At 66.0% G+C, this 55408-nt stretch carries 52 protein-coding genes (2 of these 52 only partly in view); 19 read left to right on the forward strand and 33 right to left on the reverse strand.

Annotation, left to right across the window (positions count from 1 at the left end; genetic code table 11):
- The 4 genes from IE097_RS00300 to IE097_RS00315 form a co-directional block, all read left to right on the forward strand.
- Positions 1-882, forward strand: partial view of an ABC transporter permease gene (locus IE097_RS00300; RefSeq protein ID WP_203538249.1) — the 3' portion only. The gene continues 99 nt to the left of window position 1, outside the view; only the last 882 of its 981 coding nucleotides appear in the window; its start codon lies beyond the left edge, outside the window; it ends in the stop codon at positions 880-882.
- A 217-nt stretch (positions 883-1099) separates the two neighbouring features.
- The gene (locus tag IE097_RS00305; RefSeq protein ID WP_229797335.1) at positions 1100-2200 is read left to right on the forward strand and encodes an alcohol dehydrogenase catalytic domain-containing protein; all 1101 of its coding nucleotides are present in this window, start codon (positions 1100-1102) and stop codon (positions 2198-2200) included.
- A 52-nt stretch (positions 2201-2252) separates the two neighbouring features.
- Complete coding sequence (locus IE097_RS00310; RefSeq protein WP_189458159.1) at positions 2253-3785, forward strand: FGGY-family carbohydrate kinase; 1533 nt, start codon at positions 2253-2255, stop codon at positions 3783-3785.
- A 64-nt stretch (positions 3786-3849) separates the two neighbouring features.
- Complete coding sequence (locus IE097_RS00315; protein WP_189458160.1) at positions 3850-4587, forward strand: SDR family oxidoreductase; 738 nt, start codon at positions 3850-3852, stop codon at positions 4585-4587.
- A gap of 90 nt (positions 4588-4677) precedes the next feature.
- Here IE097_RS00315 and IE097_RS00320 read toward each other — a convergent pair whose 3' ends face one another.
- On the reverse strand, positions 4678-5613 hold the full coding sequence (locus IE097_RS00320) for a LysR family transcriptional regulator (protein ID WP_189458161.1): 936 nt from the start codon (positions 5611-5613) through the stop codon (positions 4678-4680).
- A 104-nt stretch (positions 5614-5717) separates the two neighbouring features.
- Here IE097_RS00320 and IE097_RS00325 point away from each other — a divergent pair, with 104 nt between their 5' ends.
- Entirely contained in the window at positions 5718-6599 is an 882-nt protein-coding gene (locus IE097_RS00325) for an MBL fold metallo-hydrolase (RefSeq protein ID WP_189458162.1), read from the forward strand.
- 164 nt (positions 6600-6763) lie between these two features.
- On the opposite strand, the gene mutY is transcribed toward IE097_RS00325, so the two are convergent.
- Positions 6764-7798 (reverse strand): A/G-specific adenine glycosylase, encoded by a 1035-nt coding sequence (mutY, locus tag IE097_RS00330; protein ID WP_189458163.1) that lies wholly within the window; start codon positions 7796-7798, stop codon positions 6764-6766.
- Positions 7795-10098 (reverse strand): AsmA family protein, encoded by a 2304-nt coding sequence (locus IE097_RS00335; protein WP_189458164.1) that lies wholly within the window; start codon positions 10096-10098, stop codon positions 7795-7797. Before IE097_RS00335 ends, mutY begins: the two co-directional genes overlap by 4 nt.
- A gap of 229 nt (positions 10099-10327) precedes the next feature.
- On the opposite strand from IE097_RS00335, the gene IE097_RS00340 reads away from it, so the two are divergent.
- The 3 genes from IE097_RS00340 to IE097_RS00350 are packed head-to-tail and all read left to right on the forward strand — an operon-like array spanning position 10328 to position 11637.
- On the forward strand, positions 10328-10738 hold the full coding sequence (locus IE097_RS00340; RefSeq protein WP_189458165.1) for an acyl-CoA thioesterase: 411 nt from the start codon (positions 10328-10330) through the stop codon (positions 10736-10738).
- Positions 10735-11223 carry an LEA/WHy family protein gene (locus IE097_RS00345; protein WP_189458166.1) on the forward strand — a complete coding sequence of 163 codons (489 nt, stop codon included), beginning with the start codon at positions 10735-10737 and terminating at the stop codon, positions 11221-11223. The genes IE097_RS00340 and IE097_RS00345 overlap by 4 nt, the downstream gene beginning before the upstream one ends.
- 9 nt (positions 11224-11232) lie before the next feature.
- The gene (locus tag IE097_RS00350) at positions 11233-11637 is read left to right on the forward strand and encodes a Sec-independent protein translocase family protein (protein WP_189458167.1); all 405 of its coding nucleotides are present in this window, start codon (positions 11233-11235) and stop codon (positions 11635-11637) included.
- On the opposite strand, the gene IE097_RS00355 is transcribed toward IE097_RS00350, so the two are convergent.
- Positions 11619-12359, reverse strand: coding sequence for a class I SAM-dependent methyltransferase (locus tag IE097_RS00355; protein ID WP_308429665.1), 741 nt, complete (start codon positions 12357-12359; stop codon positions 11619-11621). The two genes, IE097_RS00350 and IE097_RS00355, sit on opposite strands and share 19 nt — an antisense overlap.
- A gap of 1 nt (position 12360) precedes the next feature.
- Complete coding sequence (locus tag IE097_RS00360; RefSeq protein ID WP_189458168.1) at positions 12361-13200, reverse strand: M90 family metallopeptidase; 840 nt, start codon at positions 13198-13200, stop codon at positions 12361-12363.
- Positions 13201-13405: 205 nt separating this feature from the next.
- Between IE097_RS00360 and IE097_RS00365 the strand changes: the two genes are divergently transcribed.
- Positions 13406-14005: a peptidylprolyl isomerase gene (locus tag IE097_RS00365; protein WP_189458169.1), complete on the forward strand. Its 600-nt coding sequence runs from the start codon at positions 13406-13408 to the stop codon at positions 14003-14005.
- 158 nt (positions 14006-14163) lie between these two features.
- Here IE097_RS00365 and IE097_RS00370 read toward each other — a convergent pair whose 3' ends face one another.
- The 4 genes from IE097_RS00370 to IE097_RS00385 all read right to left on the reverse strand — a co-directional run bounded on the left by IE097_RS00370 (position 14164) and on the right by IE097_RS00385 (position 17310).
- The gene (locus IE097_RS00370; RefSeq protein WP_189458170.1) at positions 14164-14529 is read right to left on the reverse strand and encodes a cupin domain-containing protein; all 366 of its coding nucleotides are present in this window, start codon (positions 14527-14529) and stop codon (positions 14164-14166) included.
- 134 nt (positions 14530-14663) lie between these two features.
- Complete coding sequence (locus IE097_RS00375) at positions 14664-15077, reverse strand: GFA family protein (protein WP_189458171.1); 414 nt, start codon at positions 15075-15077, stop codon at positions 14664-14666.
- Positions 15078-15406: 329 nt separating this feature from the next.
- Positions 15407-16450 carry a glycosyltransferase family 4 protein gene (locus tag IE097_RS00380; RefSeq protein WP_189458172.1) on the reverse strand — a complete coding sequence of 348 codons (1044 nt, stop codon included), beginning with the start codon at positions 16448-16450 and terminating at the stop codon, positions 15407-15409.
- Positions 16447-17310 (reverse strand): UDP-2,3-diacylglucosamine diphosphatase, encoded by an 864-nt coding sequence (locus IE097_RS00385; protein WP_229797337.1) that lies wholly within the window; start codon positions 17308-17310, stop codon positions 16447-16449. Before IE097_RS00385 ends, IE097_RS00380 begins: the two co-directional genes overlap by 4 nt.
- A gap of 167 nt (positions 17311-17477) precedes the next feature.
- Between IE097_RS00385 and IE097_RS00390 the strand changes: the two genes are divergently transcribed.
- Positions 17478-17684, forward strand: a complete 207-nt coding sequence (locus tag IE097_RS00390; protein ID WP_189458173.1) for a DUF1289 domain-containing protein — start codon at positions 17478-17480, stop codon at positions 17682-17684.
- Between the two features lie 91 nt (positions 17685-17775).
- Here the strand turns inward: IE097_RS00390 and IE097_RS19195 are convergent, their stop codons facing one another.
- Together IE097_RS19195 and IE097_RS19455 are read right to left on the reverse strand one after the other, a co-directional pair.
- Positions 17776-19287, reverse strand: coding sequence for a methyl-accepting chemotaxis protein (locus IE097_RS19195; protein ID WP_195826271.1), 1512 nt, complete (start codon positions 19285-19287; stop codon positions 17776-17778).
- A gap of 27 nt (positions 19288-19314) precedes the next feature.
- The gene (locus IE097_RS19455; RefSeq protein WP_268247072.1) at positions 19315-19449 is read right to left on the reverse strand and encodes a hypothetical protein; all 135 of its coding nucleotides are present in this window, start codon (positions 19447-19449) and stop codon (positions 19315-19317) included.
- Between the two features lie 209 nt (positions 19450-19658).
- Here IE097_RS19455 and IE097_RS00400 point away from each other — a divergent pair, with 209 nt between their 5' ends.
- Together IE097_RS00400 and IE097_RS00405 are read left to right on the forward strand one after the other, a co-directional pair.
- A complete protein-coding gene (locus tag IE097_RS00400; protein ID WP_189458174.1) occupies positions 19659-22580 on the forward strand; it encodes an HD domain-containing phosphohydrolase in 2922 nt (973 codons plus the stop codon).
- A 74-nt stretch (positions 22581-22654) separates the two neighbouring features.
- Positions 22655-24280: an NAD+ synthase gene (locus IE097_RS00405; RefSeq protein ID WP_189458175.1), complete on the forward strand. Its 1626-nt coding sequence runs from the start codon at positions 22655-22657 to the stop codon at positions 24278-24280.
- Between the two features lie 82 nt (positions 24281-24362).
- On the opposite strand, the gene IE097_RS00410 is transcribed toward IE097_RS00405, so the two are convergent.
- Entirely contained in the window at positions 24363-24971 is a 609-nt protein-coding gene (locus tag IE097_RS00410; RefSeq protein WP_189458176.1) for a TetR/AcrR family transcriptional regulator, read from the reverse strand.
- A gap of 183 nt (positions 24972-25154) precedes the next feature.
- On the opposite strand from IE097_RS00410, the gene surE reads away from it, so the two are divergent.
- The 3 genes from surE (at position 25155) to IE097_RS00425 (ending at position 28694) form a co-directional block, all read left to right on the forward strand.
- A complete protein-coding gene (gene surE, locus IE097_RS00415) occupies positions 25155-26111 on the forward strand; it encodes a 5'/3'-nucleotidase SurE (protein ID WP_189458177.1) in 957 nt (318 codons plus the stop codon).
- A gap of 11 nt (positions 26112-26122) precedes the next feature.
- Entirely contained in the window at positions 26123-26779 is a 657-nt protein-coding gene (locus tag IE097_RS00420; protein ID WP_189458178.1) for a hypothetical protein, read from the forward strand.
- Positions 26780-26918: 139 nt separating this feature from the next.
- Entirely contained in the window at positions 26919-28694 is a 1776-nt protein-coding gene (locus IE097_RS00425) for a GGDEF domain-containing protein (protein ID WP_189458179.1), read from the forward strand.
- 70 nt (positions 28695-28764) lie between these two features.
- On the opposite strand, the gene IE097_RS00430 is transcribed toward IE097_RS00425, so the two are convergent.
- Positions 28765-29883: a GGDEF domain-containing response regulator gene (locus IE097_RS00430; protein WP_189458180.1), complete on the reverse strand. Its 1119-nt coding sequence runs from the start codon at positions 29881-29883 to the stop codon at positions 28765-28767.
- 265 nt (positions 29884-30148) lie between these two features.
- On the opposite strand from IE097_RS00430, the gene IE097_RS00435 reads away from it, so the two are divergent.
- Positions 30149-30553, forward strand: coding sequence for a Spy/CpxP family protein refolding chaperone (locus IE097_RS00435; RefSeq protein WP_189458181.1), 405 nt, complete (start codon positions 30149-30151; stop codon positions 30551-30553).
- A gap of 58 nt (positions 30554-30611) precedes the next feature.
- On the opposite strand, the gene IE097_RS00440 is transcribed toward IE097_RS00435, so the two are convergent.
- Both IE097_RS00440 and uvrB read right to left on the reverse strand, forming a co-directional pair.
- Complete coding sequence (locus IE097_RS00440) at positions 30612-31790, reverse strand: carbohydrate-binding protein (protein ID WP_189458182.1); 1179 nt, start codon at positions 31788-31790, stop codon at positions 30612-30614.
- Positions 31791-31923: 133 nt separating this feature from the next.
- A complete protein-coding gene (gene uvrB, locus IE097_RS00445; RefSeq protein ID WP_189458183.1) occupies positions 31924-33942 on the reverse strand; it encodes an excinuclease ABC subunit UvrB in 2019 nt (672 codons plus the stop codon).
- A 209-nt stretch (positions 33943-34151) separates the two neighbouring features.
- On the opposite strand from uvrB, the gene IE097_RS00450 reads away from it, so the two are divergent.
- A complete protein-coding gene (locus IE097_RS00450) occupies positions 34152-34667 on the forward strand; it encodes a hypothetical protein (protein ID WP_189458184.1) in 516 nt (171 codons plus the stop codon).
- Positions 34668-34765: 98 nt separating this feature from the next.
- Here the strand turns inward: IE097_RS00450 and IE097_RS00455 are convergent, their stop codons facing one another.
- Both IE097_RS00455 and IE097_RS00460 read right to left on the reverse strand, forming a co-directional pair.
- Positions 34766-36376 carry a methyl-accepting chemotaxis protein gene (locus IE097_RS00455; RefSeq protein ID WP_189458185.1) on the reverse strand — a complete coding sequence of 537 codons (1611 nt, stop codon included), beginning with the start codon at positions 36374-36376 and terminating at the stop codon, positions 34766-34768.
- Positions 36377-36637: 261 nt separating this feature from the next.
- Positions 36638-37819 carry a glycoside hydrolase family 18 protein gene (locus IE097_RS00460; protein ID WP_189458186.1) on the reverse strand — a complete coding sequence of 394 codons (1182 nt, stop codon included), beginning with the start codon at positions 37817-37819 and terminating at the stop codon, positions 36638-36640.
- Positions 37820-37928: 109 nt separating this feature from the next.
- Here IE097_RS00460 and IE097_RS00465 point away from each other — a divergent pair, with 109 nt between their 5' ends.
- Complete coding sequence (locus IE097_RS00465) at positions 37929-38807, forward strand: helix-turn-helix transcriptional regulator (protein ID WP_189458187.1); 879 nt, start codon at positions 37929-37931, stop codon at positions 38805-38807.
- A gap of 83 nt (positions 38808-38890) precedes the next feature.
- On the opposite strand, the gene acs is transcribed toward IE097_RS00465, so the two are convergent.
- From acs to IE097_RS00490, 5 genes are all read right to left on the reverse strand, one after another.
- A complete protein-coding gene (gene acs / locus IE097_RS00470; RefSeq protein ID WP_189458188.1) occupies positions 38891-40861 on the reverse strand; it encodes an acetate--CoA ligase in 1971 nt (656 codons plus the stop codon).
- A 151-nt stretch (positions 40862-41012) separates the two neighbouring features.
- A complete protein-coding gene (locus tag IE097_RS00475; RefSeq protein WP_189458189.1) occupies positions 41013-41618 on the reverse strand; it encodes a 3'-5' exonuclease in 606 nt (201 codons plus the stop codon).
- A 3-nt stretch (positions 41619-41621) separates the two neighbouring features.
- Entirely contained in the window at positions 41622-43418 is a 1797-nt protein-coding gene (locus IE097_RS00480; RefSeq protein ID WP_189458190.1) for a DUF294 nucleotidyltransferase-like domain-containing protein, read from the reverse strand.
- 71 nt (positions 43419-43489) lie between these two features.
- Entirely contained in the window at positions 43490-45181 is a 1692-nt protein-coding gene (locus tag IE097_RS00485; protein ID WP_189458191.1) for a cation acetate symporter, read from the reverse strand.
- Positions 45178-45489, reverse strand: a complete 312-nt coding sequence (locus IE097_RS00490) for a DUF485 domain-containing protein (protein ID WP_189458192.1) — start codon at positions 45487-45489, stop codon at positions 45178-45180. The genes IE097_RS00485 and IE097_RS00490 overlap by 4 nt, the downstream gene beginning before the upstream one ends.
- A gap of 277 nt (positions 45490-45766) precedes the next feature.
- Between IE097_RS00490 and IE097_RS00495 the strand changes: the two genes are divergently transcribed.
- Positions 45767-46657 carry a LysR family transcriptional regulator gene (locus IE097_RS00495; RefSeq protein ID WP_189458193.1) on the forward strand — a complete coding sequence of 297 codons (891 nt, stop codon included), beginning with the start codon at positions 45767-45769 and terminating at the stop codon, positions 46655-46657.
- A 6-nt stretch (positions 46658-46663) separates the two neighbouring features.
- Here IE097_RS00495 and IE097_RS00500 read toward each other — a convergent pair whose 3' ends face one another.
- From IE097_RS00500 to IE097_RS00550, 11 genes are all read right to left on the reverse strand, one after another.
- Entirely contained in the window at positions 46664-46840 is a 177-nt protein-coding gene (locus tag IE097_RS00500; protein WP_189458194.1) for a hypothetical protein, read from the reverse strand.
- Positions 46841-46924: 84 nt separating this feature from the next.
- Positions 46925-47080, reverse strand: coding sequence for a 50S ribosomal protein L33 (gene rpmG, locus IE097_RS00505; protein WP_091195311.1), 156 nt, complete (start codon positions 47078-47080; stop codon positions 46925-46927).
- 15 nt (positions 47081-47095) lie between these two features.
- On the reverse strand, positions 47096-47329 hold the full coding sequence (gene rpmB, locus IE097_RS00510; RefSeq protein WP_184099167.1) for a 50S ribosomal protein L28: 234 nt from the start codon (positions 47327-47329) through the stop codon (positions 47096-47098).
- A 48-nt stretch (positions 47330-47377) separates the two neighbouring features.
- Complete coding sequence (locus IE097_RS00515; protein WP_189458195.1) at positions 47378-48652, reverse strand: ABC transporter substrate-binding protein; 1275 nt, start codon at positions 48650-48652, stop codon at positions 47378-47380.
- Positions 48653-51004, reverse strand: coding sequence for a DNA translocase FtsK (locus IE097_RS00520; protein ID WP_189458196.1), 2352 nt, complete (start codon positions 51002-51004; stop codon positions 48653-48655).
- Positions 51005-51125: 121 nt separating this feature from the next.
- Entirely contained in the window at positions 51126-51869 is a 744-nt protein-coding gene (locus tag IE097_RS00525; protein WP_189458197.1) for a lysophospholipid acyltransferase family protein, read from the reverse strand.
- Between the two features lie 82 nt (positions 51870-51951).
- Positions 51952-52695 (reverse strand): flagellar motor protein, encoded by a 744-nt coding sequence (locus tag IE097_RS00530; protein WP_189458198.1) that lies wholly within the window; start codon positions 52693-52695, stop codon positions 51952-51954.
- Positions 52695-53450: an RNA polymerase sigma factor FliA gene (locus IE097_RS00535; RefSeq protein WP_189458199.1), complete on the reverse strand. Its 756-nt coding sequence runs from the start codon at positions 53448-53450 to the stop codon at positions 52695-52697. The genes IE097_RS00530 and IE097_RS00535 overlap by 1 nt, the downstream gene beginning before the upstream one ends.
- A 30-nt stretch (positions 53451-53480) precedes the next feature.
- The gene (locus IE097_RS00540) at positions 53481-54065 is read right to left on the reverse strand and encodes an ABC-type transport auxiliary lipoprotein family protein (protein WP_189458200.1); all 585 of its coding nucleotides are present in this window, start codon (positions 54063-54065) and stop codon (positions 53481-53483) included.
- A gap of 8 nt (positions 54066-54073) precedes the next feature.
- A complete protein-coding gene (locus IE097_RS00545; RefSeq protein WP_189458201.1) occupies positions 54074-55123 on the reverse strand; it encodes an MlaD family protein in 1050 nt (349 codons plus the stop codon).
- Positions 55120-55408 carry the 3' portion of an ABC transporter ATP-binding protein gene (locus IE097_RS00550; protein WP_229797338.1) on the reverse strand. Its footprint extends 464 nt past the window's final position, so only the last 289 of its 753 coding nucleotides appear in the window; its start codon lies beyond the right edge, outside the window — the gene reads right to left on this strand; its stop codon occupies positions 55120-55122. The genes IE097_RS00545 and IE097_RS00550 overlap by 4 nt, the downstream gene beginning before the upstream one ends.

A 55408-nucleotide genomic window follows, 5' to 3' on the forward strand; every position in this document is an offset into this window, starting at 1 on the left:
CTCGTCTGCATCGCCATGGCGCTGACGACCGAGCACTTCTTCGACCCGGACAACCTCGTCAACATCGCCCGCCAGGTGTCGGTGAACGCGATCATCGCCGTCGGCATGACCTGCGCCATCCTCTCCGGCGGCATCGACCTGTCGGTCGGCGCGGTGATGGCGCTCGCCGGCACGCTGATGGCCGGGCTGATGGTCGGCGGCATGCCGCCCGAAGCGGCCATCGCCATCGGCCTCGGCGTCGGCCTGCTGTTCGGCGTCGCCAACGGCTTCTTCGTCGCCTACGCCGGCATGCCGCCGATCATCGTCACGCTGGCGACGATGGGCATCGCCCGCGGCATCGCGCTGATCTACACCGGCGGCTACCCGATCGACGGCCTGCCGGACTGGTTCGCCTTCTTCGGCAGCGGCAGGGTACTGGGACTGCAGGCGCCGGTGCTGATCATGCTGCTGGTGTTCGTCGCCGCCTACGTGCTGCTCGACCACACCCCGGTCGGCCGCTACATCTACGCGATCGGCGGCAACGAGGAGGCGACGCGGCTCTCCGGCGTGCGCGTGCCGCGCTACAAGCTGCTGGTCTACGGCCTGTCGGGCCTGACCGCGTCGATTGCCGGTCTGGTGCTGACGTCGAGGCTGATGTCCGGCCAGCCCAACGCCGGCGTGTCGTTCGAGCTCGACGCGATTGCCGCGGTGGTGATGGGCGGCACGGCGATCTCGGGCGGCCGCGGTTCCATCGTCGGCACGCTGATCGGCGCGGTGATGCTGGGCGTGCTCAACAACGGGCTGAACATGATGGGCGTGTCGCCCTACGTCCAGAACATCATCAAGGGCGTGATCATCCTGCTGGCGATCTATATCAGCCGCGAGCGCACCAAACGCCGCTGAGGCGCGCCACCGGACGCCGAATGCCGCGTTGCGCTCGCTGGCCGTACCTGAACGTACTGTCTGCGCTCGCGCGCCTTGCCTTCGGCGCCCGCTGACGCTCCTGAGCCAAGTGAATCCTTAACCCAACCGTGCATCCCGATGCCGGCGGCAAAAACCGCCCGGCAGGGGGCGCTGCACGCCGCGAATTCCACCTGCTTCACCTTTACCGGAGCGCACCATGAGCAAGTACCAGTATCACGAAGTCGACATGAACGCCGTCGTCTGCCACGGCCCGAAGGACTACCGCTACCAGAAGGTCCGCCGCCCCAAGGCCGGTGCACGCGAGCTGGTCATCAAGATCGACGCCTGCGGCATCTGCGCCAGCGACTGCAAGTGCCATTCGGGCGCGGCGATGTTCTGGGGCAGCAACAGCACCGAAAGCTGGGTCAAGCCGCCGGTGGTGCCGGGGCACGAGTTCTTCGGCACGGTGGTCGAGGTCGGTGAAGGCGCCGACGAGCACTTCGGCTTCAAGGCCGGCGAGCGCGTGATCGCCGAGCAGATCGTCCCGTGCGAGAAGTGCCGCTTCTGCAAGAGCGGCAAGTACTGGATGTGCGAGGTCCACAACATCTTCGGCTTCCAGCGCGAGGTCGCCGAAGGCGGCATGTCCGACTACATGCGCCTGCCGTCGAACGCCGTCGTCCACCGGATTCCGGATTCGGTCTCGCTCGAGGATGCGGCAATCATCGAGCCGCTGGCGTGCGCGGTGCATACCGTCAACCGTGGCGACGTCCAGCTCGACGACGTGGTGGTCATCGCCGGCGCCGGCCCGATCGGGCTGATGATGGTGCAGGTCGCCAGACTCAAGACGCCGAAGAAGCTGGTCGTCATCGATCTGGTGCGCGAACGCCTCGATCTGGCACTGCAGTTCGGTGCCGACGTGGTGATCGATCCGTCGAAGGAAGACGCCAAGGCGATTGTCGATGCGCTGACCGACGGCTACGGCTGCGACGTCTACATCGAAGCGACCGGCGCGCCGATCGGCGTCAACCAGGGCCTGAACCTGATCCGCAAGCTCGGCCGTTTCGTCGAGTTCTCGGTGTTCGGCAAGGAAACCACTGCCGACTGGTCGATCATCGGCGACCGCAAGGAGCTGGACATCCGCGGCGCGCATCTGGGCCCGTACTGCTACCCGATCGCGATCGACCTGCTCGACCGCGGCCTCGTGACGTCGAAGGGCATCGTTACCCACAAGTACACGCTGGAAGAGTGGGATACCGCGATCAAGGTGGCCGATTCGCTCGATTCGATCAAGGTACTGCTGACCCCCAACGCGGCCTGATGCCGCATTGAACGCCATGCCCGTCTTCGGGCGGGCATGGAGCGAGGATTCCATGGCTTACGTGATCGGTGTCGACATCGGCACCCAGAGTACCAAGGCGCTGCTGGTCGATGCCGGCGGCGCCATCATTGCCCAGCATGCGCAGGGTTATCAGGTCGACACGCCCCGGCCGCTGTGGGCCGAGCAGTGGCCGCAGGTCTGGTTCGATGTGGTGTGCGAATGCGTACGGCAGGTGATGGCCAAAAGCGCCGTGCCGCCGGCGAGCGTGCGCGCGGTCTGCGTCAGCAGCCTGTACGGCGGCTCGGGCATTCCGGTCGACGCGGACATGACTCCGCTGCACCCGTGCCTGATCTGGATGGACCGGCGCGCCGGTGACGAGGTCGAGCGGGTGAAGGCCGGCGTCGACCTCGAGCGCTTGTACGACCTGACCGGCAACGGTGTCGACAGCTATTACGGCTACACCAAGATGCTGTGGCTCAAGCACCAGCGGCCCGAAGTCTGGGCGAGAACGCGCTACCTGCTGCCGCCGAACAGCTACGTGAACTACCTGCTGACCGGCGAGGTCGCCGTCGACCACAGCTCGGCCGGCAATATCGGCGGCGTCTACGACATCCGGGCGCGGACCTGGTCGGCCGAGGCGATGGCGATGCTCGGCATTCCGGCGGCCATGATGCCGGCGCGGCTGGTGCACAGCAGCGATATTGTCGGCGGGCTGCTGCCGCAGTGGGCCGACGCGCTCGGGCTGGCGGCCGGTACGCCGGTGATCGCCGGCGGTGTCGATGCGGCGGTGGCGACGTTCGCCGCCGGCGTCGTCAAGGCCGGCGACCATGTGGCGATGATCGGCACCAGCATGTGCTGGGGCTATCTGAACAAGGACGTCGACGCCCGACACGGCCTGATCAGCATGCCGCACGTCTACAACGGCGAGCGCGACAACTACATCTTCGGCGGCGCGATCACCGCCGGTGCGTCGGTCAGCTGGTTCCGCGACGAGTTCTGCCAGGCCGAGATTGCCGAAGGCAGGGCGCAGGGCGTCGATCCGCACGTGCTGCTCGAGCAGCGTGCGCAGGCGGTGCCGGCCGGGGCCGACGGCGTGCTGTTCCTGCCCTATCTGATGGGCGAGCGCAGCCCCGTCTGGGATGCCAAAGCCAGCGGCGCCTTCGTCGGTCTGTCGCTGTTCCACAGCCGCGCCCACCTGTATCGCGCCGTGCTCGAAGGCGTGACCTTTGCGCTCAAACACAATATGGAAGCCGGCGCCCGCGGCGCAGAACGGCTGGACGAACGTCTGATCGTCGTCGGCGGTGCCGCGCATTCGGACCTGTGGATGCAGATCATCGCCGACATCACGGGCTACCCGGTCTACACCATCGTCGAGGAAGTCGAGGCCGCGCTCGGTGCGGCGCTGCTCGCGGCGGTCGGTACCGGCATGGTCGGCGCGGCGGATGCCGAGCGCGGCTGGGTGACGCTGGCCGAACGCGCGCGGCCCGAACCGCAGGCGTGGGCGCGCTACCAGAAGCTGTACGGCCTGTACTGCGACCTCTACCCCAGCCTCAAACCGGTGATGCACGGGCTGGCTGCAGCCTGAGCGTCCGTCGTCTTCCTCCTTGCGTGCCGGCCCGGTCCGGCCGCCTTTTTCATGGAGTCTCGCAATGAACCTGTTTCCCGACCTGAACGGCAAACACATCCTCGTCACCGGCGCCGCCAGCGGCATCGGTCTGGCCATTGCACAGCGGCTGGTGCAGGCCGGTGCCCACGTGATCGCCGGCGTGCGCAAGCCGCAGGATGCAGAGCGGCTGCGCCGCGACGAAGGCTGCGAGCCGCTGCTGCTCGACGTCGGCGATCTGGCGTCGGTCGGCAGCGCGCTGGGCGATCTGCGTCCGCTCGACGGCCTCGTCAACTGCGCCGGCATCGCCTCGCTCGAAGGCTGCCTTGATCTCGACCCGGCCGAATTCGACCGGGTGATGGCGGTCAACGCACGCGGTGCGGCGCTGGTGGCCAAGCACGTGGCCAAGGCCATGGTCGCCGTCGGACGACGCGGTGCCATCGTCAACGTCTCGAGCCAGGCTTCGCTGATCGCGCTGGATGCGCACCTGAGCTACTGCGCATCGAAGGCGGCACTCGACGCGATCACGCGGGTGATGGCGCTCGAGCTCGGTCCGCACGGCATCCGCGTCAACAGCGTCAACCCGACGGTGACGCTGACACCGATGGCGGTGACCGCGTGGAGCGATCCGGCCAAGCGTGACCCTGCGCTGGCGGCGATTCCGCTCGGCCGCTTCGCCGAGCCGGTCGAGGTTGCCGATCCGGTGCTGTTCCTGCTCAGCGACGCGGCGGCGATGATCACCGGCGTCAGCCTGCCCGTCGACGGCGGTTACACCTGCCGCTGAAAGGCGGCCGGCAAAGCCCTGCTGAACGCCTGGTGCTCACTCGCAGTGCGTTGGCGTATTGTCTTCGTTTCGCGCGTTTTGTCGGCACCGTTACGCCGGGTTTTTCCAGCCGCCTTCGGTGCTGACGCCGGCCTGAGTCTGCCACTGCGGGTTGTGTGCAAACCAGTCGACGAGAAAGTCGAGCAGCGCCCGCAGCGCCGGCGACATCTGCCGGCGCGAGGCGAATACCGCGTGGATGCCGAGCCGCTGCGGTTCGAAGCCCTGCAGGATGGCGATCAGCTCGCCGCTGGCCAGCTGCGGCGCGACCGCGTAGCGCGGCTGCATGCTGATGCCGGTACCGGCGATCGCGGCGGCGCGCAGCACGTTCGATTCGTTGGCGCTGAAACGGCTGCTGACCGGCACGGCGAAGCGCTCGTCGCCGCGGCTGAACTGCCACAGGCTCTTGCCGAAGTAGGCGTAGCCGAGGCAGTGGTGGCGGGCGAGTTCGTCGACATGCGCCGGCATACCGTGCGCGGCCAGATAGGCCGGCGCCGCGCACAGCACCGAATCGCAACCGGCCAGCGGCCGGGTGACGAGGTTGGGGTCGAGCTCGTTGGTGATGCGGATCGCCAGATCGATGCGCTCCTCGACCAGATGCACCGGATGGCTGCTGATCTGCAGGTCGACACGGACCTGCGGATGGCGGGCCAGAAAGGCGCAGACCGCTGCGGCAATCGTCGCCTCGCCGAGCGATTGCGCACACGACACGCGCAGCAGCCCGCGCGGCCCGGCGTCCTGTGCGGTCTCGCGCATCTGGCCGGCGAGTTCGAGCAGTGCGCGGCTGCGCTGCAGCGCGGCTTCGCCGGCATCGGTCAGGCTGAGCTTGCGCGTGGTGCGCTGGATCAGCCGTACGCCGGCCCAATCTTCCATCTGCGCCAGATAACGGCTGACCATGGCGCGCGACATGTCCAGCGCGTCGGCCGCGGCGATCATGCTGCCGCGGTCGGCAATGGTGACGAAGACGTGGGCGGCGGTGATCCGGTCCATGATTGGCTCGATTTGTGCAACAAACATGCGCAGTCTAGCCGGTATTTGAATCGGTTTGATCAACCTATGATGGCCTCACTCCACTCGCACACAGGCAGGTCATCATGTTCAAGTTCGCATCCACTTCCGCCGCCCTCGTTGCTGCCGGCACGGTGTCGTTCGCCGTTGCTGCCACGCCGGCGCTCAAGGTCGACGTCTACAACCCGGGCAGCAAGAGCATCTTCCCGGTGTCGTCCGAACTCGTGACCGGCAAGAAGGAAGCGGTGCTGATCGACGCGCAGTTCCAGCGCAACGACGCCGAGGCACTGGTCGAGAAAATCCGTGCCAGCGGCAAGACCCTGACGACGATCTACATCAGTCACAGCGACCCGGATTTCTACTTCGGTCTCGATACGCTGAAGGCCGCGTTCCCGAAGGCGAAGATCGTCGCCACGCCGCAGACCGTCGAGAAAATCAGGGCGTCGATGGACGGCAAGCTGGCGTACTGGGGGCCGATCCTCAAGGACAACGCGCCGAAGTCGCTGGTGCTGCCGGAGCCGCTGCAGGGTGATTCGATCACGCTCGAGGGCAAGCAGCTGAAGGTCGTCGGCCTCGACGGTGCGACGCCGGATCACACCTTCGTATGGATTCCGTCGGCGAAGACCGTCGCCGGTGGCGTGGTCGTGTTCGGCAACATGCATGTGTGGGTCGCCGACAACCAGACGCCGGCATCGCGGCAGAACTGGTACGCGACGCTGAAGCGGATCGAGGCACTGAAGCCGAAGACCGTGATCCCCGGACACTTCGTCGGCGACGCGCCGATGGACCTGAAGTCGGTGGAGTTCACCCGTGACTACCTGAAGGCGTTCGAGACCGAGGCGGCCAAGGCGAAGGATGCTGCGGCGCTGATCGGGGCGATGGACCGGCGTTACCCGCAGTTCGGCCGCGATGCGACGCTGGACATCAGCGCGAAGGTCATCAAGGGCGAAATGAAGTGGCCGCAGTGATGCCGGTCGTGCGCTGAACACGCGCAGAAAAAAAGGGCAGGCCCGATGGCCTGCCCTTGTCATGACAGTGTGACAGCACTGCGTCTAGGAGATCCTGAACGCACGATACCCGGCGCGGATGACCGGGATATGTCAGCGCACCGCTTGCACGGGCGGCGACGGTTTCAGGCGTTCAGCAGCCGGCGCAGCGGTGTCGGGATGCCGGCGGCCAGCGCCTCGGTGCGTGTGAACCAGCGCAGCGTGTCGTCGTCGGCCAGTGCGGTCGCGCCGGTCACGCTGGCCGGCAGCGGCGTGATGGTCAGCCGGAAGTGGGTGAACACGTGGACGAAGTCCGGCAGCGCCGGATCGGGTTGGACCTTGAGCTTGAGCACGTTGGCACAGTGGCGCTCGGCATCGAGTGTGCTGCCGGTTTCCGGCAGGCTCCACAGTCCGCCCCAGATGCCCGTTGGCGGACGTTTCTGCAGCAGCAGCCGGCCCGCGTCGTCGCGGATCAGCAGCATGACGGTGCTGCGCTCGGGCACGGCCTTCTTCGGTTTCGGCGTCGGCAGCTCGGCCTGCCGGCCGGTCATCCGCGCGATGCAGTCGTCCGAGACCGGACAGGCGGGACAGGCCGGTTTCTTCGGCGTGCAGACGGTGGCGCCGAGGTCCATCTGTGCCTGCGTGTACGCCGGCATGTCGCTGCCGGATGCCGGCAACAGGCTGTCGGCCAGCGTCCACAGCTTGTTCTCGATCACCTTCGTGCCCGGGAAACCGTCGATGCCGGCCCAGCGCGCCAGCACGCGCTTGACGTTGCCGTCGAGGATGGCCGAGCGCGTGTCGAACGAGAATGCCGCGATTGCCGCCGCGGTCGAGCGGCCGATGCCGGGCAGCGTTTCGATCTCGGCAGGCAGGCGCGGAAACGCACCACCGAAATCCGCCATCACCTTCTGCGCCGCCTTGTGCAGGTTGCGCGCCCGCGTGTAGTAGCCCAGCCCGCTCCACAAGGCCAGCACGTCGTCGAGCGGCGCAGCGGCCAGACTGGCGACGTCGGGAAAGCGTTGCAGGAAGCGCTGGTAGTAATCGATGACGGTGGTCACCTGCGTCTGCTGCAGCATGATTTCCGACAGCCAGACCTTGTAGGCATCGGCGACCTGCCACGGCAGGTCGTGCCGGCCGTGATCGCGCTGCCATGCGATCAGCCTTGCGGCGAAAGCGCTCATCGTCCTGCCTTCGGCGCCGGTTTTGCTGCAGGCTTGGTCGCGGGTTTCGCCGCCTTGGCCGCCGCCCGGGCCGCGGCCTTCGCTTCGGCGGCCTTGCGGGCCGCTTCGGCTTCGCGTGCCTTGGCCTGCGCCTCTTCCTCGGCCTTCTGCCGTTCGAGCAGCTGGTTCTTCAGACTGGTGTAGTCGACGTGGTAGGTCGGGCCGTTGAGTGGACCCGAGAACTCGATCGGTAGGGTCAGACCGACGATGCCCTTGAGTTCGGGTACGTCCGGGTTGGCGCTGGCCTTGAGCCGGTAATCGACCTGGCCGGCGCCGAGGTCGATGGTGCCGCCGCCGGCCAGCCGCAGCACGCCGGCGCGGACCAGCAGGTCGTTGTTGGTGGCGACGCCGTGCTTCAGTTGCAGCGTCGCATTCAGCTCGGAGAAGCGCGTACGCGCGTCGAGGTTGGGCAGCTGCGTCACTTCGCCGTTCATGGCCTTGATCTGGCGGCTGGCGGTACGCAGCAGTGCCTCTATGTCGATGCCGCGCACCGAACCCTTGGACAGCTGAACGCGCACGTCGCCGCCGGCGGTGCGGCGCAGGTCGGTCAGCGTGTCGCCGACGGCACTGACGTCGAGGTTGAGGTGGCCGCGACCCTCGAAGCGCGACGTGTCGAGCAGATCGGACAGCAGCATGTTGATGTTCATGTTGTTCAGCCGCTGGCTGGCATGCCAGCGTGGCTTGCCGCCGCGGCTGTTGTCGATTTCGAGCCGGCCGCTGAGCTGGCCGCCGTAGACGTTGGCCGCCAGCGGGTCGAGTGCCAGCTTGTGTGCCCGGGCGACAAAGCCCAGCGCGATGTCGTTGAAGTGCAGCTTGTTCATCGTCAGCTCGCCGATCTTCACCTGACCCTGCGCATCGAGGCGGTCGAGCCACTGGAAGTCCATCGGTGCGGTAGCCGACACGTTCTTGGCGCCGGCGGCCACGGCGGGCAGGTAGGGCGTCAGGTCGAGGTCGGCGAGGTCGACATCGAAGCCGTAGCGCGGCGACACGAAGTCGTCGATGCTGAAGGTCGCTTTCAAAGGCGCGTGATCGAGCGAGCCTTGGCTGTCGAGCCGGATCGTTTCGTTGCGCAGGTTCAGTGCGGCGTTGCCGGCGAGTTCGAACGGAATCGCGCCCCGCGGCAGCGCCTTGTTGCCGTACTGGCCGGACAGCCGGTAGCTGGTCAGTCTGGCCAGCGTGCCGCTGTAGAGTTCGAGCGGACTGACGAAGTTCAGCGCCAGCGTCTGCTGCGGCGTGACCAGCTCGACGTTGATCCGCGCATTGTCGGCCCGCATCAGCCCCTGCAGCGTGCCCGACAGCTGCGGCACCGAGACGCCGGCGGCAAAGCGGCCCCGCGGGCTCTGCATCCGCACCGACAGGCGGGGCTGTTCGAGCGCCATGGTGTTCTCGGTGACCTTGAGCGACGGCAGGTTCAGCTCGCCCTGCCAGTCCTGCCCGGCGCGGCGGCCGTTGCCGGTGATTTTCAGCTCGCCGCCGGCCAGCCGCAGCGGCTGCCAGCCGTAGACGAGGTTGCCGACGGCGGTCAGGCCGCTTGCCTCGATGTCGACGCCGGGCTTGGTCGCTCCCTGCTGCTTGAGCTCGAAACGCAGCTCGGCGACCGACAGCCGCCGGTCCGCCTCGGTATAGCGCATTGCCGCACTGGCCTCGACGCTGCCGCTCCACCACGGGGTTTTGCCGTCGCCGATGCTGAGCTTGCCCGCGGCGGTGAAGCGGCCGTTCTTTGGGTCGGCAAGGTTGTCGAGGCTGAAATCGAGCGCCGACACCGTGCCGCCGACCCCGATCAGCGCGTCGCGGTAGACCAGTTTGGCGCGTTCGAAATGCAGCGCGTCGAGGCGCATGTCGACCTTGCGCGGATGCTCGGGTGTCGCGAGCAGGTCCTCGAAGTTGTAGGTGCCGTCGGCAAAGCGCTCGAACAGCAGTTCGGGATCGTCGAACTCGACCTGGTCGATCACCGGCTTGCCGCGCAGCAGCGGCCACAGCGCCAGCCGGACGCGGACACGCTCGGCATGCATGAAACGCTGGGCAGAGTCGGGCTGGCTCAGGGTCACATTGCCGAGCGTGATCGCCGGGCGGGGCAGCAGGACGACACGGGTGTTGCCGGCCACGGTCAGCGTGCGACGGGTCTCGGAGGCGATCTGGCTGGTGAGGGCGTCACGCAGCAGCGTGGCTTCGACGAAGTACGGCACGATGCCGATCAGTAGCGTCAGTCCGGCGATCAGAAGCAGAAAGATCCGGAATGGCCGCGAGTGGCGCAGGTCCATCGGGCTGAAGTCTCCTGCCGCCCGTGCCGCAAGCCGGTCGCGCCGTGCGCGGTACCGTTGTTGACCGGGCTGCATATTGTAGGGGCCGACCCGGCGGACCGGGTGATGCCGCGCCGAGGCATTAACAATCAGGCGCGTTTTGAAACGGCGAACGCCCGATTATCACTAAGACCCGGCATATTTCAAAGTGCTAAGATTTGGGTCCTGTTCCCTTCCGTTTGGCCCGCCCATGCACCAGACCGAAATCAAAGTCCGCGGTTATCACCTTGACCTGTACGGCCACGTCAACAACGCCCGCTACCTCGAGTTTCTCGAGGAAGCCCGCTGGGGGGCGCTGGAGGACCACGGCGACCTCGACTGGTTCATGCAGCGCCGGCTGGCGCTGGTGGTGAGCCGGATCGACATCCGCTACAAGCGGCCGGCAACCATGGGCGACGTGCTGCTGATCGAAACCCGGCTGGACCGGCTGGAAGAGCGCGCCGGCGTCATCGCCCAGCGCATCGTCCGTCAGGACAACGGCAAGCTGGTGGCCGAGGCCGAAGTCAGTTTTGCCGTCATCCATCCCGACACGCCGGGGGCGCTGCCGCTCGAAGGCGAGCTGGCCGAACGACTGGCGGTACTGAGCGGAGCAACGGCATGAAGAAGCTGCTGGTCATCGCGTTGTTGTCGCTGCTGGCGGCGTGTTCGAGCCTGCCGACCTCGTTCGAGAAGCCCAAGGTCTCGGTCGCCGGCATTGCGGTCAAGGACATCAGCCTGTTTGAGCAGCGCTTTACCCTGACGCTGCGGGTGCAGAATCCGAACGACGTGTCGGTGCCGATCTCGGGCCTGAATGCCAAGCTCGAGGTCAACGGCAAGCCGATTGCCGACGGCGTGTCCAACGTCAGCGTGACCATTCCGGCGCTGGGCGAGGCCACGGTACCGATCGACATCGTCAGCAATCTCAGCGGTCTTGCGCGACTGCTCAAGCGTGGCGACGGCTCGCCGCCGTCGTACCGGCTCTACGGCAGGCTGTTCTCGCCGTGGAAGCCCGGTGGCATCGAGTTCGACCAGAAGGGCGAGCTGCCGGCGCTGGGCGATGTGTTGCCGGCCGGCGATGCACCGGCAAGCAAATCGGGCACGTTCTGAACGATGGGCATGATCAGGGCACTGTTGTGGACGTCGCTGTTGCTGGTGCTTGTGGCGCTGGCATTGCTTGCCGGCGTGTTTTTCGGCAAGCGGCTTGCCGATACCGACGCAGTGACGCAGGAAGCCAGGATTGCCGCGCTGGGACGCGAACTGCGACAAAGTCGCGCCGAGGTGAAAGCACTGCACGGCGAGCTGGCGGCGCTGGCTTCGTCGGCCAGCGAGGTTGACGCATCGGTCACCACTGCGTCGGCAACGGCGCAGCTCCAGCCCCAGCGTGCCAGGCCGGCGGAGCCGGCATACCGCCGCTTCGGCAACACCAGCTGCACGCTGGCAGTGGGGGACGGCAAGATCGATGAAGGCTGCGCCGAACTGCGGCGGATCTCGGCCTCGGTGCCTCAGGCCAGCGGCAGGTAGGCGTCGAAGCGGGTGCTTTCGCCCGGGTAGTCGAAGTTCGGTTTCAGTTGCGCCAGCCACGGCGCCAGTCGCGGCCGCTTGACCACGACGCGCTGGCGGGCGACCCGCCGGGCCGGCGTCAGCAGCGCATCGGCATCCGGATCGCCGCCGATCAGCGCCTGGAACATCGCCATTTCCTTCTTCGACTTCGCACGCTTGTCCGGCTCGGGAAACATCGGGTCGATGAAGACGACGTCGAACGACTTCGCGTCGGCGTCGAGCAGCCATTGCAGCGAATCGGCGTGGACCAGCGTCATCCGCCCGGCGACCTCTGCCGTGTCGGCGTCGAGCGCCGCGCGACGCAGACCGTCTTCCAGCAGCGCCGCCGCTACCGGGCTGCGCTCGACCAATGTCACCGTGCACCCGAGGCTGGCCAGTACGAAGGCATCGCGCCCCTGTCCGGCGGTCGCGTCGAGCACAGCCGGATTCGCCCCGCCCTTGAGGCCGACGGCCTTGGCCACCGGCTGGCCACGGCCGCCGCCGAACTTGCGCCGGTGCGCGCTGGCGCCTTCGACGAAATCGACGCAGACGCGCGCCTTGTCGCCGGTCTGCTGCAGCACCAGCCGGCCGTCCTCGAATGCCAGAAAGTAGCCTTCGGCCGGCGCCTCGTGCAACGGCGCAAAGCCGTAGCGCGCGGCCACATCGCCGGCGATTGCGTCACCGGCGTTCAACAACATCTGCATTTCAATACTCCGGTGCCGGGGTCGGGATGGTCACCGGGCCGAAGTTTACCGGCTCGAAGCACGGCCGGTAACGCACGCGCGGCAACCGCGCCGCCGGGTCCTGCTTGTAGAACTGTTTCAGCTGCTCGTACACGGCCGGGTAATGCTCGGTCAGCGCGTGCGGCGTTTCGAAGAAGTATTCGGAGAACACCGCGAAGCACTCGGCCGGGTTTTCGGCCGCGTACAGGTCGATCGGGCTGTACAGGTCGTGATCGGCGCGGCGGCTCAGGTCGTCGAAGGCCTGGGAGAAACTGCGTTTCCAGCCCGCGTAGTCCATGCCCTTGTGCAAGGGCGGGCAGCCGTTGGCGTCACCCGAGCGCATGTCGAGCTTGTGGGCGAACTCGTGGATGACGACATTCCAGCCGTCGAGCCACGGCGACTCGGACACGTCCAGCCACGACAGCAGCACCGGGCCGTCGCTGCGCGCCTGGCCGGCGAGCACCTGTTCGAACTCGTGCACCAGACCTGCATGGTCGGTGTACCGGTCGCGGCTGAGGAACTGCCCCGGATAGACGATGACCTCGTGCCAGTCGTCGTAGGCGTCGAAGCCGAGGTGCAGGATGGGCAGCACCGCCTGTGCGGCCAGCAGCACCCGTGCCGCGTCGCCGAGCTCGAGTCCGCTCACCGGCGTGATGGTCTTCTCGGCAAGGAACCACGCGGCATGGTCGCGCAGCGCCATCCGCTCGTCGTCGCTCAGGCCGATGAACAGCGGCGCACGCATCACCTGCTGCCACAGCACATCGGGAATCGGGTTGGCGGCCAGCAGCCTGGCGCGTTTGCGGGTCTTGAGAAAACCGAACATGCGGACTCCTTGTTTGCTCAAGCAGATGGGTACAGCCGGCGGGGATTCAATGACCGGACGGCGCGTATCGACGGTCGTCGGCCGCGCTGCAACGCTGGCGAACCTGGTGCTTGTGGTCCGCCCGGCGCGACGGCAAGCTGCTCCCACGCCGGCACAAGTCCGGCGAACGACGACAAGGCCCGATGGCCGCAGGGAGAGAGACAAGATGAAGCTGCAACTCGTGGGCATGGCGCTGGCAACGGCCGCCGCAACCGCCGCCGCAGGGCCGGTCAACGTCGTGTGCCAGACCACCAAGGGCGCGATCGACATCGTCATCCAGCCCGCCTGGAGTCCCAGGGGGGCCGAGCGTTTCCTGCAACTGGTCGACGCCGGCCACTTCGACCGCGTGCCGTTCTTCCGCTGCCTCGACGGTTTCCTGTGCCAGTTCGGCTTTCCGCAATCGAAGGCCGCGGCGAAGAAATGGCCGGCGATCGCCGACGACCTGAGGCAGCCGGCGCTGCGGCAGTTCAAGCGCGGCTACATCAGTTTTGCCGGTGGCGGCGCCAACACCCGCACCGACCACCTGTTCATCACGCTGGGCGACAAGGTCGAATCGCTCGGCACGCAGCCGTGGGAAACGCCGATCGGCTACGTGACCCCGGCATCGATGCAGCAGACCGTCAGCCGCTTCAACATGAGCTACGGCGACATTCCGCCGTGGGGCAAGGGGCCGGATCCGCAAAAGCTGCAGGGGCCGGGCGCGGCCGACTACCTGAAGCAGAACTTTCCGGCGCTGGATTACATCCAGAGCTGCAAACGGCGCTGATGTTCGGTACGCCGGTCTGATCGACGCGTCGCGGGATGGGCCGGCCGGGGTTCCACGGCCGCAAGCCGGTCCGTGTGCGGGGCCGTCGAAGCCGGACTCGGCACGCCGGGCACAATGACAGGCACCGGTGGTGCCGGAGGAGCGTCACAAAACCGGATTCAAATCCAGACGTCGTTCGGCGCAGTCCTTGTGCCGCCGTGTTCACCGGTATTCGGAACGTCCCGCGGCTCGATCAGCATGACCTTGACCTCTTCTGCGGCGAAGGGCTTGTGTTCAGTCCCTTTGGGGACGACGTACATCTCGCCGGCTTGGATCTGGACGCTGCCATCCCTGAAGTCGATACGAAGTGTGCCATCAACGACGAAAAAGGTTTCGTCGGTTTCAGCATGGCTGTGCCAGACGAAATCACCCTTCAGGCGTACGAGCTTGAACTGGTAGTCGTTCATTTCGGCAATGACTTTGGGCTGCCACTGCTCGGCGAACCGGCCGAATTTTTCCGCGAGATTGATGGACTCGTAGCACATTGCGTCTCCCGGTCTTGTCGGTCTGACAGCATGAAATCAACCCCGGCATTGGATCGGGATCATCGGGTCGTTGCAGGTTTCGCATCGGACTTCACCGGCGGAGTCCCACCGGCGGCCCGTCAGACAGGGACGCCCTAACCCTGAGCCGCACCCTGCTTCTTGGGAAGCTGGGGATTCATGAAGTCCCATGTCGTGGCACTTGCCACGTGGAAATCCAGCTTCGGGACATAGCGGGATGTATCGTCCAGCGTGCCCGCCTTGATACCCAGCAGGCCGGGAAGATGGCTGAACTTGGCGAACAGCTGCGAGCCGCAATTCCGGCAGAAACCCCTCCGGTGCATGTTTCCGCTGTCGGCCATCGACTCGAAATACCTAGCGTCACCGGAAACGACAACCTCTTTTTCCGGAAAAAACATTGCGGGGATATAGGCGCCCCCCGAGCTTCGCTGGCAGTCTGTGCAATGGCAGTTGCCGGCAAATAGTGGTTCGACAGCGGCCGTGTAGTGGATGTCTCCGCACAGACACCGTCCTGTGTATTTTGCATGCATGTTCAATTCCGTGTTCATTGAAAATGTGCGTAATGTTTGGCACGAGAGATGGCGCCCGGCTTGCCAAGCGACTTCCTGTCGATGGAAGGGGCAGATGCCTGACGTGGTGTATGCACCATGGCGCATCACACGATGAATAAAGAAGTAGACGAAATGTCCGGAAAACCGCCGGCACGTCGGTTTCTTTCTACTCTTTTTCTTTTTGCTGACTGAACTGAGAGTCTACACGTGTGAGGCGAGCCGGTGCAGGCGGTGGCGAGGAGAAACGGTGCCGAATTGCATCAAGGCCGCACAGTAAGCGGCCCTGATGCAGGAGAAACGGCCTGGGTTTACTTCGCGGCCTGCATGCTCAGCTGCAGTTCCTGCTGTGCGGCCGGGGTGAACGGGTGCAGGTGGGAGAGGAACTGCCGGCTGGCGGCGGCCCACGAGAAGCGTTCGGCGAAGCGGCGGACTTCGGTGCGGTCGATCTTCAGCGCGGCGAGGCAGGCGGCCTGCAGGTCTTCCTGCAGCGCGCCGGGGCCGTCGTTGCCGATGACGTCGATCGGCCCGGTGACCGGGTAGGCGGCGACCGGGCAGCCGCAGGCCATGGCTTCGAGCAGCACCAGACCGAAGGTGTCGGTCCGGCTCGGGAACACGAACACGTCGGCGGCGCTGTAGACCTCGGCCAGCTCGGCCTGGCTCAGCACGCCGAGCCAGTTCACACCGGGGTACTTGGCCTTGAGTGCGGCGGCGGCGGGGCCGTCACCGCAGACCCATTTGGAACCGGGCAGTTCGAGTTCGAGGAAGGCTTCGACGTTCTTCTCGACCGCGACGCGGCCGACGTAGACGAAGATCGGCCGGCGCGTCTGCAGTTTCTCGCGCGCCACCGGCTTGAAGATGTCGAGGTCGACGCCGCGCGACCACATCACCGTCCTGGTGAAGCCGCGCGCCTTCAGGTCGTCGACGACAACGCGGGTCGGCGCCATCGTCGCTTCGGCGGCGTTGTGGAAGTTCGCCAGCCAGCGGTAGGTCCACGATACCGGAATGCCGAAGCGCAGCTGAACGTATTCGGGGAAGCGCGAGTGGTAGGCGGTGGTGAACGGCAGCTTGTGCCTGATGCAGTACTTGCGCGCGGCCAGGCCGAGCGGGCCTTCGGTGGCGATGTGGATGGCGTCGGGACGGAAGGCTTCGATCCGGGCGGCGATTTTCTTGCGCGGGCGCCAGGAGAGGCGGATTTCCGGGTAGGTCGGGCAGGGGAAAGTGGTGAAGTTCTGCGGCGTGATCAGCTCGACCGCATGGCCGAGCTTCTCCAGCTCGCGCCGGGTCTGCTTGAGCGTGCGCACCACGCCGTTGACCTGCGGTTCCCATGCGTCGGTGACGATGAGGATGTTCATGCGGCAACCCTTTTTTCCATTGAGAGATCGGTGCTGTGCTTGCCGACCGGCAAGGCTTGCGGCTGAAGGCCGCTGTCCGGCGCGGCGATCAGCCGGGGCGCCTGCTGCTCGGCATAGAACTTTTGCCAGGTGACGATCTTCAGCTCGCCGGCGGGCGTTTCGACCAGCGCGGTCAGGCTTTCGACCCAGTCGCCGTCGTTGCAGTACAGCACGCCGTCGATCTCGCGCATTTCGGCCTTGTGGATGTGGCCGCAGATCACGCCGTCGACGCCGCGGGCCTTGGCTTCGGCGGCAACGGCTTCCTCGAACTTGCCGACGAAGTTCACCGCGGTCTTGACCTTGTGCTTGAGGTATTGCGACAGCGACCAGTAGCCGAGGCCGAGGCGCGCACGCAGCCGGTTGAACCAGTAGTTGAGCCGCAGCGTGATGCCGTAGGCGCGGTCGCCGACGATGGCCAGCCATTTGGCGCACTGGACGACGCCGTCGAATCGGTCGCCGTGCAGGATCAGGAAGCGGCGGCCGTCGGCGGTGGTGTGGATCACCTCGTCCTCGATGCGGATGTCGCCGAACATCAGGCCGAGGAACTGCCGCGCGCCTTCGTCGTGGTTGCCGGGGATGTAGGTGACCTGCGTGCCCTTGCGCGCCTTCCTCAGCACCTTCTGGATCACGTCGTTGTGGCTCTGCTTCCAGTACCAGCTGCGCTTGAGCGCCCAGCCGTCGATGATGTCGCCGACGAGGTAGAGGTGCTCGCACTCGGCGTGCTTGAGGAAGTCCAGCAGGTAATCGGCCTGGCAACCGGCGGTGCCGAGGTGGACGTCGGAGATCCAGATACTGCGGAAAGCCAGCGGCGCGTCACTCATTCGTAGGCGTCTCTGCGATGGGGTGAGGCCATCGTGCGAGGCGATTGTGACCGAGCCGTGACGCTGGTGCGTCAGTCCGATGACACTGGCCGAAAGGCAGGCCGCGGCCAAGCCGCGCATCCGTCCGGTGCTTGCCGGCTGTTGCAAACTCGCGTCAAATCCCGACCATGAATGCCAAGCAACGCCCCGATACTCCCTGCATTGCCGTCTGCTCGACCGGCCTCGGCGATGACGTCTGCCGCGGTTGCGGCCGCACCTTCATCGAAGTCGCCAACTGGGTGTCGATGAGCGAAGCCGAAAAGGAGGCCGTCTGGCGCCGGCTCGAGGCGCACTGGGCCGGGCAGGGGCTGGTGCCGCCGTGGCTGGCGCGATGAGTCGGCGGCCGAACTGACGCGTCGCTAGCCGTTCACGCCGGTACGGGCAGCGGCCCGTGCCGCCGCGCCGCAGACTACGGTCGTGACGGCTTCAGATCCGGAAGCGTCCGACGTTGTTGCGAACGCTGCCGGCAATGTCTTCGAGATCGCGCGCCAGCGTGGCGGTTTCGGCGGTGATGCCGTCGCCGTGGTGGGCCGCCGCGACGAGGGATTGCAGCTCGGCCTCGACCCGGCCGCTTTCGCTGGCCTGTTGCTGCAACTCGCCGCGCATGGCGGTGACCAGCTGGGCCGAATCGTGCACGGCGGCATCGATTTCGCCGATGGCGCTGCCGGCCTGCTGCGCCAGATGCTGGCCGTTCTCCACCCGTTTCAGGGCGGTCTGCATGCCTTCAAGTGCGGCCAGTTTGCTCGTCTGGATGTCGGCGATCATCGCGTTGATCTCGCCGGTGGCCGACGTGGTGCGCTCGGCCAGTTTGCGCACTTCGTCGGCAACGACCGCAAAACCGCGCCCCTGTTCACCGGCGCGCGCAGCTTCGATTGCGGCATTCAGCGCCAGCAGGTTGGTCTGCTCGGCGATGTCCTTGATCACGCCGACGATGCGGCCGATCAGGTCGGTCTGCTCGACCAAGGCTTCGACCTGTCCGGCAGTGTGATCGAGCTGGCTGGCAATGACCTGCATTTCGCTTGCCGAATCGCCGATCACCCGGCCGCCTTCGCGGGCCAGCGCCGTGGCCCGGCCGGCGAGCACGGCGGATCGGTCGGCGTTGTCGGCCAGCGTGGCCGCTGTCCGGCTCAAACGCTGGATGTCGGCGGCCAGCGTGCCGACGTGTCGAACCCGGCCGGCCGAGTTGCTTGCCGATTCACCGGCCAGACGCGACAGCGTGCCGCAGTCCCGATCGATGCGATGGCTGAGGACCACGACCTCGCGGATCAGTGCTGCGAGCTGGTCCTGCATGCGGTGAACCGAGTGTGCGAGCTCGGCACCGCCCACGCGCTCGTCCATGCGGGTGACCAGGTCCCCCTGGCTGATCAGTTCGGAATGTGCGGCGACGGCGTAACCGGCGCGCTGGTCCTGTGCCATCCGGTAGGCCAGCAGGCACAGCACGGCGGTTTCGACGACGACGAATGCGGCATGCACCGCCACCCGCCACAGCGAAAACTGATTGGCCGGGAAGGCGAAGACGGGCATCTGCGCCGCCTGCATGAAGCTGGCCGCGACATGGTGAACGGCGATCAGCGCGGCGGCGAAGACGATGGGACGCCAGTCGCGGTAGTACAGCAGGAACGCCAGCAGGCAGAAGATCGAAAAGTGGAACTCCAGCATGCCGCGGCTCTGGTGGATTTGCAGCGCGGCAAACGCCATCAGCGCCGCGGCGTTGGCCAGTCGTACCAGCAAACCGCCGGGTTGCGCGCGGTAGAGCAGCCAGGGGCCCAGTAGCGCAGGGAGTCCGATGGCCAGTGCCGAGGGCCAGCTGTCGTGCCACGGGGCGAGCCCGAGCGAAACGACGAAGAGGCCGGCCAGCACGCAAAGCAGCATGCGGTCGGCCTGACGGGCTGCCTGCTGCAGCGGGGCGGAAATCGATGTGGATGGCGCGGAGGGCATGCGGTATTCCAGAGCGTGATGGTCGGGTCAGCGGCAGATGAAGGCGCGGACGGCATCGCCCCAGGCCAGCCAGCCCAGCATCAGGACGAGGTAGGTGAGCCATGTGGCGAACAGGACGGCAGGCCAGCGTGCGGGTTGCCGTGGCCGGTGGACAGGAGCCATGTGGCGCAAGGGCAGGGGTGAAATATAAGTCGCCGATTATACCGGCAGCATTGCCCGTGTTCCCGCCGATTCCGCGGCCGGAATGACGACCGGCGCCGGTCCGGCCTGCTTCGGCCTGCAAGCGGCATGGGCCGGAACACCGGGCCGCGCCAGCCCGCTTCATCGCCGTGAACTAAGCTCCAAACAGCGCCCACAGGAACCTTGCCGCCATGCCCGCTTCGTCCATCGCGACACCACGCCGGTCCAGCTATCCGCTGCACGTCCATATCGCCTACCTGTTCGTCGCGCTGATCACCTGCTACGCACTGGTCAACACCTTCTACCAGTACCGCAGTACCCGACAGATGCTGCTGACCGCGACCGAGAGCCTGTTCGGCCAGATCGGTTCGCAAACGGTGCGGACGGTCGAGAGCATTTACTCGCCGGCGCTGACGGTGGTCGACCTGATGGCGCAGCAGCACCTGATGTATGCGTTCAGCCTCGACGAACGCCTGGAGAGCCTGGCCTATCTGGCCGAAGCCCTGCAGAGCCAGCCCAGCCTGTCGGCGGTCTATATCGGCTACGAGAACGGCGATTTCTTCCTTGTCCGCAAACTGACCGGGGCGCCGCTGTTCGGCGCCGCGCAGCCGCTGCCGCCCGGCACGGCGTTTCTGGTGCAGAGCCTCAGCGACGGCGACGGCGAGTTCCTCTATTACCGGCGCGATCTCACCCTGATCGAAAAGCGCTTCGCCCCGGGCTACCGCTTCGATCCGCGTACCCGGCCGTGGTACCAGAGCGCCATCGGCAAGCCGGCGCACCAGATCAGCGATCCCTACCTGTTCTTCACCACGCGCGAGGTCGGCACGACGCTGTCGCGGCGTACGGCCAACGGCCGTTGCGTCGTCGGTGCCGACATCACGCTGGCCGTGCTCGACGACGTGCTCGGCAAGGAGAAGATGACGCCGCATGCCGTACTCAGCGTGGTCGACGGCAAGGGCAACGTCATCGCCGCATCGGGCGGGCAGGCGCTGATGCGCAGCGCCGGCGATCACGAGGTTCGCCAGGCTCGCTTGCCCGAACTGAAGCAGCCGGTGCTCGAACGGCTGTTCGATCCGTCGTTCGAACGGGGAAACGCGAGAACACTCGAGGTCGGCGGGCAGGAGTGGCTCGGCTACACCGCGCCGATTCCGCTGCGCAGCGGCAATTCGCTGTTCCTGGCCGTCGCGGCGCCGCAGGGCGAGTTGCTGGTCGATGCCCAGCGGCTGCGCATGCGGTCACTGCTGATTGCCACTGCGATCCTGGCCGTCGCGGCACTGGCGGCCTACGTGATCTCCCGGCTGGCGTCGCGACCGCTGAAGGCGCTGACCGAAGAGGCGCAACGGATCCGCGCGATGCGCTTCGGCAAGTCGGCGCCGATCAGTTCGTTCATCACCGAGATCGACGAACTCGCCGAGGCGATGGCACTGATGAAATCGACGATCCGCAACTTCCTCGACATCGGCGAGGCGATGGCGGCCGAGCGCCGCTTCGAGCCTTTGCTGGCGCGCATCCTCGAAGAAACCACCAAGATCGCCCAGGCCAAGGGCGGGGTGATCTACCTGGCCGACGAGGCCGGCGGGCTGGTGCCCGCGCAGGCGCGGCTCGATGATGTCGCGCTCGTCAATCCGCGTGCGATACCGGTGCTGAATTCGGGCAGTGACGGCATCCATCCTGCGGTGATTGCGATGGCGGGGTCGACCACGCTCGAGTCGCTGCTGCCGTCGGCATTGAACGACTGGTACGGCGCGTTTGGCCGTTTCGAAAAACCGCTGACGACGATCTCGATTCCGCTCAAGAACCGCCAGGACGAACTCGTCGGCGTGGTGTTCCTGCTGCAGGACGAAAAGGTGCTGCGTTATGGCGTCGGTCACGAACTGATCACCCTGGTCGAGGCGCTGTCGGGGACGGCGGCGGTGACGATCGAGACGCAGCGGCTGATCCTCGAACAGAAAAAGCTGCTCGAATCGTTCATCCAGCTGGTCGCCGGCGCCATCGACGCCAAGAGCCCGTACACCGGCGGGCACTGCCAGCGCGTCCCCGAGCTGACCAAGATGCTCGCGCGCGCCGCCTGCGAGGCCAGGGACGGTCCGTATGCCGGTTTCGCGCTGTCCGACGATGAATGGGAGGAGCTGCACATCGCCGCGTGGCTGCACGACTGCGGCAAGGTGACGACGCCCGAGTATGTCGTCGACAAGGCGACCAAGCTCGAAACGATCTGCGACCGCATTCACGAGGTGCGGATGCGCTTCGAGGTGCTCAAGCGTGATGCCGAGATCGGGATGCTCAAGGCCGTCGTGGCGGGAGGAGATCGCAATGCACTGGCCGCGCAGCTTCGCGACCAGCTGGCGGTGCTCGACGACGAGTTTTACTTCGTCGCCGAATGCAATCAGGGCGGCGAATTCATGGCCCCGGAGCGCGTCGAGCGGCTCCAGGCCATTGCGGCGCGAACCTGGCAGCGCACGCTCGACGACCGGCTCGGCATCTCGCACGACGAGCTGCTGCGCAAGGGCGACGCACCGCGGACGCTGCCGGTGACCGAGGCGCTGCTGGCCGACAAGCCGGAGCACCGCTTTCCGCGCAGTCCGCGTGACGCACTGCCCGAAGGACACGGCTTCAAGATGACCGTCCCCGAGCTGCTGTACAACCGTGGCGAGCTGCACAATCTGGCAATCGGCCGCGGCACGCTGTCGGAGGAGGACCGCTACAAGATCAACGAGCACATCGTCCAGACCATCGTGATGCTCGAAAAGCTGCCGTTCCCGCGCCATCTGAAGCGCGTGCCCGAGATCGCCGGCGGCCACCACGAAAAAATGGACGGCAACGGCTATCCGAAGCGGCTGACCCGCGACGAGATGAGCGACACGGCGCGGATGATGGCGATTGCCGACATCTTCGAGGCGCTGACCGCGGTCGACCGGCCGTACAAGAAGGGCAAGACGCTGTCGCAATCGATCGCGATCATGAGCAAGATGCGCGACGACGCGCACATCGATCCGGAGCTGTTCGCACTGTTTCTCGAGAGCGGCGTTTACCTCGCGTATGCAAAGCGTTTCCTGCGCCCCGAACAGATCGACGATGTCGACATCGCCAGGGCACTCGGCGTGACGGCATGAGCGTACGCAACCATCCCCCGGAACGGGGCTGCATCCCGTAAAATGGCGGCTTCGTTCACGGATACGCGCAGCGCATGAAAATCGCTCTCGCCCAGCTCAATCCCAAGGTCGGCGATCTGGCCGGCAACCTCGACCTGATCCTCGCCGCCGCCCGGCAGGCCCGCGAGGCCGGCGCCGACGTGCTGGTCACGCCCGAACTGGCGCTGACCGGCTACCCGCCGGAAGACCTGCTGCTGCGGCCGAGCTTTCTTGCCGACTGCGCCAGGGCGATCGGCCGGCTGATCGACGAGGTCGACGGCATCACGCTGGTGGTCGGCCACCCGAGCCGTTCCGGTGACGAGCGTTTCAACGCCGCGACGGTGATCCGCGACGGCAACGTACTCGGCCGCTACGAAAAGATGCTGCTGCCGAACGACGAGGTGTTCGACGAAGTCCGCTATTTCAGTCCGGGCGCCGTGCCGCTGGTTTTCGACCAGCCGGGTACCGACGGCGACCATCGCGTCGGCGTGGTGATCTGCGAGGATGTCTGGGACGTCGAGCCGGCCGCCGCCGCGCGCGACGAGGGCGCCGAGCTGCTGGTGGTGCTGAACGCATCGCCGTACCACAAGGCCAAGCAGGACAAGCGGCACGAGATCGTGCGTCAGCGCGTCGACGAGAACGGCATTCCGGTCGTCTACGTCAATATGGTCGGCGGTCAGGACGAGCTGGTGTTCGACGGCCATTCGTTCGCAATGAACCGCGCCGGCGACGTCGTCGTCCAGGCGGCGCCGTTCGCGACCACGCTGGCCTATGCCGATTACGCCGACGGCGACCTGCAACTGGGCGACGTTGCGCCCGAGTGCAGCGAAGAGGAAAGCGTCTACAAGGCGCTGGTGACCGGCGTGCACGACTACATCACCAAGAACGGCTTTCCCGGCGTGCTGCTCGGCCTGTCGGGCGGCATCGATTCGGCGCTGACGCTGGCGATTGCCGTCGACGCGCTCGGTGCCGACAGGGTCCACGCGGTGATGATGCCGTCGCGCTACACCGCCGACATCTCGGTCGACGATTCGCGCGACATGATCAGGCGCCTCGGCTGCCGGTATTCGGAAATCGAGATCTGGCCGGTGTACGAGGCCTTCATGGCCGGGCTGGCGGGCGAGTTTGCCGGCACCACGGCCGATACCACCGAAGAGAACCTGCAGGCGCGCATCCGGGGCACCCTGCTGATGGCGCTGTCGAACAAGGGCGGCAAGCTGGTGCTGACGACCGGCAACAAGAGCGAGATGACCACCGGCTACGCGACGCTGTACGGCGACATGGCCGGCGGCTTCGCGGTGCTCAAGGACGTGGCCAAGACGCTGGTTTACCGGCTGTCGAGCTGGCGCAACGGCACCGACGCATTCGCGCTGGCCGACGTGATCCCCGAGCGCATCATCACCCGGCCGCCGAGTGCCGAGCTGCGCCCGGACCAGAAGGACCAGGACTCGCTGCCCGAGTACGACGTGCTCGACGCCATCCTCGAAGCCTATGTCGAGCGCAACCTCAGCCGTGCCGAAATCGTCGCGCTGGGCTTCCTTGCTGCCGACGTCGACCGCGTCGTCCGGCTGCTGCGGATCAACGAGTACAAGCGCCGCCAGGCGCCGGTCGGTCCGCGCATCACCCACCGCAGCTTCGGCAAGGACTGGCGCATGCCGATCACCAACGGCTATCGCGACTGAGTCCGGACCCGCATCCTGCTGCGGGTTGGGCGGACAAAAAAAAACGGCGCCATCGGCGCCGTTTTTGCTGGGCGACGAACGCTCAGGCCGGTTCGAGCTGCAGCAGCGCGACGTCGGTGAAGCGTGCGGCAAAGCCCGTCGGTTCGCCGACGAGGTCCAGCACCCAGTGCAGTGCTGCGCGCAGCTTGGCCACGTCGTAATCGGCATTGAAGCGGTGCAGGGCTGCGCCGTGCAGCACGAAGCGCAATGCCAGCGTCTGCGGGTCGTCCGGCGTGGTGTCGGTGAGCCCGAACAGGCGTGGCAGCACGCTGTCGAAAATCGGCCCGACACCGTCGTACAGCTTGGTGTCGCCACGCGCGGCCATCCAGATCTGCAGCAGCGCGACGCTGGTGCTGCGGTCCGGTTGCGCCAGCGTGCCGCGCAACATCAGGTGCACGCGTTCGAGCGGGGTCATCGGGCCGAGGGCAAGAAAGCGTGCCTCTTCGGCCGCGATCAGCCGTTCGACCACGACCGGCAGCAGGTCGTAGCGACCGCTCGGAAAGTGGTGACGCAGGGCGCCCCGGCTGACGCCGGCGCGTTCGCAAATGCGAGTTTCGCTCAGCCGCGCATAGCCCAGCTCGTCCAGCAGGGCGATGGTCGCCTCGATGAGTCGGGTTTGCGTTGCGCTGGAACGTTCGATTTGGGTAGCCATGGGGAGTGATTTTATCCGAATGGTATGTTTTCAGTCTTAGGGTTAATACCAATGGTCACGGTTTCACTTTTTCCCCATTCCGGCTGGAAGCCGCGATTCTGCTGGCGTTCCGGTCATCAAAAATACATACAAAGATGTTTCCATTTCCCACTTCGGACAATCTGGATCAAAACAAGGGAAGCGATGAAACTCGCACATACCACTGCGACGCTGCTGGCGCTGGGGCTGACCACGCCGGCGTTCGCACTGAACATACTGGTGTCGAACGACGACGGTTTCGCCGCGGCCAACGTGCGCGCGCTGTATGCGCGGCTGAAAGCCGCCGGCCACGATGTGATCGTTGCCGCGCCGTGCCAGGACCAGAGCGGCAAGGGGGCGTCGGTGAACTTCCTGACGCCGCTGACGCCCCTGGCGAAGGACTGTCGTGGCGGCACGGTCAGGGCCGGCGCAGCGGCGGTCGGTGCCGATCCGTCGGTTGGCGACATCAGTTATGTCGACGGTACGCCGGTGATGGCGACGATGTACGGCCTCGATGTACTCGCACCGTCACGCTGGGGCAAAGCCCCCGACCTGCTGATTTCGGGCCCGAACGAGGGGCAGAATCTCGGTGCCATCGTCAATTCGTCGGGCACCGTCAGCAATGCGGTCTTTGCCGCCAGCCGCGGCATTCCGGCCATCGCGGTCAGTGCCGACGCCAATACCAAGGACAATGCCGCACTGGCCGACGAGGCGGCCGCGCTGACGGTCAAGTTCGTCGACGCACTGCTGGCGAAGCGCGGCAACGGCGCGGTGATGCCGGCGGGGACGGCGATCAACGTCAATCTGCCCAAATTCGATGCCGGCGGCAGCAGCAAGGTGCAATGGGTGTTCAGCCGCTTCGGCAGCTATACGGCGATGACGCCGAAATTCGTTGCCGATCTGTCCAGGGATCCGGTTGCGTCGGGCTACGGGGTCAAGTACCCGTACCCGGGCGTGACCTTCACGCTGAACAGCACCCCGTCCGCCGCCGATGCCGGTAGCGAATCGGCGCTCAACGCCAGGGGGTATGCGACGGTGACGACGATGCAGGTGGGCTTCGAGGCCCGGCCGCAGGCGCAGCAATGGCTGCGTCTCCGCCTGAAAGACCTGCTGTCGCAATGAGGGGAATGCGGATGAAACGGTTCCAGTACGCAACGCTGTCATGCCTTGTGCTTGCCGCCTGTGGCGGCAGCGGCAGTGGCGGCAACAGCTCGCCCCTCACGCCGGCGACCCCCAGGGTCAGTGTCGATGCCTTGCCGGCCGGCAGCTATACCGTGGCGACCGGCGATGCCGATGCGCCGCAGGTCGGGCAGTACTACACCGGCAGCGACGGCCGTCGCCTGCTGGTCGTCAACGATGCCGACGAGACGGCCAGTACGCTGTACAAGCAGGACGCCAGCGGGGTCTGGACGGCGGTGCCGGCACCGAAGGCCGATGTGGCGATCCGGCTCGGGGCTTCGGAGGCCCGGCCGAGTCCGGCCGTCGATCCGGCCCGGCTGGCCGGCAGCTACACGGTGCTGCTGGCCGGTGGTGCCGCTGCACAGTTCGGTCTGTCGGCCAGTGGCGAACTGGTCGCGCAGGGGAACGGCACCTGCCGGATTGCGGGCAGGGCGATGAGCGGCAAGCTGCCCGGCGCGCTCGATCTCGCGCTGACGTTCAGCGGCTGCGCCGGCCTGCCCGCCAGTGGCAACGGCGTGCTGCTGGCCGATCCGGACTATGCCCCGGCGGCATTGCGACTGATCGCCGATGACGGCAGCCGGGTCATCGAGCTGTGGGCCTATCCGGCCTGAGCCGGCCTGTCGGGCGGCGGTCGCCGTCCGGGCTGCAACTGATGTCCGTGTATGTAAGTGACGGCCAGCGATGAACTTGTCATTTTTCCGTAATGGCCCGGTCCTAGACTGGGTCGATCTTTCCCCAGCAGAAGCCACCATGTCTCACGGTCGCGATATCCTGCGCGCCGATCTCGAACAGATCATCGCCCAGGGGCGCCTCAACGCACTGTTCCAACCGATCGCATCGATGCGCGACGGGGAGGCCTTCGGTTACGAAGGACTGGTACGCGGACCGTCGACGAGCTTCCTGCATTCGCCGATCAACCTGTTCCGTGTCGCCGAGGAAAGCGGGCTGCTGGCCCAGCTCGACTTCGCCTGCCGGCGCACCGTCGTCGCCGCGTTCGTCCGCGAACGCCTGCCGGGCAAGCTGTTCCTCAATGTCTGCCCGGCAACACTGATCCACCCGGATTTCCGGCCCGGTGCGACGCTGGAAATCCTCCGTGACGTCGGTCTGTCGCCGCAACGCGTGGTGATCGAGCTGACCGAAACCCAGCCGACCCACGATTACGACCTGCTGAAAGAAGCGCTGCTGCACTACCGCGAGATGGGCTTCCGCATCGCCATCGACGATCTGGGCGAGGGGTTTTCGGGGCTGCGCTTGTGGTCCGAACTGAAGCCCGAATACGTCAAGATCGACAAGTATTTCATCCAGGGCCTGACCCAGGATGCGCAGAAACGCCAGTTCGTCCGTTCGATCCACCACATTGCGCTGAACACCGGCACCCGCGTCGTTGCCGAGGGCATCGAAACCCCCGACGAGCTGGATGTCGTGCGCCGGATCGGCATTTCGCTGGCGCAGGGCTATCTGATCGGCCGGCCGCAGGCGAGCCCGCCGCAACGGCTGGCGCTGGAGTTCGACGGCGTCGAGCGGCCGCAGCTGGGCAGCGGACGGCAGGGCTGTGCCGGTGATCTGCTTGTCGACGTGCCGCGCGTGAGCCCGGACGAGCCGGCCAAGGCGATCTACCGGCGCTTTGCCGACGACGCGACGCTGTATGCGCTGCCGGTGGTCGACGGCATGCGTCCGGTCGGTCTGCTCAAGCGTCACGAGGTACTCGAACTGTTCGCCCGGCCGTTCACGCCCGAACTGTTCGGCAACCGGCCGTGCAGCGTACTGATGGACCGCAGCCCGCTGATCGTCGAGGCCTCGACCAGCCTGCAGGAGTTGTCGCAGCTGGTGACCGCGGCCGAGCGCCGCTATCTGGCCGACGGCTTCATCATCACCTCGCAGGCACACTATCTCGGCATGGGCACCGGCCACGACCTGATGCGGGCGATGACCGAGCTGCAGGTAAGGGCGGCGCGACACGCCAACCCGCTGACGCTGCTGCCGGGCAACGTGCCGATCCAGGAGCGGATCGAACGCTGGCTGGCCGAGCGCCATCCGTTTACCGTCGCCTATTTCGACCTCGATCATTTCAAGCCGTACAACGACATCTACGGCTATGCCTGCGGTGACGCGCTGATCCAGCTGTGCGGCGAAACGCTGCTGGCGAGCACCGACCCGGTGCGCGATTTCGTCGGCCATATCGGCGGCGACGATTTCGTCGTGCTGTTCCGCTCCGACGATGCGCAGGCCCGCTGCCAGAGTGCACTGATGCAGTTCGAACAGGCATTGTCGCGGCATTTTTCCGCCGAGCATCTTGCCGCTGGCGGCTACAGCGCTGCCGACCGTCGCGGTGCGATGCAGCGCTATCCGCTGGTCAGCCTTTCGGCCGGACTGGTCGACGTGGTGCCGGGCGACTTCGCCAGCCACCACGAGGTGGCGGCGGCGGCGGCCAGTGCCAAATCGCTTGCCAAGCGCGAGCCGGGATCGACGCTGTTCATCGAGCGTCGTAGCGGCCCGCATGCCCCGGCCTGGTCGGTCGCGGCCTGAGCGGCCGCAACGGACGTGCCAAACGCACCCGGGGCCGATTTTCCCCGCGCGACAGCGGGGGTGCAGGGCTTCAGACCGCCGCGTCTTCGCTCTGCGCGTCGTAGATCGATTCGAGCAGCACGTCGGTGCCGAGTTCCTGGGTTGCAAAGCCCAGCAGCGGTGCGAGTTGCGCCAGCAGCGCCGGCAGGTGCGGGCGCACGGCATCGCGTTCGCCACGCGCCAGCAGGGCGATCGCATCGGCAATGCCCGGTGGCGCCTGCTTGCGCTGCGACGGCAGGATTACGCGGTTTTCGCTCGGTACCGCATCCAGCCGTTCGCGGGCGACGCCGAACAGCGCGTCGGCGCCGTGGACGTCGTCATGCAGCGTGCTGGCAATGGCCAGACTGGCCGTCAGGCTCAGCTGGTCACCGCGGAAATTGACCCGTGCGGCGGCGACGGTCTGGCGCAGCCGTTCGGCCAGCACCTGGGCCTGATCGAGCGTCGTGCCCGGCGACAGGACGGCGAAACGGCCGGCATCGACATGCGCCAGCGTGTCTTCGCGGCGCAGTTTGGCCGTCAGGTGGCGGGTGAACACGCCGAGCAGCTGCTCGGCGAGCCGCGGGCCGACATGGGCGGCCAGCGCATCGAAACGGTCGAGCTGCAGCAGGAGCAGCGACACCTCGGTGCCGTGGCGCTGCGCGTAAGCGAGTGCCTGTTCGGCCTGCAGCGACAGCAGGTGCGGGCTGCCGGCGCCGGTGTTGTCGTGGGTCGCCGTTTGCGCCTGCTGCTCCCGCGCGGCCTCGAGGGCGCGCTGGCGTTCGGCAAGTTCGATGTTGGCGTGGACCCGGGCGAGCATTTCGCTGCGGTCGGTCGACTTGGTGATGAAGTCGTTGGCGCCGCGGGCAACGCATTTCTCGCGTGTTGCTTCATCTTCCTCGCCCGAAACGATGATCACCGGCAGTTGCGCCAGCCGCGGCTGGCCACAGGCGCGCAGGCGGTCCAGCAGGCCGAGGCCGTCGAGCTCGGGCATCGACAGGTCGGAAATCATCAGCTGGATCGTGTCGTCCTGCTGCAGGCGGCGCCAGCCGGCTTCTCCATCGCCTTCCTCGACGACGTCGTAGACATCGGCCAGATGCTTCTTGACCGTGGCACGGACGATGCGCGAGTCATCGACGATCAGCAGGCGGGGCAGGGAGGGGGCGGACGACATGGAGGACCTCGTTCTGACAGGCTGGCCGTCAGCCTAGCACAGCCCGGTGGCCAAAGGCCGCGTTGCATGCCGTCCCGGATGCCCGGCCGGGCGTTTGACGCACGCAGACCACAGCCCGTGGCCCGTCGTCGGCGCCAACGGTTGCAGACAGGCGTATCCGTCTGGAATATGGTTGTGTAAATAAACCACTTGGCGCCGGTCCGGACTTCGCCAAGAATGGCGCCGCGGTGCAGAACGCCACCGACCAACTACAAGAGAGACCACGATGAAACCGATCCGCGCCCTTCTCCTCGCTGCCACGCTGTTGCTGCCGGTGTCGGCGGCCATGGCCGACGACATGTCCACGCCGTTCGACATGAGCACGCTGGCGAGCGAACTCAAGCTGACGCAGGCACAGCAGCGGCAGATCGAGACGATCCGCCAGGCCGAGCATGACCAGATTGCCGCCATCGATACCAGCGGGGTCGAGCCGGGCGTGATCCGCGACATGATCAAGTCCGGCAAATGGGACGAGGCGCGTGCCAGAAAGCGCATCCAGGCTTTCGGCGACGTCGACAACCAGGTGAGCTACATCCGGGTGAAGTCGCTGTTCGACATCAGCCAGGTGCTGACGGCCGACCAGCGCAAGCAGTTCCAGCAGCTGTTTGCCAAGGAGCTGTCGGCCGACTGAGGCGGGCGACCCTGCCGGTGACCGCAGCATGTGCGGTCACCGGCAGGTCGGGCCGGGCTTAGCGGCCGTAGGCGTAGGGCAAACCTTCGCGGCTGGCCGCCAGCGCGGCCGATTCGTGGGTGCGCGCCGGCAGCACCACGTGCCGGACCGGCACCGTTTTGCCGGCCAGGACCGCGGCAAAGCGCGCGGTGTCCTCCAGATACGGGCTGCCTTCCAGCTCGCCCATGCTGAGGAAGACGCTTTCGACGCCACGGTAGCGTTCGGCGGAACCGGTTTGCGCCTCGCCGGCGAGCTGGTTGTCGTGGTACCAGAGCGCCGGGCTGTTGATGAGGTAATGGCCGAACAGGGCGCTGTCGTGCACCAGCGCATGGCTGACAAGCAACGCGCTCAGCGAGGTGCCGTGAATCCCGCGGTCCGCCGGCCGGGTCAGATAGTGCGTCTCGATGCGCGGGATGAGTTCGTGCTTGAGGAAGGCGAGGAAACCGGGACCGCCGCCGGTGATGCGCAACGCCGGGTCGGTATTGCCGAGGAAGTGTTCTTCCGCCAGCCAGTAGCTCGGCGTGTAATCGCGCTCGCGCCGCAGCCAGCACGCCGGTTCGCTATCGGCGCAGCCGATGCCGACGACGATGAACGGTTGCAGCCGGTCCGCATCGCGCAAGTCCTGAAGCTGCTGCCTGAAGGTGTCGGCCAGCAGGAACCAGTCGAGCACGTAGAGCACCGGGTAGGCCAGTTCGGGCTGGAAGCCGTCGGGCAGCATGACCTCGATCGGGTAGGCGTTGCCGGCGGTATCCGGGCCGAACGTCAGCGGTTGCACATGTCGTGACGTCAGCGTGAACGTGTATTGCCGTGTGTAATTGCAGTCACCGAGGTCGCGCCAGACGGCGCGGTTTCCGGCTGAGGCCGGATCGTTGCCACGGGTCCACCAGCCGGCGAGGTAATTGCGTCCCTGACGGCTGACCACCGCGTTGCCGTTGTAGGCGATTCCGTCGCGCCAGGCATCGCCACACGCCAGCGGCGGCTGCGCCGGGTCGAGTACCAGCCAGGGCTGGCCACCGCCGATCGGGCCGGCGTGTTGCTGCGGGGACTGTCCGCGCGTCCACCACTGCGCACGATAGTCGGTGCCGGCAACGGTGACCGTGTCACCGGCGTTGTAGACGAGATCGGGTTGCCACGCCGGTGCGGCCGAAAGCCAGGCGCTGGCGAACAGGGAGAGGGCGGCGGCCCATGGAGTTCGCATCGAAGTTCCATCCGGAGATGTGCGCACATGCGCACGTCCGGATCATGCCGAGTGCCTGATCGCGGATCGCCGGCACCGGTCGGCGACGATCGGCCGAGGGATGTGTGTCGTCCGCTGACGACCCCTGACGTCCCTACTGGTGGCCGAATGCACGTTCGCGCAGCACCCTGAGCTGGTCGCGCAACTTCGCAGCCTGTTCGAACTCGAGGTTCTTCGCCGCGGTCATCATGTCCTTCTCGATGCGCTTGAGTTCCTTGGCGAGGTCCTTCTCGTCCATGTCCTCGACCAGTTGCTGGCGCTTGGCCTCGATCCGCGCCGCGGCGGCATCTTCGGCGTTGTAGACGCCGTCGATGATGTCCTTGATCCGCTTGGTCACCGATTTCGGCACGATACCGTTGGCCTCGTTGAAGGCGATCTGCTTGGCGCGGCGGCGCTCGGTCTCGTCGATCGCCTTCTTCATCGACTCGGTGATCCGGTCGGCGTAGAGGATGGCCGTGCCGTTGAGGTTGCGCGCGGCGCGGCCGATGGTCTGGATCAGCGAGCGTTCGCTCCGCAGGAAGCCTTCCTTGTCGGCGTCGAGAATCGCCACCAGCGACACCTCGGGAATGTCGAGGCCCTCGCGCAGCAGGTTGATGCCGACCAGCACGTCGAACACGCCGAGGCGCAGGTCGCGGAGGATCTCGACCCGCTCGACCGTGTCGATGTCCGAGTGCAGGTAGCGCACCTTCACGCCGTGCTCGTCGAGGTACTCGGTCAGCTGTTCCGACATGCGCTTGGTCAGCGTCGTCACCAGCACGCGCTCGTTCAGCTCGGTGCGCTTCCTGATTTCCGACAGCAGGTCGTCGACCTGGGTCGTCACCGGGCGGACTTCGATGCGCGGGTCGACGAGGCCGGTCGGCCGCACCACCTGTTCGACGACCTGGCCCTGGTGGTCTTTTTCATAGGCGGCGGGCGTGGCCGAGACGAACACCGTCTGCGGCATCATCTGCTCGAACTCCTCGAACTTCAGCGGCCGGTTGTCCAGCGCCGAGGGCAACCGGAAGCCGTAGTCGACGAGGTTCTCCTTGCGCGAGCGGTCGCCTTTGTACATCGCGCCGACCTGGCCGATCATCACGTGCGACTCGTCGAGAAACATCAACGACCCTTCGGGCAGGTAATTGATCAGCGTCGGCGGCGCCTCGCCGGGCTTCTTGCCGGAAAAGTGCCGCGAGTAGTTCTCGATGCCCTTGCAGAAGCCCATCTCGTTGAGCATTTCGAGGTCGAAGCGCGTGCGCTGTTCGAGCCGTTGCGCTTCGACGAGCTTCTGTTCCTTGTAATAGAACTCGAGCCGGGTGCGCAGCTCTTCCTTGATCGTCTCGACCGCGCGCAATACCGTGTCGCGCGGCGTCACGTAATGGCTGGACGGGAACACCGTGTAGCGGCCGGCACGCTGCTTGATGTGGCCGGTCAGCGGATCGAACAGCTGCAGCGTCTCGATTTCGTCGTCGAACAGCGAGATCCGCAGTGCCAGCTCGGCATTTTCGGCCGGAAAAATGTCGATCACGTCGCCGCGCACGCGGAAGGTGCCGCGGGCGAAGTCGGTTTCGTTGCGGTCGTACTGCATCGCGGTCAGCCGCTTGATGATCTCGCGCTGCTCGTGCTTTTCGCCCTCTTTGAGGTGCAGGATCATCTTGTGGTAGTCGGACGGGTCACCGATACCGTAGATCGCCGACACGGTGGCGACGATGATGCAGTCGGGCCGTTCGAGCATTGCCTTGGTCGCGGAGAGGCGCATCTGCTCGATGTGCTCGTTGATCGCCGAGTCCTTCTCGATGAACAGGTCGCGGCTCGGCACGTAGGCTTCGGGCTGGTAGTAGTCGTAGTAGCTGACGAAATACTCGACCGCGTTCTCCGGAAAGAACTCGCGGAACTCGGCGTACAGCTGCGCCGCCAGCGTCTTGTTCGGCGCCATCACGATCGCCGGGCGGCCGGTACGGGCGATGACGTTGGCCATCGTATAGGTCTTGCCCGAGCCGGTGACGCCGAGCAGGGTCTGGTACTTCAGGCCGTCCTCGATGCCTTCGATCAGGCCGGCAATCGCCGTCGGCTGGTCGCCGGCGGGCGGGAAGGGCTGGAACAGCTTGTACGGTGAGTTCGGGAATTCGACGAACATGGTGATCCGTGCGGGCGCGTGGCGGGATAGCGGAATGGTACGCTGCGTCCCGGCTTGCCGCTAATGCAACCGGTGCGTGCGGTGACCGGCCCGACCGTGGGTGCCCGGGCCGACACGATGGCCACACGCCGCCCTGCCCCGGCGCCGGAAAGGGGATTCCGACGTAAAATCCCGGACAATGCCATTGTCATTCATGGGCGGGAGTCCTCATGCCGAACGTCACGTTCACCATCGATTCAGTCAGCAATTTCACCGCTACCGGCACCGGCATGATCGGGATGGCGCCGGCGCTGGCAGCCCAGGGGCGCCTGTACGTGATCTATTCCGGCACGCATACGCGGCCGTTCTACATCGGCACCAGCGGCAACGTGCAGCAACGGTTCCAGAACCGCGTGGCGGCCATGAACGACGCCGGTATCGTCGCAGCCACGCTGCAGAACAGTTTCGTCTTCACGATCCGGGTCACCATCAACAACATCAACCACCAGCCCAACGATCTCGGAATCGCGAACGGCATCGATGTCGAAAAACTGCTGCTGCGCCTTTACCACGTGCATTACCAGGCCGCATTCCGGAACACCGCCAAATGGAGCACGGCGTTCGCCAATACCGACGGCAACGGTCTGCACGTCCGCTACCTTGATCCGCAGAACCGGGTCGGCGGTTTCGCGCCGGTCGGCGCCAACGGGTTCGTCCAGTTGCTGGCGGGGGCGGGCAACTACTGACCGATCGTCCACCGGGCCGGTCGGACGACGTCCGGCGGTCGTCCAAATGAAAACCGGCGCGCTGGCGCCGGTTTCCGGAGAGGGACGGGGCGTGCGGTTCAGACGCGGTAACGCGAGATCGCGGCCTGCAGCTGCTGCGACATCTGTTGCAGGTGTTCGGCTGCCGAGGCGGTGTGCATGGCGGTGGCGTTGCTTTCCTCGCTCATCTGCGCCACGCGTTCGATCTGCTGGGCGATGCTGGTGCTGGCCTGGCTCTGTTCGCGCATCGCACCGGAAATCTCGCTGACCTGATGCACGACGTCGTCGCTGCCGGTGCGGATCTGCCGGATCGCCGCGCCGGCCTGCTCGGCCTGGGCGACGCCGTCGCCGACCAGGTTGACGACGGCCTGCATCGACGTGACCGTCTGGCCGGCTTCGGACTGGATGGCCTGAACGGTACCGGCGATTTCCTGGGTCGACACGGCCGTGCGCTCGGCCAGCTTGCGGACTTCGTCGGCGACGACGGCGAAGCCGCGGCCGGTTTCGCCGGCGCGGGCCGCTTCGATCGCGGCGTTCAGCGCCAGCAGGTTGGTCTGGTCGGCGATGTCCTTGATCACGTTGACGACCGCGTTGATCTCGGCGGTACGCTCCTTCAGGCTTTCGATCTGTGTTGCCGCAGTGGTGACCGTCGCGGCGATGCCGTTGATCCTGGCGATGGTCTGCTCGATCACCATGCCGCCGCTGCCGGCCAGCCGGCCGGCTTCGCGCGCCAGATCGTCGGCGCCGCCGGCCCGGTCGGCAACGTGGGTGACGCTGACGGTCATTTCCTCGACGGCGGCCGCCATATTGGCCGTCGATTCGCTGACGTCGTTCGACGCGGCGGACATCTGGGTCGAGGCGTCGGCCAGTTCGGTCGCCGATGCATTGAGTCCGCTGCCGACCTGCTGCAGCTGGCGGAAGCTCTGCTGCATCGCGTCGAGCAACTGGTTGAAGGCGTGCAGCGTCTGGTTCACTTCGTCGCCACCGCGCGCCGGTACCCGGCGGGTGAAATCGTAGTCGCTGGCGAGCCGGACGACCGAGTCGCGCAGCTGGCCCAGCGGGCCGGTGACGCTGCGCACGATCAGCGTGCCGAGCACGAACAGCAGGGCGGCGGCGACCAGCGGGGTGATCAGGCTGGTGGTCTGGCCGGTGGCGATGGCACCGGAGACACCCTGACGCGCCTGTTCGAGCTGGCGCTGGTTGTTGTCGACCGCTTCCTTCATCGCGGTGATGGCCTTCTCGCCCTGAATGGCGACCCGGCTGGTTGCGGCCGGCACTTCGTCGTACTGGCCGTTCTTCGAATACTTGAAAATCTCCTGCACCTGGGTCAGGTAGCGGTCGATCTCGTCGCGCGCCTGACGCACGTCGGCCGGATTGCCGTAGCGGTTCAGGTGCGATTCGAAGATCTGTGCCAGCTCGGTGCGCAGGCTGTTGAAGCTGGCTTCGACCTTGTCCTTGCCGGCCGGCTCGCGCTGTACCAGATGCTGGTACACGCTCATGCGCAGTCGCAGGAACACTTCCTGCGCATGGTTGAGGTTCTGCATCGCCGGGACGGCGTTGTCGAGCATGTCGGTCGAATTGTCGCGGATCTTGGTCAGCAGCAGTCCGGAAACCAGCGCCATCAGCACCACGGCGACCACACCAAGGCCGCAGAGCAGGTACAGGCGTGTCGAGATCTTCATCGGGGCCATTCTGTCGATTCCATCCGGCATATTAGATGGCCCTACTGTAGCAGCCGGATTTGCGCTACTTGGATGCCGGCGGCATCGGTGTGGCAAATCGATCTCAGGGTTTCTACCCAATGTGGGGTAGGGCTGAAACCGGCTTGCAGCAAGGCTTTCAGCCCGGCTCTTTGTGCGTTGCAAGCAAAGAAAGCCGGCCCCGTCGGGGGCCGGCTTGCGCGCGCGGAACAGGCGGGCGGTTCGCGCCGACGGAGGCGCGGACCGTGTCGCTCAGCGCAGGTTGCGCTCGAGTGCACGCCACAGCGTGTGGTCGGCGTCGTCCTGGGTCAGCTCCCAGATCATCACGCCGCGCAGCCCGTTGGCCTTGATGTATTCGGCCTTGGTCTTGAGCGAGACGGCGTCGTCATAGCTGACCAGTTGCTTGAGCTTGGCGTTGTACAGATAAGGGGCGTTGCCGGCTTCCTTGCTGCGGAACGACTGCCAGCCCGGCTTGCCGATCAGCGTTGCCACGGCGGTCGAGTACTTGGCCGTACCCGGTTCGGCATCGTCGAGCAGACCCGGTCCCTTCGAAGGCTGGGCCAGACCGTCACCGTTCGGCCCGGCTTCGACATTGCCCTGGCCGCGCGCGTAGAACGGCACGCCGAGTACCAGTTGCGACGGCTTGAAGCCCTGTGCGATGAAGTGCTTCACGCCGCCGTCACCGTTGAGCACGTTGCCGTCGGCTTCGCCCGGCGTCGGATAGAGCGCCGCATGCAGGCCGGCGCGCGGGCTCCATGCTCCGTAGAAGTCGTAGCTCATCAGGTTGACCCAGTCGAGCAGCTTGGCTGCCGCCGGCAGGTCATAGCCGGACGAACCCCAGCCGCCGTTGGTGCCGGGAATGGCCGCCGTCAGCAGGTATTGCGCGCCGTTGGCCTTGCCGCGCTTGTCGAGTTCGCTGCGCAGCGCCTGCAACAGCCGGGTGTAGTTGTCGCGGTCGGCGGGGGAGGCATCGGCCGCGTAGTCGCCGCCGGTGACCGGGTGCTCCCAGTCGAGATCGAGCCCCTGACAGCCGTAGTCGCGCATGATCGCGACCGAGGTTTGCGCCAGCCGGGTGCGGCCCGCTTCGGTCTGCGCGACCTTGGCGATGTTGCGCGAGCCGGTCCAGCCGCCGATCGCCCACTGGCAGGCCAGCTTCGGGTTCTTGACGCGGGCGGTGGCGAAGGCCTGCTTCCACTGCGCGGCGCCTTCCTGGTTCTTGGCGTCGATGTAGGCGGTGCCGTCGGGTTTGACCAGCAGGAAGGAGTAAATGCCGATATCGAGCGTAGGCAGGATTTCCGCACCGCGGGCGCGTTCGGCCGTGGTCTGCCACGTCGGCAGGTAGGAAATCAGCTTGGGGGCATCGGCCGACGGGCCGGGGACGCTGGCGCAGGCGGTCAGCGCCGGCAGCAGCACGAGGGGCAGGTAACGCAACATCCGGATCTCCTTGGTGGGGGTACAACTGGCCAAGTTAAGCAATTGAGCTTCGCAATGGAATGTCGCAATCTGATTGTCATTTTGTTCGAATCCAGCACGGGCCAATGCAATGTCGACGATCTATCAGGAAATGTTCGATGTCGGTGAAGGTACCCGGCAATGTTCGGTCGGCGCGCGGATCTTCCATCATCCACATCTGCGTGCACTGGCCGAGCACGACCTGCTGTTTGCCGGCCATTCCGAGGTCGACGGGCATTTGCACGTCGAACGCATCGGCGCGCCTTTCCATGTGGTGCTGTTCTGTGCCGAAGGCAGCGGCGTGGTGACCGACGGCGAAATGCAACTGACACTCGGCGCCGGGCAGATGGCCGTGCTGCCGGCGCTCGGCCGCAGCGGCTTCCGTTCCACCGGCGGCTCCTGGCGGCTGGCTTGGCTGCTGGTGAATGATGTACCGGCGTGGCGCATGCTGGCCGGTGACCGCGTCAGCATCCGGCCGTTGATGCATGCGGACAGCCTGTACCAGACGATGCGCGTGCTGTGCGCCGAGGCCCGGCTCGGCCCGGCCGGCTTTGCCGCGCAGGCGCTGCTCCTGGCGGTCGACCTGTTCCGTCGCGCGCTGGCCAGCCATGCCGATGAAGCCGTTGCGGCGCGTTTGCAGGCGGTGTTCGAACCCGTTCGGCATGCGCCGGCGCAGGACTGGCGGGTCGAGGCGTTCGCGCAGGCCTACGGCGTCAGTGTGGCCCAGCTGCACCGGTTGTGCGTCCGCCACCTCGAGGCCACGCCGCAGCAGCTGATCATTCACCAGCGCATGCGCCGTGCGCGCGAGCTGCTGGTCGCCGGTGCCGGCAACGTCGCGGCGGTGGCCGAACAGGTCGGCTATCAGGAAGTGGCCAGTTTTTCGCGCCGCTTCAGCCGGCATTTCGATGTCAGCCCCGGCGCCTTGCTGCAGGCCTTGCGGCGGGCGCCGGGCGAACTGCCGGTCGTTTGAACCGGCAACGGACAAAAAAAAGCCCCACCGCAAGGTGGGGCTGAAGTGCTGCCGTGAAAACGTGCTGCCGGTCGCGCGGAAACTCAGATCGCGCTCTTGGCCAGCTGGTCGAGAATGGCCGGGTTTTCCAGCGTCGACGTGTCCTGGGTGATTTCCTGACCCTTGGCGATGTCGCGCAGCAGGCGACGCATGATCTTGCCCGAGCGGGTCTTCGGCAGGTTGTCGCCGAAGCGGATTTCGTCCGGCATGGCGATCTTGCCGATTTCGTGGGCGACCCATTCGCGCAGTTCCTTGGCGATGCGCTTGGCATCGTCGCCTTCCGGACGGGCGCCCTTGAGTACGACGAAGGCGCAGACCGACTCGCCCTTGATCTCGTGCGGCTTGCCGACGACGGCCGCTTCGGCGACCAGCGGATTGGCGACCAGCGCCGACTCGATTTCCATCGTGCCGAGGCGGTGGCCCGAGACATTCAGCACGTCGTCGACGCGACCCATGATCCAGATGTAGCCGTTCTCGTCGAAGTGGGCCGAATCGCCGGCCAGATACAGCTGGCCGTTGAAGTCCTCGGGGAAGTAGGTCTTCTTGAAGCGTTCCGGGTCGTTCCAGATCGTCCGGACCATCGACGGCCACGGCTTGCGCACGACGAGGAAGCCGCCCTTGCCCGGCTCGACCGGGGCACCGGCTTCGTCGACGATGTCGGCGATGATGCCCGGGATCGGCAGCGTGCACGAACCCGGCTTGGTTGCGACGGCGCCCGGCAGCGGGGCGATCATGTTGGCGCCGGTTTCGGTCTGCCACCAGGTGTCGACGATCGGGCAACGGCCGCCACCGACGACTTCGTGGTACCAGATCCATGCTTCGGGGTTGATCGGCTCGCCGACGGTGCCCAGGAGGCGCAGGCTCGACAGGTCGTGCTGCTTCGGCAGGTCGGCGCCGAGCTTGATCAGCGAACGGATCGCCGTCGGGGCGGTGTAGAAGGTCGTGACCTTGTGCTTGGCGATCATCTGCCAGAAACGGCCGGCGTCCGGATAGGTCGGCACGCCTTCGAACACGACCTGGGTCGCGCCGATGGCCAGCGGGCCGTAGGCCACGTAGGAGTGGCCGGTGATCCAGCCCACATCGGCCGTGCACCAGTAGACGTCGCCTTCGCGGTAGTCGAACACCCACTTCATCGTCGTCAGCGCGCCGAGAAGGTAGCCGCCGGTGCTGTGCTGGATGCCCTTGGGCTTGCCGGTCGAACCGGAGGTGTAGAGGATGAACAGCGGGTGCTCGGCGTCGACCCATTCCGGTTCGCACTGGGTCGGCTGGCCTTCGACCAGCTCGTGCCACCAGACGTCGCGGGCGTCGTTGAATGCGGCGCTGCTGTTTTCGAGACGGCGCAGCACGACCACCTTCTCGATCGATTCGCTGCCTTCGAGGGTGAGCGCTTCGTCGACGGTCGCCTTCAGCGGCACCGGCTTGCCGCCACGGAAGCCTTCGTTGGCGGTGATGACGATCTTGGCCTGCGCGTCCTGGATGCGGTCGCGCAGTGCGCCGGCCGAGAAGCCGCCGAACACGACCGAGTGGATCGCGCCGATGCGGGCACATGCCTGCATGGCCACGACGGCTTCGACGGTGTGCGGCATGTAGACGACGACGCGGTCGCCCTTCTTCACGCCGAGCAGCTTCAGGCCGTTGGCGAACTGGCAGACGCGGGCGTGCAGCTGGCGGTAGCTCACGTGTTCGGCGGTGCCGTCGTCGGCTTCGAAAATGATCGCGGTCTTGTCGCCGCGCGCGTCGAGATGGCGGTCGAGACAGTTGTACGAGATGTTGAGCTGGCCGTCCTCGAACCACTTGAAGAACGGCGCATTGCTGTCGTTCAGTACCTTGGTGAACGGCTTGTTCCAGCTCACGAGTTCGCGGCCGAGGTCGGCCCAGAAGCCTTCGTAGTCGCGGTTGGCCTGCTCGCACAGGGCGTTGTAGCCCTCCATGCCGGAGACGTTGGCCTTGACGCGGAAATCGTCGGACGGCGGGAACAGGCGGTTTTCTTTCAGTACGGAATCGATGCTGCTCATGCTTGCTCCTTCTTGCCAGTGCAGTAAGAAAAAATGCGATGTTCGGACTGTAAAGCCGTCGCGTCCGCAAAGCCAATCGTGTTTTCTGATGCGCGGAATCAGTTCCGCTGATGCCGCCATGTTCGCCGGACCGGCGGCCGATTCTGACGGCTCAGCGGCGGCTTTCGGTGAGCTTGAGGTAGATGAGCGCCGCAGTGGCCGCATCGGCGAGTGCATCGTGCCGCGGCCAGCGCGGCAGCTTGAGCGTGTCGAGCATTGCGTCGAGCGAGAGGTCGACGTCGGGCCGGTAGGCCGATACATGGCGGTCGTAGTACAGCCTGGACACATCGATCTGCCGGTTCGGCAAGGTGATGCCGAGCCACGGTTTGAGCTGGCGGTTGATCACGGCCAGATCGAACTCGAGGTAGTAGCCGATCAGCGGCCGGCTGCCGATGAAGTCGAGCAGCTGGGCCAGTGCGTCGCGGACCGGCAGTCCGCCGGCGACGTCCTGTTCGCGCAACCGGTGCACGGCCACCGTCGCCGGATCGATCGCCGTTTCGGGGCGCAGCGTGAGCTCGAGCTTTTCCGACAGCACGATGCGCCGGCCGCGCACCGGCACTGCGGCGATCGTCAGCAGGCCGGCACTGCGCGGGTCGAGGCTGGTGGTTTCGCAGTCGAGGCTCACGCATTCGCCCGGTGCGGGGGGATCGAACAGCGTTGCAAAACGCGGATCGCGCAGGCGACGGCGCTGAAGGGTGCGATGCAGTGCGGCCAGCATGGTTCAGAACTGCTGCAGGTGGAAGCGGTGCTGGACCAGCTGCCGAAGACGCCCGGCGACGCCGAGCGCATCCTTGAGCAGCTCGCGTTCGAGCTGCGTCAGTGCCTGCGGCGTAAGCAGGTTGGATGCCGGTTCGTGCTGCAGCTGCCGCTCCAGTCCGAGACGCAGCTGCAGGCGCTGCAGGAAGGCCAGTGCCTCGGCGGCATCGCGACCCAGGTCGGTGGTCAGTACGCGGCGGACGACAAGGGCGTCGATGCGTTGCAGGCTGCCGGTGGCCACGATGCCGGACTGCAGCGCGAGCACGCGCAGGCCGTGCACCACGGGAAAAATGCCCGCTTTCTTCAGGTCGATCCGGTCGGTCTTGCCGAACAGGCGTGAGAACAGCGGTGGCGTGGCGAACTGGACGATGGGCAGGGCCAGTCGCGAGAGCAGTGCATCGTTGCCGTGGCAGAGGGCACCGATCTGCTGCTGCAGTGGCGGCCAGAGCGTTGCGTTGCCAGCCACCGGAGTGGCGTCGAGCCACATCGCCAGCTCCAGCATTGCTTCGCCGTCGGGCGTGGCGACCAGCTGATCGAGGCGGCGGGAAAAGTCTGCCTGACGCTGCTGCCAGTGCGGATTGCACAACATCACCTCGCCGGGGCAGCGCGGATAGCCGAGGTCGGCCAGTGCCGCGTTGTAGCGTGCAGACGCATCCTCCAGCAGCGGGCCCCCGTAGTCGTCTGCGATGATCAGTGCGTTGTCCTGATCGGTCGGCAGGATCTGTTCGCCGCGCCCCTGCGAGCCAAGCGCCAGCACGCATACGTGTGCGTGCGACTCGGGCGGGAAGAGCAGGGCGAACAGTTGTCGCTGCAACTGGGCATTGAGTTCGGTGACCAGCGAGGCGATCAAGCGGGTGTGCATGCCCTGGGCGTGCAAGAGCCGGATCAGCGTCCGCAGCCGGGCGGCGGCAGGGGCCAGCGCTTCGATGCTTCCGGCCCGTTCGATCTGTGCGGCAACGAGGTAGGAGTGGTTGGAAAAATACGCGAGCAGGTCGATCTGTTCGAGCACGCCGACAATGTCGCCGTCCTGCGTCACCAGCAGGCGCTGGATGGTATGGCGGGTGAGCGAGAGCAGCGCGTCGGCGACATGGGCGTCGGCGTCGATCGTGATCAGCGCATGACGGGCGACGTCGGCGACGCGGGTCGTCGCGGCATCGCGGCCGTCGATGACGAGGTCGCGCAGGTCGCTCTGGGTGAACAGGCCTGTTCGGGTTCCGTCGCGGACCAGGACCGACGAACTGCGGCTGGTCTTCATCGCTTGCGCGGCGTCGAGCACGCTGGCGTCGGCGGCCAGCCATACGGGCTGGCGCAACGGTGCATCGGCGACCCGTGCCGTGACCAGCGACTGCAGCTCGCCCTGCATCGGCTGTTGCGCCAGTGCGGCCAGCCGCCGGGCAACGTCCTGGTAAAACCAGGCACCGAACAGCGGGTTGGCATGCATCAGCGCCAGTACCGCGTCGCGCGGAATGCGGTGGACGATGGCGTCCTCGTGCACGCGGTAACGGTGACTGCCGGTGCCGGTCACCAGCGCGCGGCCGTCGAGGTTGTCGTGCTCGCGATAACTGGCGACGAGTTCGCTGCCGTCGTACTCGTCGATCACGCCCTTGATCAACACGAACAGTGCGTCGACGGTCGCGCCGGGTTCGATCAGCACGCTGCCGGCCGGATGGAATTCGATGTCGGCCGAGGCTTGCAGCCGAGCGAGTTCCGCCGGACTCAGGCAGTCGAACGGCGGGTGACGGTCGTTGAAGAACTGGGTCATGGCACCTCGCGACGAGGAAAAACGCCCCGCACAGGGCGGGGCGTCGACATGCTGCCTACATCTTGCAAGTATTAGTGCTTGGCAGCGCCTTCTGCACCGATGCCGGTCATCGAACGGATGAACTGCGGCAGGAACAGGGCTTTCTCGCGTTGTGCCGATTCGCTCTTGTCGAGGGTCGACACCAGCCAGGTCACGATGAAGGCCAGCGGCATCGAGAAGATCGACGGGTTGTCGTACGGGAAGATCGCCGCGGCGTTGCCGAGCACCTTCACCCAGACCGTCGGGCCGAGCACGATCATCAGGATCGCGCAGATCAGGCCGGCCGAGCCGCCGATGACGGCGCCGCGGGTGGTCAGACCCTTCCAGAACATCGACATGAACAGCACCGGGAAGTTGGCCGATGCGGCGATCGAGAACGCGAGGCCGACCATGAAGGCGACGTTCTGCTTCTCGAACGCGATGCCGAGCAGGATCGCGAGGACGCCGAGTGCCAGCGTGGCCATCTTCGACACGCGGATCTCGTGCGCTTCGTCGGCACGACCGCGGGCAAACACGTTGGCGTACAGGTCGTGCGACACCGCCGAGGCCCCCGACAGCGTCAGACCCGACACCACGGCGAGGATGGTGGCGAAGGCCACGGCCGAGATGAAGCCGAGGAAGAAGTCGCCGCCGACCGCGTTGGCCAGGTGAACCGCCGCCATATTCGCGCCACCGATCAGTTGGGTCAGCGGCTTGCCGTCCTTCATGATGGTTTCGGTGAATTCCGGCTTGCCCAGCACCATCATGATCGCGCCGAAGCCGATGATGAAGGTCAGGATGTAGAAGTAGCCGATGAAACCCGTTGCATAGAACACCGACTTGCGGGCTTCCTTGGCGTCCTTCACGGTGAAGAAGCGCATCAGGATGTGCGGCAGGCCGGCGGTACCGAACATCAGGCCGACGCCGAGCGAGATGGCATCGATCGGGTTCGACACGAGGCCGCCCGGGCTCATGATGGCAATGCCCTTCGGATGCGTGGCCACGGCGGTCGCGAACATGGTTTCGAAGCTGAAGCCGGTGGCGGCGAGCACCATGAAGGCCATGAAGGTCGCGCCGCACAGCAGCAGCACCGCCTTGATGATCTGCACCCAGGTGGTGGCCAGCATGCCGCCGAAGGTCACGTACATCACCATCAGCACGCCGACGATCAGCACGGCCGAGCTGTAGCTCATGCCGAACAGCAGCTGGATCAGTTTGCCGGCACCGACCATTTGCGCGATCAGGTACAGCAGCACGGTCACGAGCGTGCCGACTGCGGCAAAGCAGCGTACCGGCGTCTGGCTCAGACGGTAGGAGGCCACGTCGGCGAAGGTGTACTTGCCGAGGTTGCGCAGCCGTTCGGCAACGAGGAAGGTGATCAGCGGCCAGCCGACCAGGAAGCCGATCGAGTAGATCAGGCCGTCGTAGCCGCTGCCCATGACCAGGGCGGAAATGCCGAGGAAGGACGCAGCCGACATGTAGTCGCCGGCAATCGCCAGACCGTTCTGGAAGCCGGTAATGCCGCCGCCGGCGGCGTAGAAGTCCTTGGCCGAACGGGTGCGGCGTGCCGCCCAGTAGGTGATGCCGAGGGTGAAGGCAACGAAGAGCACGAACATGATGATGGCGTGCCAGTTCAGGTCGCGCTGTTTGACCGGGCCCTCGATCGCGCCGGAAGCCCAGCTCGGCAGACTGGCACAGAGTGCCGTGCCGGCGAGGGCCAGTCGGGTGGAAAGACGCTGGATCATTGACGGGTCTCCTCGATGAGCTCGGCGTTGAGCTTGTCGAACTCGGTGTTGGCACGGCGCACGTAGATGCCGGTCAGCACGAAGGCCGAAACGATGACGAGCAGCCCGAGCGGGATGCCGATGGTAGTGACGCTGCCGGCGGCAAGCGGGGTGCCGAGCGTTTTGGGCGAGAACGCGATCATCAGAATCAGCCCGTAGTAAATCACGAGCATCGCGATCGAAAGCAGCCAGCTCAAGCTGGTCTTCTTGTGCTCCAGTTCCCTGAATTTCGGGTTGTTCTGGATACGCTGAATCAGTGCTTCATCCATGCTGTCCCTCCTGAAAGTCGATACCGGCGGCTGCCGGCGACTGCGGCTCAACCGTGCCGGTCTTTTCCAGTACGCCGGATACGATCGGTCACGCTTAGTGACGCACTCTATGGCGCGCGTCGGGAGCGGGCTAATTGCAATTTCTGATGCGGCGAATCAGCATTTCTGATGCCGCGTTGCACGAGTCTTACTTGGTGCAATGAAACTGCGGCATCGCGACTACATTCGTTTGTCGCCCGGTCGCCGCCGGACGGCGGTTTGCGGGATAATCGACGGCATGGAACTGTATCAATTGCGTACTTTCGTCGCGGTGGCCCAGCAGGGCCACCTGACCCAGGCGGCCGAACTGCTGCATCTGTCGCAGCCTGCCGTGACCGCGCAGATCAAGGCACTCGAAGAAGAACTCGGTGTCGCGCTGTTCGAACGCTATCCGGGCGGCGTCCAGCTGACCGAGGCGGCCAAGGACATCCTGCCCGAGGCCGAACGCATCCTCGCGCTGTCGCGCGGCATGCAGCACAAGGCCAAGGCGCTGTCGGGCGAACCCAAGGGCAAGGTCAAGATCGGCACGATCGGCGTGCCGGCGCGGCTCAAGCTCGGACCGTGGCTGGCTTGCCTGCGCAGTCGCTATCCCTTGCTGACGGTACAGACGACGCACGGGATTTCCGGCGGCATCCTCAACGAGGTGCGCAAAAAGACGCTCGACGGCGGTTTTTACCTGGGCCGCAACCCGTACCAGAACGTCAACAACCTGCCGCTGACCGAAATCGGATTCTGTGTGGCGCTGCCGCCGCAGATGGCGCCGATGCTGGCCGGCGACGACTGGGATGCGCTCGCCAAGGTGCCGTGGCTGGGGCTGTCGCAGTTCAACAGCCTGTCGTCGATCACCCAGGAGTTGTGGCGGGCGCAGAACGTGTCGCCGCGCAAGGTGGGCGAATTCGACGAGGAGGCGACGCTGCTCGAACTCGTCAAGGCCGGACTCGGCGTGGCGATCCTTGCCGAGCGCACGGCGAAGCGCTTTGCGGCCGACGGTTCGATCGTGCTGTGGCGCGGTGGGGACTGCGTGACCAGCGCACCGCTGCAGTTCGTCTACTCGGCCGAGCGCGAAAACGATCCGCTGGTGACGATGCTGCGCGATACGCTGCTCGAAGTCTGGCAGCCGGCCGAATAGGACGGTTTATTTCGGTTCGGTGTGCTGCTTGAGCAGCTTGGCGACCAGCGACGGTTTGCCGTCGTCGTTCTGCTTGTCGCCGGTCGAAGCCTTGCCGAAGCGGTCGGGCGAGCCCTTCTTGCGGATCGCGTCCTTGATTTTCACGCCGGCAAACTTCTGGAGGTCGTAATGGTTGATCGGCATTCTGTCGTCCTTGGATGAGGTGCTCAAACAAAAACCCCGCCTCAATAGCGGGGTTTCGAGTATGTGTCACCAGCGAAAACCAGCTTACTTGAGCTTGGTTTCCTTGTACATCACATGCTTGCGGACGACGGGATCGAACTTCTTGATCTCCATCTTTTCCGGCATGGTGCGCTTGTTCTTGGTGGTGGTGTAGAAGTGGCCGGTGCCGGCGCTCGATTCGAGTTTGATCTTGTCACGCATGGTCATTCACTCCGATTACAGTTCGCCGCGGGCGCGCAGGTCGGCCAGAACAGCGTCGATGCCGTTCTTGTCGATGGTGCGCAGCGCTGCGTTGGAAACGCGCAGGCGAACCCAGCGGTTTTCGCTTTCAACCCAGAAACGACGGGATTGCAGGTTCGGAAGGAAGCGACGCTTGGTCTTGTTGTTGGCGTGGGAAACATTGTTCCCGGTCATCGGGCGCTTGCCGGTGACTTTGCATACTCGTGCCATGGTTAGGTATTCCCTGACTTCTGAGAAAAACCGGATTTATAGCATGAATCAACCGCGGCGTTCAAGCGGCGCTGCAGGGTGTTGTGGCGTGTCCGCCGACGCGATGGCGGCTTCGATCAGCCGGGCCGCCTGTGCGGCGCTCATCGACGGGCTGCGCCAGAAGTGGCCGATCACGTCGAACACCGCGGTACGCGTGGCGTCAGGCAGAACCATATTGTGTGCCCACGAGGGCACCAGCGTATTGCGGCGGCGGCTGTCGGCAAAGGCGCGGGCCGACAGACGGGCGCACTCGTCGTAGCGATCCAGTGCGACGTCGGTACGGGCCGGAATATTGCCTTTGTAAAAATTGAACGCTTCCTGCGTTTCCCGGCTCATCGCGATGCGTGCCAGGTCCAGCTGCGCCTGTTGCTGTGCCGCCGTGCTCTGGCGGAACAGCACCAGCATGTCGGCATCGACGCTGAACGCGGCGGCAGTGCCCGGCGCAGCGGTGCACAGGTAGTCACGGCCGGCCCGTTTGCCGGCGGCGGAAAATTCGCCCTTGGCCCAGTCACCGAGCACCGTCATTGCCGCACGCCCTTCGATGACGTCGGCGGCGACCTGATTCCACTCGCGGCCCGGCCCCTGGGCGTTGGTGTAGGGCTTGAGCCGCTTGAAGACGGTGAGTGCGCGCAGGAAGCGCGGATCGCCGCTTGCACCGGCGACCGGGGTGACGAAGACCTGGCGGTAGAGATCGGTGCCGGCTTCGGCGAGCACGATGGATTCGAACAGCGTCGCCAGTTGCCAGTTCTGCTGGCCGACTGCGAGCGGCACGATGCCGGCACGGCCGAGTTTTTCAGCGAGCGGAAAGAACTCGCTCCAGTTCTGCGGTGGCCTGGCCTTGAACCGGCGCAGCACCGCGCTGTTGCTCCAGAGCATGTTGATTCGGGCGACCCCGAGCGGAACGGCCACGTACCGGTTGCCGATCCGGGTCATGGCGTCGAGTCCCGGCGGGAGCACGGTGGACCAGGCTTGCGCATGCGCAACGGTGCTGACGTCGCCGAGCAGGTCCTGGCGCGCCCACTCCTGAACCTGGGCACCGCCGGCCGCGGCGGCCGTCGGCAGGTTGTCCGACAGTGCTCGGGTGCGCAGGACGCCCAGCGCGTTTTCGCCGCCGCCGCCGATCACGCCGAAGTCGTTCCAGCGGTAGCCGGCAGCGTTCACGTGCTGACGCAGCGCCTGAAGCGCGCGGGATTCGCCGGGCGAGGTCCACCAGTGCAGCACTTCGATGTCGGCCGCTTGCACACCAGCGGCAACCAGGGCCGCGAGCAGAACGAAACGGCGCATCTATTCCGCCGGCGGGACGAGGACGGTGCGGTTGCCGTTGGTTTCCATCGGGCTGACGAGGCCCGCGGCCTCCATGCTCTCGATCAGCCGGGCGGCGCGGTTGTAGCCGATGCGCAACTGGCGCTGTACTGACGAGATCGATGCGCGGCGCGACTTCAGCACGAAGGCCACGGCTTCGTCGTAAAGCGGATCGGCCTCCTGATCGGCTCCGCTGCCTTCGAACCCGGCGTTGCCGGCCGCTTCGGCATCGAAGCCGCCGTTGAGCACGCCGTCGATGTAGTCGGGTTCGCCGGTGCTCTTCAGGTATTCGACCACCTTGTGCACCTCGTCGTCGGCGACGAAGGCACCGTGGACGCGCTGCGGATAGCCGGTACCCGGCGGCAGGAACAGCATGTCGCCCTGGCCGAGCAGCGCTTCGGCGCCCATCTGGTCGAGGATGGTGCGGCTGTCGATCTTGCTCGACACCTGGAACGCCAGCCGCGTCGGGATGTTGGCCTTGATCAGGCCGGTGATCACGTCGACCGACGGCCGCTGCGTCGCCAGAATCAAATGGATGCCGGCAGCACGGGCCTTCTGCGCCAGTCGGGCGATCAGTTCCTCGATCTTCTTGCCGGCGACCATCATCAGGTCGGCGAATTCGTCGACGACGACGACGATGAAGGGCAGGTGCTCGACCGGTTCCGGATTGTCCGGCGTCAGCGTGAAGGGATTGGTCAGTTTCTGACCGGCCTTTTCGGCTTCCTTCACCTTCTGGTTGAAGCCGGCAAGGTTGCGCACGCCGAAATGGCTCATCAGCCGGTAGCGCTTCTCCATCTCGGCCACGCACCAGTTCAGCGCGTTGGCGGCGAGCTTCATGTCGGTGACCACCGGTGCCAAGAGATGCGGGATGCCGTCGTAGACCGACAGCTCGAGCATCTTCGGGTCGACCATGATGAAGCGCACTTCTTCCGGCGTCGCCTTGTACAGGAGCGACAGGATCATCGCGTTGACGCCGACCGACTTGCCCGAGCCGGTGGTGCCGGCAACGAGCATGTGCGGCGCCTTGGCGAGGTCGGTGACCGACGGTTTGCCGGTGATGTCCTTGCCCAGCGCCATCGTCAGTTTTGAATGCATGCCGTGGAAGGCTTCGGACGAGAGTATCTCCGAAAGCCGGATGATCTGCCGCTTCGGGTTCGGCAGTTCGAGCCCCATGCAGGTCTTGCCCGGAATCGTTTCGACGACGCGGATGCTGACGAGACCAAGCGCGCGCGCCAGGTCCTTCATCAGGTTGACGATCTGTGCGCCCTTGACGCCGACCGCGGGTTCGATTTCGTAGCGGGTGATCACCGGACCGGGATAGGCGGCGATGACCTTGACCTCGACATTGAACTCGGCGAGCTTGCGCTCGATCAGCCGCGAGGTGAACTCAAGCGTGTCGTTGCTGATGGTCTCCTGCGATGCCTGCACCGGCGCGAGCAGGCTCAGCGCCGGCAGGCCGCCAGCGCTGGGGGCGGGCAGGTCATCGAAAGCGAACAGCGTCGGCTGGACGGTTTTCTTCTGTTGCGCTTCGGCTTCCTTCTCGGCGGCCTTGATCACGGCCTTGGCGACCGGGACTTCGATCTGTGGCGTTTCGATCTTCAGCGGTGCCTTGTCTTCCTGCTTCTTCTTCTCGCTGCTGACCTTTTCCTCGCGCAGGACCGACGCCTGCCGGCCGATGCGCCGGTCCTGCGCCGCTTGCCAGGTATCGACGCACTTGAAGCCCAGCCACTCGATGCCCGCACCGAGCTTTTCCATCAGTGCCAGCCAGGACAGGCCGGTGAACAGCGAGACGCCGAGTGCCCAGACGACGATCAGCGTCAGTGTTGCACCGGCAAACCCCAGCGTCCGGTAAAGCCAGCCGCCAAGGGCCACGCCGACGATGCCGCCGTGCGCCAGCGGCAGTGCGACATCGAGCGTGTGCAGGCGCAGCGCTTCGAGGCTGCTGCTCGCGAACAGGATCATGAAGAAGCCGGTGCAGGCGAGCAGTACGACCGGCCGGGACGAGTGGTCGACGTGGTCGATCCGCCGGTAGCCCCACAGGATGGCCGCAAAGCAGAACGCGACCCACCACCACGCCGAGAGGCCGAACACCGACAGCAGGATGTCGGCCATCCAGGCGCCGACACTGCCGCCGCGGTTCCGGACGGCTGCCTGCGTGGCGCTGTGCGACCAGCCCGGATCGGCCTGGTGGTAGCTGGCGAGCGCCAGCACCAGATAGACGACGATGGCGACCAGCAACAGCCACCACGATTCGCGCAGCACCCCGGCCAGCTGCGGCGGCAGGGCGGCGCGGGTCGAGGCCTTGGCGATGTTCTTCTTGCGGAAAATGGCCATGTCGCAGCGAGGGATTGGTATTCAGCCGCCGATTATAACGGTTCGTCCGTAGTGACGTGGAATGCGCGCGGCGGTTGTGCACCGCCGTGCAGGTCTTGTCGCGACGCCGGCCTGCGCCGGCTCAGTCGAGATGGCGCTGCTGCCACTCGAGATAGCGGGCGTGGACGTGCAGGGAATAAGCGTCGCGATCGGCAAAGCCGGCCGGATCGAACGCATCATAAACGTGGTAGTTGGCGCGCCGGTTCGGTGCCCGGGCAATCTGCAGCAGCATCTGCGGCAGCGTCTGTCCCTCCCAGGCGAAGGCCTGCTGCGCCTCGTAATGCAGGAAGACCGGCACGATGGGCACGCCGGTCTCGAGCGAAATCGTGAACGCGCCGTAATGGAAGCGCTCGGCAATCCGCCGTCCCTTGCAACCGCCCTCGGGGTAGATCGCGATGTTGCTGCCCTTGCGTACCGTGTCGCGCATGGCGACCAGTGCGTTGTGGCGCGAGCCCCGGTTTTCGCGCTTGACGAAGAAGGTGCCTGCGGCGGCGGCGATCCGGCCGACGAACCACCAGTCGCGGACTTCTTCCTTGGCAAGGCTGACGACGTCGAATGTTGCCGGAATGCCGACGAGTTCCAGCGCCGACGGGTGATTGGCGATCAGGATGAAATGCTCGGGCAAGGGGCGGGTCTGGTGCTGGTGCAGCCGAAGATCGACACCCAGCGCGCGGACGAAGCTGCGGCACCAGCGGCGGAACAGCCACGGGTACCACCGCCGCAGCCAGCGCTGCGGCAAAAGCGCCAGTACCAGCAGCAGTGCGGTATGGGCGACGAGGTCGAGCCAGCCGAGGATCAGGAGCAGGGTGTGCAGCAGGCAGCGCATCGCTTCTCCAGGGCCGGGGCGGTACTTCCGGTTTAGCCCGTCCGGTGCTGCGGAGGCAACAATGCCCCCGTTCCGGCGAGACTCAGCCGTTCAGGTAGCCGGCGAGCTTGTTCTCGTACAGACGCGGGTTTTCGCCGTTGGCGATCGCCACGAGCCCTTCGAGCAGCATCTCGCGGTGGACGACTTCGCTGTGGATGTGGCGCTTGAGTTTGCCGGCAATCGGCAGGAACACGAGGTTGGCGATGCCGACACCGTAGATCGTCGCGACGAAAGCCACGGCGATGCCGGCACCGAGCTTGGACGGATCGGACAGGTTTTCCATCACGTGGATCAGCCCGAGCACCGCACCGAGAATCCCCAGTGTCGGCGCATAGCCGCCGGCGGCTTCCCAGATTTTGGCGGCGGCCTTGGCACTGGACTCGTAGGCGTCGATGTCGAGCTCGAAGGCGCGGCGGATCATTTCCGGTTCGGCGCCGTCGACGAGCATCTGCAGGCCGCGCTTCACGAAGGGATTCTTCTCGGCATTCATCACGTTTTCGAGCGCCAGCAGCCCGCCGCGGCGCGACTGGTGGCCCCAGTTGACCAGCGTTGCCAGCAGCTTGCGGTTGTCGTGTTGCGGCGGCACGAACACCCAGCGCAGCATCTTCATGCCCGCGACGAAGTCGCTCATCCGGCTTTGCAGCATCACCGCACCGGCGGTACCGCCGATGACGATCAGGAAGGCGGTCAGCTGCAGCAGCGAGGCGATGTGGCCGCCTTCGAGCCACTGGCCGAGCAGGATGGCGGTCAGGCCGATGAGGAGGCCGAAGATGCTGATCTTGTCCATTAACGCTGGGTCCAGTCGGTCAGTCGGGTACGCAGCCGCGCGACGGCCTGGCTGTGCAGCTGGCAGACGCGCGATTCGGATACGCCGAGCACGGCGCCGATTTCCTTGAGATTGAGTTCTTCGTCGTAATACAGCGCCATCAGCAGCTTCTCGCGCTCGGGCAGCTGTTCGATGCCTTCGATCAGCCGGGCGCGGAAACCGGCGTCGTCGAGCTGGGCCAGCGGATCGGCGCCGTGATCGGCGGCAAAGGCGTCGAGCAGCGACGAGCCGCCATGGTCGTCGTCGTCGCGGGCGTAATCATCGATGTGCAGCAGCTGGTGGCCGCGGGCATCGCCGAGCATGTCCTGGTAGTCGGCCAGCGGCAGGTCCAGCGCCTGGGCGACTTCGGATTCGCTCGGTGCGCGACCGAGGGTGTGTTCGAGCTTGTGGATTGCCGCATCCATCGTCCGCAGGTTGCGGCGCGTCTGCCGCGGCAGCCAGTCGGCGCTGCGCAGCTCGTCGAGCATGGCGCCACGGATGCGCTGGGACGCGAAGGTGTCGAACTGCACGCCGGCGCCGGGATCGAAGTTGCGCGCGGCGTCCATCAGTCCGATCAGGCCGACCTGGATCAGGTCCTCGACGTCGACGCTGGCCGGCAGCCGGGCGATCAGGTGATAGGCGATCTTCTTGACCAGCGGCGTCGAGCGCGCAAGCAGTTCCGCATCGCTGTCCGAGCGGGTGTCGCGGTAGAGCTTGAGGGCGCGTTGATTCAGCATGGGCCTTGGTGGAGCGGTTGCCGGACCAGTTTACCGCAACGCGGCGCGGCTTTCGCTCGCCAGCGTCGCTTCGAGTTGGGAAAGTACGTCAGCAAGCGCGGCGTTGGTGGCCGCCGCAATGCCGTCACCGTTCATCGGTGCGACCGGGGCGCGGCCGTCGATGCTGAACTGCCGTGTCGCGGCACCGGTATCGCCCAGCGTCAGTCGCAGCGTGACGACGGCCTCGCCGGGCTGGCCGGGACGCAGGTCGACGTAGAGCGCACTGACTCGCGCGTCGAGCGTGTAGCGGGCCTTGTGGCGATCCGCAGCCAGCGTCGCGCCGGCCGCGCCCAGCCAGGCGTTCAGGCGGCTGTCGATCTGCCGCGTCGGCGGCACAAGGTAACCGCGGTACGGGTCGACGGCGAAACGCTGTGCCGTCTCGCGGTAGACAAAACCGCGCTGTCCGTAGGGCTCGTCGGCCGTGACCGGCGCAAGGTAGACCGTGGCGCCCGCCAGCATCATGGCGGCTTTGGCCGGGCGTTCGGCATTGAGGACGTAGCTGAACTCGGCGGCAGGACGGCTGGCTGCGCAGCCGCCCAGCAGCAGGACCACGACGAGAAGGAGAAGAGGGCGCATGGCGGGTCTCAGCGTTTCGGAAGCGGGTACGGAGCGGGCGGTTCGGAGAACAGCAGCAACGACGGATTGGCGCGCAGGTCGCGCAGCAGGGCGTCGAGCTCGGCGCTGCTGCGGTCGAGGTTGTCGAGCGTGTTGCCGAAGGTGCCGCTGCGGTCGGCCAGCAGCCGGTCGACTTCGCCGAGCGAGTGGTTGAGCCGGTTCAGCGACTGGTTCAGCGCCGGGTTGGCGAGCAGCGCGTTGGCCGATTGCAGCGTCGCGTGCAGCTCGGCCGGTGCGCTGGCCAGTGCCGGATCGGTCAGCAGCGCGCCGAGCCGGGTGTTGTTTTGTCGCAACTCGCGCACCAGCGCCAGCGTTTCGTCACCGATCGGCTTCAGCGGCATCGCCGCCAGCTGTTCGGTCACCTTCTGCGTATTGCGGCCGATTTCCTCGAGCGGCATTGCGCTCAGCTTGCTGTCGACGGTGCTCGCCGCACGTTCGACCTTGTCGACCATGGTCTGGAGGTCGAGTTTGGCGAGCTTGTCGGCGATGCTCTGCGTTGCGTTCAGCAACTGGCCGACCGTGCTGCGCGACGACGGTACATAGAGCGCGGTCGGCGTCCAGTTGATCGGCAGGATCGGACTGGGCGTGCCTTCGACATAGTCGATCTCGAGATAGTTGGTACCGGTCAGCCCTTGCGGTGCGATGCGCACGCGCAGGCCGCGGGCGATTTCCGCATTCAGCGCGGTCTGGTTCAGCGCCGTTTCGGCGCGCAGGCCCAGCGTTTCGGGGCGCAGCCGCATTTCGACCAGCACGTAGTGGTGGCGCCAGCTGTTGTCGGCGGCGCCGGGATACTTGCCGGCGGCGAAACCGATCTTGCTGACCTCGCCGATCGCGACGCCGCGGTAGCGCACCGTCGAACCGACGTCGAGGCCTTTGACCGACTCGTTGAAATAGGTCTCCATCACCGGTGCGTTCGAGAACCAGCGGCCGGCACCGAAGGCGATCAGCAGCACGAGCGTCAGCGCCAGTGCCAGCGTGACGAACAGGCCGAGGCGGATGTGGCTTTGTCGTGGGGTCATGCGGCTACCTTGCGTTGGAAGAAGCGCTGGACCCGATCGTCCGGCGAATGGTTGGCCAGCTCGGCAGGCGGACCGACGGCGATCACGCCGCGCACGCTGGCGTCGAGCATCAGCGCGGTATCGGCAATCGCCATGATGCTGGCCAGCTCGTGGGTGACGACGACGAAGGTCAGGCCGAGACTGTGCGACAGCTGCAGGATCAGCGCATCCAGTCCGGCGCCGGTGACCGGATCGAGCCCGGCCGACGGCTCGTCGAGAAAAACGATTTCCGGATCGAGCGCAATG

Origin of the sequence: Jeongeupia chitinilytica, assembly GCF_014652315.1 — a bacterium.
Taxonomy (GTDB): Bacteria; Pseudomonadota; Gammaproteobacteria; order Burkholderiales; family Chitinibacteraceae; genus Jeongeupia; species Jeongeupia chitinilytica.

Bases quoted from the DNA above. Each gene is read 5' to 3' on its own strand.
- IE097_RS00455 (WP_189458185.1), bottom strand. From the start codon at position 36,376: ATGGCCCCGATGAAGATCTCGACACGCCTGTACCTGCTCTGCGGCCTT.
- IE097_RS00370 (WP_189458170.1), bottom strand. From the start codon at position 14,529: ATGTGCTACGAGTCCATCAATCTCGCGGAAAAATTCGGCCGGTTCGCC.
- IE097_RS00335 (WP_189458164.1), bottom strand. From the start codon at position 10,098: ATGGACCTGCGCCACTCGCGGCCATTCCGGATCTTTCTGCTTCTGATC.
- IE097_RS00390 (WP_189458173.1), top strand. From the start codon at position 17,478: ATGAATGCCAAGCAACGCCCCGATACTCCCTGCATTGCCGTCTGCTCG.
- IE097_RS00425 (WP_189458179.1), top strand. From the start codon at position 26,919: ATGTCTCACGGTCGCGATATCCTGCGCGCCGATCTCGAACAGATCATC.
- IE097_RS00430 (WP_189458180.1), bottom strand. From the start codon at position 29,883: ATGTCGTCCGCCCCCTCCCTGCCCCGCCTGCTGATCGTCGATGACTCG.
- IE097_RS19195 (WP_195826271.1), bottom strand. From the start codon at position 19,287: ATGCCCTCCGCGCCATCCACATCGATTTCCGCCCCGCTGCAGCAGGCA.
- IE097_RS00450 (WP_189458184.1), top strand. From the start codon at position 34,152: ATGCCGAACGTCACGTTCACCATCGATTCAGTCAGCAATTTCACCGCT.
- IE097_RS00305 (WP_229797335.1), top strand. From the start codon at position 1,100: ATGAGCAAGTACCAGTATCACGAAGTCGACATGAACGCCGTCGTCTGC.
- IE097_RS00420 (WP_189458178.1), top strand. From the start codon at position 26,123: ATGAAACGGTTCCAGTACGCAACGCTGTCATGCCTTGTGCTTGCCGCC.
- IE097_RS00360 (WP_189458168.1), bottom strand. From the start codon at position 13,200: ATGTTCGGTTTTCTCAAGACCCGCAAACGCGCCAGGCTGCTGGCCGCC.
- uvrB (WP_189458183.1), bottom strand. From the start codon at position 33,942: ATGTTCGTCGAATTCCCGAACTCACCGTACAAGCTGTTCCAGCCCTTC.
- rpmG (WP_091195311.1), bottom strand. From the start codon at position 47,080: ATGCGTGACAAGATCAAACTCGAATCGAGCGCCGGCACCGGCCACTTC.
- IE097_RS00440 (WP_189458182.1), bottom strand. From the start codon at position 31,790: ATGCGAACTCCATGGGCCGCCGCCCTCTCCCTGTTCGCCAGCGCCTGG.
- IE097_RS00535 (WP_189458199.1), bottom strand. From the start codon at position 53,450: ATGCTGAATCAACGCGCCCTCAAGCTCTACCGCGACACCCGCTCGGAC.
- IE097_RS00475 (WP_189458189.1), bottom strand. From the start codon at position 41,618: ATGCTGGCCGCACTGCATCGCACCCTTCAGCGCCGTCGCCTGCGCGAT.
- IE097_RS00435 (WP_189458181.1), top strand. From the start codon at position 30,149: ATGAAACCGATCCGCGCCCTTCTCCTCGCTGCCACGCTGTTGCTGCCG.
- acs (WP_189458188.1), bottom strand. From the start codon at position 40,861: ATGAGCAGCATCGATTCCGTACTGAAAGAAAACCGCCTGTTCCCGCCG.
- IE097_RS00380 (WP_189458172.1), bottom strand. From the start codon at position 16,450: ATGAACATCCTCATCGTCACCGACGCATGGGAACCGCAGGTCAACGGC.
- IE097_RS00500 (WP_189458194.1), bottom strand. From the start codon at position 46,840: ATGCCGATCAACCATTACGACCTCCAGAAGTTTGCCGGCGTGAAAATC.
- IE097_RS00405 (WP_189458175.1), top strand. From the start codon at position 22,655: ATGAAAATCGCTCTCGCCCAGCTCAATCCCAAGGTCGGCGATCTGGCC.
- IE097_RS00325 (WP_189458162.1), top strand. From the start codon at position 5,718: ATGTTCAAGTTCGCATCCACTTCCGCCGCCCTCGTTGCTGCCGGCACG.
- IE097_RS00410 (WP_189458176.1), bottom strand. From the start codon at position 24,971: ATGGCTACCCAAATCGAACGTTCCAGCGCAACGCAAACCCGACTCATC.
- IE097_RS00385 (WP_229797337.1), bottom strand. From the start codon at position 17,310: ATGAGTGACGCGCCGCTGGCTTTCCGCAGTATCTGGATCTCCGACGTC.
- IE097_RS00465 (WP_189458187.1), top strand. From the start codon at position 37,929: ATGTCGACGATCTATCAGGAAATGTTCGATGTCGGTGAAGGTACCCGG.
- IE097_RS00340 (WP_189458165.1), top strand. From the start codon at position 10,328: ATGCACCAGACCGAAATCAAAGTCCGCGGTTATCACCTTGACCTGTAC.
- IE097_RS00485 (WP_189458191.1), bottom strand. From the start codon at position 45,181: ATGATCCAGCGTCTTTCCACCCGACTGGCCCTCGCCGGCACGGCACTC.
- IE097_RS00350 (WP_189458167.1), top strand. From the start codon at position 11,233: ATGATCAGGGCACTGTTGTGGACGTCGCTGTTGCTGGTGCTTGTGGCG.
- IE097_RS00480 (WP_189458190.1), bottom strand. From the start codon at position 43,418: ATGACCCAGTTCTTCAACGACCGTCACCCGCCGTTCGACTGCCTGAGT.
- mutY (WP_189458163.1), bottom strand. From the start codon at position 7,798: ATGAGCGCTTTCGCCGCAAGGCTGATCGCATGGCAGCGCGATCACGGC.
- IE097_RS00515 (WP_189458195.1), bottom strand. From the start codon at position 48,652: ATGCGCCGTTTCGTTCTGCTCGCGGCCCTGGTTGCCGCTGGTGTGCAA.
- IE097_RS00495 (WP_189458193.1), top strand. From the start codon at position 45,767: ATGGAACTGTATCAATTGCGTACTTTCGTCGCGGTGGCCCAGCAGGGC.
- rpmB (WP_184099167.1), bottom strand. From the start codon at position 47,329: ATGGCACGAGTATGCAAAGTCACCGGCAAGCGCCCGATGACCGGGAAC.
- IE097_RS00460 (WP_189458186.1), bottom strand. From the start codon at position 37,819: ATGTTGCGTTACCTGCCCCTCGTGCTGCTGCCGGCGCTGACCGCCTGC.
- IE097_RS00530 (WP_189458198.1), bottom strand. From the start codon at position 52,695: ATGGACAAGATCAGCATCTTCGGCCTCCTCATCGGCCTGACCGCCATC.
- IE097_RS00315 (WP_189458160.1), top strand. From the start codon at position 3,850: ATGAACCTGTTTCCCGACCTGAACGGCAAACACATCCTCGTCACCGGC.
- IE097_RS00525 (WP_189458197.1), bottom strand. From the start codon at position 51,869: ATGCGCTGCCTGCTGCACACCCTGCTCCTGATCCTCGGCTGGCTCGAC.
- IE097_RS00375 (WP_189458171.1), bottom strand. From the start codon at position 15,077: ATGCATGCAAAATACACAGGACGGTGTCTGTGCGGAGACATCCACTAC.
- IE097_RS00540 (WP_189458200.1), bottom strand. From the start codon at position 54,065: ATGCGCCCTCTTCTCCTTCTCGTCGTGGTCCTGCTGCTGGGCGGCTGC.
- IE097_RS00545 (WP_189458201.1), bottom strand. From the start codon at position 55,123: ATGACCCCACGACAAAGCCACATCCGCCTCGGCCTGTTCGTCACGCTG.
- IE097_RS00345 (WP_189458166.1), top strand. From the start codon at position 10,735: ATGAAGAAGCTGCTGGTCATCGCGTTGTTGTCGCTGCTGGCGGCGTGT.
- IE097_RS00320 (WP_189458161.1), bottom strand. From the start codon at position 5,613: ATGGACCGGATCACCGCCGCCCACGTCTTCGTCACCATTGCCGACCGC.
- IE097_RS00310 (WP_189458159.1), top strand. From the start codon at position 2,253: ATGGCTTACGTGATCGGTGTCGACATCGGCACCCAGAGTACCAAGGCG.
- IE097_RS00400 (WP_189458174.1), top strand. From the start codon at position 19,659: ATGCCCGCTTCGTCCATCGCGACACCACGCCGGTCCAGCTATCCGCTG.
- surE (WP_189458177.1), top strand. From the start codon at position 25,155: ATGAAACTCGCACATACCACTGCGACGCTGCTGGCGCTGGGGCTGACC.
- IE097_RS00365 (WP_189458169.1), top strand. From the start codon at position 13,406: ATGAAGCTGCAACTCGTGGGCATGGCGCTGGCAACGGCCGCCGCAACC.
- IE097_RS00490 (WP_189458192.1), bottom strand. From the start codon at position 45,489: ATGGATGAAGCACTGATTCAGCGTATCCAGAACAACCCGAAATTCAGG.
- IE097_RS19455 (WP_268247072.1), bottom strand. From the start codon at position 19,449: ATGGCTCCTGTCCACCGGCCACGGCAACCCGCACGCTGGCCTGCCGTC.
- IE097_RS00520 (WP_189458196.1), bottom strand. From the start codon at position 51,004: ATGGCCATTTTCCGCAAGAAGAACATCGCCAAGGCCTCGACCCGCGCC.
- IE097_RS00355 (WP_308429665.1), bottom strand. From the start codon at position 12,359: ATGCAGATGTTGTTGAACGCCGGTGACGCAATCGCCGGCGATGTGGCC.